Below are 57,671 nucleotides of genomic sequence, written 5' to 3'. Positions count from 1 at the left end.
CAAACGGGGCGCTCATCCTGCTTAACGACATCCTTGAAGATTTCAGCAAGCTGAGCTTCATCCAGGGTCTCTTCGTCCAGTAGGCGCTGGGCAAGGGTGTCCAAGACATCGCGGTTCTTGGTCAGAATCTCCCATGCTTCGCGCATAGCGCCATCCAAGAGTAGGCGAACTTCATCGTCGATGATGCCAGCCATCTCGTTAGAGTAGGGGCGAGCTTCAGAGCCACCGCCGTGACCGAAAGCTTCGGTGTCGGTGGTGCCAAGCTTGACCAAACCCACGCGCTCAGACATACCGTAATCAGTGATCATGGCGCGTGCGGTCTTGGTGGCCTGCTGGATGTCGTTTGCCGGGCCCGTCGACGGATCGCGGAAGATGAGTTCTTCGGCTACGCGACCACCCATTGCGTACACCAGTTCATCGAGGAGCTGGTTGCGCGTGTGGTTGAAGCGGTCTTCGGTCGGCATGACCATGGTGTAGCCGAGCGCGCGACCACGCGGCAGGATCGTCACTTTCGTGACTGGGTCGGTATAGCGCAACGCTGCGGCGCAGAGTGCGTGACCACCCTCGTGGTAGGCGGTAACAGCCTTGTCATGGTCATTCATCACGCGGGTGCGCTTCTGCGGGCCGGCAATCACGCGATCGATTGCTTCGTCAATCGCACGATTGTCGATCAGGTCCGCGTTCGAGCGCGCTGTCAGCAGGGCTGCTTCGTTCAGAACGTTGGCCAAGTCAGCGCCGGTGAAACCAGGGGTGCGCTTCGCGATCTGGCGCAGATCAACGTCGTTGGTCATGGGCTTGCCACCAGCGTGGACCTTCAGGATGGCTTCGCGGCCCTTCAAGTCGGGAGCTTCAACAGCGATCTGACGGTCAAAACGACCCGGGCGAAGAAGAGCCGGATCCAGAATGTCAGGGCGGTTCGTTGCAGCGATCATGATGATGTTCGCACGCTCGTCGAAGCCGTCCATTTCAACCAGCAACTGGTTCAGAGTCTGTTCACGTTCGTCGTTGCCACCGCCAATGCCGGAGCCACGGTGGCGACCAACTGCGTCGATTTCGTCGACGAAGATGATCGCGGGAGCCGCCTTCTTGGCGCGCTCGAACAGGTCGCGAACACGAGATGCACCGACGCCGACGTAGAGTTCCATGAACTCCGAACCGGAGATTGAGAAGAACGGGGCGTGCGCTTCACCTGCGACCGCCTTGGCCAGCAGGGTCTTGCCGGTTCCGGGAGGACCGTAGAGCAGAACACCACGCGGGATGCGTGCACCAACCTTGTGGAACTTGTCAGGCGAAGCCAAGAATTCGCGGATTTCTTCGAGTTCTTCGACGGCCTCGTCTTCTCCGGCAACGTCAGCAAAAGAGATGTCGGGGCGTTCCTGGTTAAATTCCTTTGCCTTGGATTGGGCGAATCCGCCCATCATCCGCGAGCCGGACAATCTGGACATCAAGAACCAGAAGGCGAGCATCAGGATCAGGATGGGGATGACCATCTGTAGGACGGCAGAAATGGCTGACCCCTGGGGACGAATGGCGTTCCATCCCTTTACGGGGGCCTTTTCAGTGACCGTGGTAAGAATCTCTTCGGTCTGGGTGTACGAGTACGTGAAGTAGACGTTCTTACCCAGATTGCGAGTCCTATCCCCCAGGCCGGTGGCCTCGTGTGTGTAGTCCTGCGTCAGCGTCAGGTTGACCTGCTGGGTGCCCTCGTTCAGGACAACGCGTGACACGGTTTCACCCTTGAGGATTTCGAGGCCCTCGGACGTGTCAACTGCGCGCGGTTGGAAGTACTGCCAGAGGAACCATCCACCGATCATGAAAATCATGAAAGGGACGATGATTCCAGTCCAGCGAACTCGCTTCTTCTTTGCCTTTTCAGCCACAAGTTTCCTTTGAAGTAATGCGATAGATCAGTGTGAGTACACGGACGGCTTGAGCGTTCCAACGAACGGCAGATTCCTGTACTTTTCGGCGTAGTCGAGGCCGTATCCGACGACGAATTCATCAGGAATGTCGAAACCGACGTAGGAAACTTCCACGTCAACCTTCATTGCTTCCGGCTTGCGCAGGGCGGTGGCGATCTTCACACTCTTCGCGCCACGCGATTCAAGGTTGGTCTTCAACCACGCAAGGGTCAGGCCGGAGTCGATGATGTCTTCAACGATCAACACGTCGCGACCATTCACATCGTGGTCTAGGTCCTTCAGGATCCGGACAACACCCGACGACTTAGTACCACTGCCATACGAGGACACGGCCATCCAGTCCATTTCCAGCGGAGTGTGCAGTTTGCGTGACAGGTCAGCCATCACCATGACAGCGCCACGAAGGACACCAACCATGAGGATTTCTTTGCCTTGATAATCCGCGTCAATTTGCGCGGCCATTTCGCTCAGGCGCTGGTCAAGCTGCTCTGCCGTGACCAGAATTTCCTGCAGGTCGTCGCCCATATCCTGTGCGTCCACGTCATCTTCTTTCCGTGAATGCGCCCCCAATTCGAGAAGCGCCCTACCATCAAGATTGCCACATGTGCCCGCCTGACGCGATCCATCACGTTCTTTGTCACCTTAGGGCGAACGTGCCACTGAGGTTCGACGCTAGTGAGTGCGAAGAAATGGGACGAGGCTGGCCCCATTTTCTTTATCTTTTAGCCGAAAAATGGCCAGTGAGGGCACCTCAATTTCCTTCTGACCGTGCCAATTCACGACAAGGTTGTCGACGCGATCAATGTGGGTCATAGCGAGCTTTGATTCGTCAGCTCCACATTCGATAAGGAAGCGTCGAATGATGCGGGTTCTGACAGCTTGCGGAAGTGATTTCAAAGGTTCGACTGTAAGAGCCACCGTTTGAGTGTGCGCCTCGGGATACGTGTGGGTGGCCTCGTCGATGGGGGAAAGCGAAACGGGGCGCTCTAGCGTCACTTTCACGCGCGCCCACTCCCTATCAGCCCATTGGTTCAGAGCATCATCGTCACGCGCCACAAGGGTCGCCGTGCGCGCTAGGGCAAGCGCAGGGTCACTACCGAGCGCCTCCCCCAGTATCGGAATCGCACGGTGACGCAGAGCAGATCGGCGAAGAGGAGACCCGTCGGCGGCTTTCCAAGGACCATCGGGATAGTTCGTCGGATCATCAACAAAGCTAACTGCAAGCGCCTGACAGGTAGCGATCGTGTCGGCTCGACGCAGATGTAGCAGGGGACGAATCCACCTGATCCCCTCGCGGTCGGTCGCATCTTGACGCATCGCACGTAGCGAATGTGCTCCCGAGCCTCGTCCCAGGCGCAGGAGAACCGTTTCCGCCTGATCGTCCAATGTATGCCCCAGCAGAATCGGAGCATCGTAGGAACGCGCCACCCGCGCGAGCACCTCACGACGCGCCTCGCGCCCAGCACCTTCAGGACCTCCTTTATCCGCGAGCGCGACCCGCACAACGCGGGAGTCGGCTCCATAGGATCGGGCAAGGTCTCCGACGGTACGTGCCTCGTCAGCTGATTCCGCGCGAACTCCGTGGTCGACAGTCACAGTGACAATGTTGAGTCTCAAGCGGGAGGCACAATCTAGGGCACACAAGGTGAGCGCCAACGAATCGGCGCCACCGGACAAGCCGATGACAACAGCGGAGCCCGGCTGGAATTCCTTCAAACACGCCCAGACGGCACGCGATACTCTGCCGAGTCCGCCACCGGGGTTTGGGCCGATACGCGACGAAAGAGAGGGTGTTTCAGCCAACGCGCATAGTCCACACGTCAGGGTTTGCGCATTCGTGAGCCGAAGGAACGTTCGCTTCGTCTTCAACCAGTCGCGGCAAATGCCCACCGTGGATGATGAATCGAGCAAATTCTTCAATACCGTCACGGCTGGGATTGTCAGGCATATGAGTGTTCTGGTTCTCGTCGGTTGGCTCGCCAACTCCGACGTAGTCAATCAGGGAACGAACAGAGACACGAGGCCCGTGACTGCGCAACCACTCTACCGAGGACAGGTCCTTTGCCGTCAGAGTGTCCATACATGCGTCGACAAGAGCGTCAGCAAGCAGGAGTCGTTCAATGAAAACGTCCAGCCCACCATCCGGTTTCCAGAGGAAGGGAGCGGCGCTCAAGATGACGCCATAGAGACCCGCATGCATATTGACCCACTTACACCATTGGGACTGATCCAAGGAATAGCGGTAGGTGCGTTCCAAAACGTTGGGAGCCAGCAGAACACGCGAGCTGGTTGTCGGATCCCACAGGGCGGTCGCGTGCATTGTGAGCGTGCGGGTAATCCTTGCCCCAGTGACAACATCCATCAGAGATTCGTTGGGCATCGACGTGTCATAGATCCTGGCGACCATTGAGGCGAAGGTATGACGATCAACCACATAGGTCGGCTGATTGACTACACAATCAGCCGCTTCGTCTAGTCCGGTCAACTTGGCAAGCCTGCGATCTGCCCACCCGGTTGCTTTCTTCAGCATCGCAACACACGTATAGGCATTCGACGAGTGAGTCGCCGGGCCAGCATAGGACAAGGCATTCATCACGGACGCCATAGCGGACGCGCCAAAAGGTACCTGCATGCCCCCAAGTCTAAAAGGAAAGTGCTGTCCCGACCTTTTAGTCGGAGAAACGTGCACGGGCGAATAGAGGAAAGGTGGTGCGGGCACACGTCCGGCGTGTCTCAGAGCTACGGCATCACTCCTCAGGGCCACACGGCCTGGCGCGTCAGAGAGCTGCAAGTGCGCCGACGAACTTATCCAACGCGGGACGAGTGTTCGCAGCTGCATCGTCAGGAACGTTCTCCGTGCCGATCACGTAGACCAGCAGTCGCCCGCTGGAGGTCGACACGATGCCAGCGAGGGTCGAAGCCGTCGACAGTGAACCAGTCTTGGCCTGTGCGTTTGCCCAGGCGGCAGAGTTGGACATACGACGTGTCATCGTCCCGTCAAGGCCGGCCCACGGCAGTGAACGGACCAGGTCAGCCGTGCCACCCGACCCCATAACGGACGATTGGATGACATGTGCCAGCGTGTAGGGGGCTATTCTGTCGTTGCTCGACAGGCCCGAGCAGTCGTCTAGGCGCAGCCCGTCAATAGGATGCCCCGCGTTCGCGACAGTGGTGGCAAGAGTGGCGGCCGCTCCTTGGTACGAGGTCTCTTGTCCTGCGGCGGATGCACTCAATCGACAGTATTGGTCGGCAAGCGTGTTGTCAGAGTTGTGAAGCATCCATCTGACCTGTTCAGCGACCGTTGCTGAGTCGATTTCTGCGATCTTCTGCGCCCCTTCGGGGGCAGTGGCAACAGAGCCTAGGGTTGTCGCGATTCCGGCCGAATACAGGGCGTTCGCGAACACCTGCGCGACTTGCGCTTCGGGGTCAGCAAAGAAGGAGTAGGCGTCAGGCGCTGTCCTGCCAGCATCGATGGCCATCGCCCCAACATGTCCCTCGAATTCACCAGCACCCTGAGAAATCCAGTCTGAGAGATAGTCGGGGCCGACAAACGGATCGGCTTGCCAGTAGAGGGTGGTTGCGCTCACCCCAGCTTCGGCCAGCCCCTTCGCGGTTTCGTTTGCCAGATCGACGAGGCCGGCTCGCCCATTGACCTCACTGGCATTCGAGGGGCCGGCGCCAAGAAGTAGATCCCCATCGGAGGACAGGTAGATGTCTGAGCCTTGAAGCTGAACGCGCGTCTTCAACGTTGAGGAGGGATCAAGGGTGTTGAGTGCGGTAAATGCTGTCAGAACTTTTGTGATTGATGCGGGAGTGTGCCCTTGGTTTGCTCCAGCATCCAGCAGAACTGTGCCCGTTTGCGCGTCAAGGACGCTTCCCCATGTCGTGTAGTGGCCTTCGCTGCCTGCTCGGGTGACAGATGCCCAGGCGGCTGCGACAGTGTCAGGAGATACTTCAGCGCCTTGCGAGAGTGTTGCCGGCGAGAGGGATTGGGGTTGTTCAGCGGGAAATCCAGGAATCGGAGTCGCTTGCACATCTGACGACGTTTGCGCGGCCGACGAGGCACTATCACCAATATCGGCACTGTTGCACGCAGCAAGACCCGCAACTAGGCCTACAGCGCATACAATCACACCAACAGTCCTGTGACGCATGGATCTCCTCGAGGTTAAATACACTGGTTTCAACAGTAGCGTTTCGGGTAGCAGGCAGGCGGTCCGACACCCATAGGGCCGTCTCGATAATGAAGGAGCTCACCATGATGGAATTCGACGTGACCATCGAAATTCCCAAGGGGAATAGAAACAAGTACGAGATCGATCATGAGACCGGGCGTATCCGTCTGGATCGTATGCTCTTCACGTCGACGCGTTATCCGGATGATTACGGTTTTATCGATGACACCCTCGGCGAAGACGGCGACCCCCTTGATGCGCTGGTTCTGCTTGAAGAACCCACGTTCCCCGGTTGTGTGATTCGTTGCCGTGCTCTGGGTATGTTCCGTATGCGCGACGAAAAGGGCGGTGACGACAAGGTTCTGTGTGTCCCCGCATCTGACCAGCGCGCCTCATGGCGTACCGACATCGATGATGTGTCGGAGTTCCACCGCCTCGAAATCCAGCACTTCTTCGAGGTCTACAAGGATCTTGAGCCCGGCAAGAGCGTTGAAGGCGCTCACTGGGTAGGTCGTGAAGACGCCGAAGCTGAAATCCAGCGTTCCTATGATCGCCTCACGGCAGCAGAAGACCACTGACCTTCCCTGAACCTCAAGAGGGGCGGGAATCGAGTTGAACTAGATTCCCGCCCCTCTTTTTGGATGCTCTGAGCTTCCTTGCGATACCTCGATCAGAATGACTGGTATCAGAAGCGCACGACGTACGGCATGAGCTGATTCCAACCCCAGATTGAGGTGATACGGACACTACTACCCGGAGCCGGTGCTTCGATCATGCTACCGCCACCTAAGTAAATGGCAACATGATAAATTCCGGACTGCGAACCGTTGGTCGACCAGAACAGCAAATCACCGGGTTGAGCGTTATTGAAGGACACTTTGGTTCCGTAGTCGTACTGCGACTTGGAATAGTGAGGAAGATAAACACCTGCTGATGCCCACGCAATCTGAGTGAGACCCGAACAGTCAACACCACCTCGTGACGCCCCACCCCATACGTAGGGGACGCCCAGGTAGCTCTTCGCTGTTGCGATAGCAGTCGATGCACCACCGGAGCCGGGGTAGCTGACTGGCGGTTCGTATGACGGTTCCGGAGTCCACGACGATGAGCCTGACGCCGCCGCTTCAGCTTGGCGAGCTGCTTCACGTCGCGCAGCTTCCTCGGCCGCTGCACGCGCCGCAGCTTCGGCGGCGGCTGCGCGTTCTGCTTCAAGGGCCGCTTCGCGTTCTTGGATCAGTTCGACCGTGGTGTTCTGCTTGCGGGCGAGCTCAGCAAGGTAACCTTGGCGGGTTGCCTCAGTGGTTTCTTGAAGAGCGAGTGCCTTCTGGGCACTCGCCTGCGCAGCTTCAGTGCGTCGCTGTACTTCAGTCGTTGCTTCAGTTTGTGCAGCAACTGCTTCGTCGGCAGCTTTCTGCATGACGTTGGCGACCTGTTGAAGGGCAGCAACGCGTTGCATCTTTGCGTCAGCTGAAGCGGAGAAAGCTTCGATTGATGCCTGCTTGGTTTCAACGGTGCGCAGACCATCCGCGTTCACGTAGGGGGCAAGGGCATCCATTTCGGATCCGCCATCGCGGTACGCAGTCTGTGCGACTGAGGCAATTTCTTTCTTGCCCGCTTCGAAGTTCGCTTTTGCTTCATCAGCATCAGCTTGCGCTGAGCTGGCAGTGTTCTTGGCTTCTTCGAGAGCTATGTTGGCTGCGTTGAGATCTTCTGCTGCGACCTGGGCGGCCTGAAATGCTTGATCGGCTTCAGTCTTCACTGATGCAAGGCGAACTTCGATCTGAGCCACTGAAAGCTTGGCAGCTTCTTCTTCTGCCTGCGCGCGGGCGATGTCCGCTTCTGAGGGGGCAGCTTGCGCCATTTGTGGGGCGATCAGCGCCATGCTGGCAAGCAGAACCATTGCTCCTACACGGAAGCGGAGACGCTGCGAACGTCTTGACTGGTTGAACACTACTTCACCTGTCGTCGGGAACATATACGAGCATCGTCATCAGACAGTGCACCTGTGGTGAGAGTAGTCACTCTTAACAACAAAAGCAACACCTGCAACTATTTTCATATCTTTCCCATTTACAACATTGACAACATCAGCAACATATTTGGTCATCATCTCGCCCCCGCGTCATACAAGTCCTTGGACTGAACAGAGCGCTTTTTCTCCTCTTAGGCGGACACGTGATCTTACGGATACCTCGCTGACTGCGGGTCAGTCACTTTCAGCACCAGCACTAAAGCGCGCCGAGCAAGTAGCACACCGCTTTGCCTTGCGCCTCAACCGTCACGTTGACAATGCGCTCGCAGCCGCAAAGGTCGGCCTCATCCAGCGCGCACTGACGGGTGATGCGCAGTTTTCGACCGAGCCGCACCGTCAAATCCCGTCGCGCGTCTCCGTTTTTGCGCAGTAAGTCCTCAGAATGACGCACACCTTCCCGCCCACCAGGAAGTCCTGCCGGACTTGGCGGAACCTCGTAGGGTTGTCGTATGACTGACGAGGATCTCGAGACACGCACACTTCACACTCGTGAAGCGGCCGCGGACAGTGAGCACCTAGAGGGTCTCGCCGCTTCAGATGGGGAACCCACCTATGACGTGATGAGCCCCTGGGGCGAAGAAGGACCAGCTCCGGTTGGCCAGTGGCGCACCGACATCCTGGGGCCGGCTTATCAGTCACAGACGATCGAACTGATCGCAGATGCCGAGGGCGACAACGTGGCAACGCTGGTGAAGTATCTTCCCCACCGTGACCCAGATGTCAGCGAAAATGCGAAAGCATTCCCGAAGAGCGTCACCCTGTACCTACACGGGCGCAACGACTATTTCTTCCAGACTGAGCTGGCGCAGACGTTCGCCGAAGCAGGTTCCGCTTTCTATGCGCTTGACCTGCGCAAATACGGTCGTTCACTTCGCCCCTGGCAAACGATCGGCTACACGGACAACCTGAATGTCTACGACGAGGAGATTGGCGAAGCACTCGACATCATTGCCGAAGAGAATCCAAATCTGCCCCTGATCCTGTCGGGACATTCAACGGGTGGTTTGATCACAACGCTGTGGGCGCATCGCCACCCTGGCGCGTTCGACGCGTTAGTTTTGAATTCAGCGTGGTTAGAAATGCAAACGCTAGCAAATCTACGGACGACGGTTGCGCCTGTCCTAGAACGGATCGCGCAACGCAACCCTCGCTGGGAAGTTCCCGGTGGCGGTGGCCCCGGCTTCTACGGGCGTTCACTGACTCAAGGCTGGGCAACCTCCGGTCTGACTGTGCCACAAGCGTGCGCAGACAATCCCGACGATCCAGCGGTGAAGGGCTGGGAGTATGCGCTGGCCTGGAAGCGCCCGGAGTCGTATCCGATTCCCGTCGCATGGTTAGACGCAATCTTGGATGGCCACAACACGGTCGAAAACGACGTGCACCTGTCATGCCCGGTTCTGTCCATGATGTCGACCTCGTCGTACACGGGCGAAGAATGGTCAGAACGCATCTTTTCCTCTGACGTTGTCTTGGACGTCGAGGTGATTGCTGAACGCTCAATGAATCTTGCTGATTGCGTGACGATTGCTCGTTTCCCAGGCAAGCACGACCTATTCTTGTCCGACCCGGATGTGCGCGCGAATGTGCGTCAAACGATGAAACGTTGGATCGGAGCGTTCGTCACGCCCGTTGAGTAAACCAACCGGCAACTAGGCCGTGAGCGGTCAGATACGGGTCATCGCCCGTGTTTCCCCATGCCCGAAGAAGCGGGAACGATGCGGTATTCGCGGATCATTTCGCGATTGACCTCTATAAGGGCCTCGGCAAGTGTTGGTCCCGCAAGGTCAGCGATGTAGAGGTTATTCCAGGCGTCAGAAAAGTTGGGAAGAAGCTCTTCAAGCTCATCGACGTCGTTCCACTGTCCAAGCGCGCTTCGAATCATGCCATCGACACCAAGTTGAAGGTCGGACGGCACCTTGAACGTTGGAGGGGCAACAAGGGGAACTGCCTGGCCGATAATCGCTCCAAGAATAGGAAGAGTCGATGCGGTGGCATCTAGGATCGGCACTCCATCTTCACGAGCTTGGCGAATATCGTCGGGTTCAACGAAGCCACGTTCATCTTTAGTTGCCGGGGCATCCGTAACGATGGAGTCGAAACCATCCGCGTCGTCTGTTTCATTAAGGTTGGCGCGGACTCCCCCGGCAACAAGAGCACATGCATCGTTGACAAAGTCAGAGACACCAGCGTCGAGCGTCATTTCGATTTCTTCGGGTGCAGCAATGAATTCCGCGTCGTCTGCCGGTTGATCATTCTCAGGTGCCTGTTCCAATGCTGACGCATCATGGCCGGAGTCATCGAGGGAAGCCGTGATTTCACTGATGCCTTGGGAGCCTTGGGACAACAGGGCTGGCGAGTGCATGTACAGGCGCGAGCCAACGGGCACAACATCAAGGAAAACGCGTCCATTGGACATCACTCGAACCTGAACCTCGTGAACTTCCACGCCAGAATTCGCCAGAACGTCCAGAGCGGGGCGAACCTGCGGATCAATTTCGCCGGTAACAACGATCAAGCGCGGGCCCGCACCCGGCGACGGTGGCATAGCGTCACGGAACTGCATCCACCCATGACGGAACGCGTCAAGACCACCGTCGTATTCGCGCGCCAAGTCACTCCACGACAGGGCAGCAGTATCCGCCAAACGCGACAGAGAGCTAATGAGGGTGTCTGAATCAAGGTATGTAATCACTTCAACACTGACGACTTGCCCCGTCGCATCGAGGGCAGTCAAGCGTTGAGAATCTTCGTCTTCTTCGTCACCGCGAACAATATCCCGCCAAGTAATTGGGAAAAGCGGGCGGGAAACAATCTCCAAGACCTGCCCACACACAGCGTCGATAACGTCGCCAGTCAAACCAGAATCCAATGGGCGCCCAAATTGCGCAGGAACCAGACGACCGTTGTCGAACTCGAAAAGAGCCACTGGCGTTTCCTCCCTGGATTGACCGGACATATCGCCTTGCCGAGAAAGGCGACAGTGTCCCCCTATTGTTTCACATCTGGCAGGCGCATAACACTGCCCAAAAACTAGGGGCTCAATAAGAATTACGGCCTATGCTCCCCCTCAAATTCAGGGCCTCATCACGGACTGTTCCACGTGGCGAACACACAGATTCACGCATTGGCGCCAAAAAGTATGCGACAAAGCAGTGAAAAGGCTAGCTCATGCGAAGATTCACCTATGAGCGTCACGTGGGATCCAGCCCCTACAACCGGGCATTCATCAACGCCGATCGATCCTGCCCCGAAGAATGGGACGGCAACACGGCAAGCTGCGGTAAGCCAGATCGATCCGGAGTTTCTGCGGGCTCTGACCGAAGCGGTCGACGGCGATATAGATACGTCGACGGGATCTCGCGCGCGCTTTTCCACGGATGCTGGCCTGTACCGCATTCCACCGTTGGCGATTGTGTTCCCGAAATCGATCGAGGATGTCGAGGCAACGCTTGCCGTGGCGCGCACCTTCGGCGTTCCGGTGACGACGCGCGGTGGTGGCACATCCTGCTCCGGCAATGCTGTTGGCCCAGGTCTCATTATCGAATTCACCCGCTATTTGAACCATGTGGTCAGCATTGATCCCAAGGCAAAGACCGCTGTCGTTGAGCCCGGATGCGTGCAGGCAACTTTGCAGGCCGCGGCGGCCCCTTTTGGGCTACGTTTCGGTCCTGATCCGTCCAGCCAGAATCGCGCGACGATCGCGGGCATGGTTGGCAATAACGCGTGTGGCCCACATGCGACCGCTTGGGGGCGTACGGCTGACAACATCGTGTCCCTCGAATGCATCGACGGGCTGGGACGTCGATTCACGGCAACCACCGAACATGCCCCCGATATTCCCGAAGTTCCGGGTCTGACAGAGCTTGTAGATGCGAACCTGGCATTGATCCGCACTGAGCTTGGCACCTTCGGCCGCCAAGTATCCGGCTATTCGCTGGAACATGCGACGCCGGAAGGTCACCGTAATCTTGCCGCGATGCTGGTGGGCACCGAAGGCACACTGGTCACGATCCTATCGGTCACGGTTCGCCTTGTTGACCTGCCAACGTCTCCCGTTTTGGTTGTCCTCGGCTATCCGAACATGATCGACGTTGCCGACGACGTGCCCGCACTTTTGGAGCATCATCCTCTGGCGGTTGAGGGTATGGATAAGCGCCTCGTCGATGTTGTTCGCCAGCACCGAGGCCCGGGCACTGTCCCCGAACTGCCGCCGGGCGAAGCCTGGATGATGTGCGAGGTCGGCGGAAGCTCGCCAGAGGATTCTCTGGAACGCGCTCACGCTTTGGTCGCGAGCGCCACCACCGACTCGGTCGCGATTTACCCGCCGGGTGACGATGCGGGTCGCTTGTGGCGTATTCGCGCTGATGGTGCCGGTCTTGGTGGCCGTACGCCGTTTGATCCGGCGTCCGGCACAGGCAATGAGCAGGGGTGGCCAGGATTCGAAGATGCCGCGGTTCCGCCCGCGAAATTGGGCGCGTACCTGCGTGATTTCACTGCTCTGATGGATGAGTTTGACATTGACGGCCTGCTCTACGGTCACTTCGGTGACGGCTGCGTCCACGTTCGTCTTGATTACCCATTGGACACTGACGAGGGTGTCGCCCACACTCGTCGCTTCTTGGAGCGCGCGGCGACCGTGTGCGCGAAGCACGGTGGGTCTGTGTCGGGTGAGCACGGTGATGGTCGCGCTCGCACAGAGTTGTTGCGCTTCATGTATTCGCCGGCAATGCTGGACTTGTTTGCACAGGTGAAGGCTCTGTTTGATCCGCGCAACATGATGAATCCGGGTTTGTTGACTGCACCGATGAGCCCGACCACCGCAACCGAACGTCGCCACGCTTTAGGTGACGCCTATTCACTGAAGCCGGCCGCTGTTGCTGTCTCGGCTTCGCGCGTTGATCCACAGCCGGGCGTTGATCTGGTGGATCATTTCCTTCGTCGTCCCGCAGCACGTTCGATGCCCGCCGATGGTGGCTTCGCGTTCTGCGAGGATCACGGCGATTTCACGAACGCGATTCACCGTTGCACGGGCGTGGGCAAGTGTCGCGCGGGTATTTCGGGGACGTTCATGTGTCCGTCGTGGAAGGCGACGAAGGACGAGAAGGACGTGACTCGAGGCCGCGCCCGCACCCTGCAGGATGCGGCGAACGGCCAGTTGATTTGGGCGATTGATTCTCCGGAAGTCCTCGATGCCCTCGACCTTTGCCTGGCATGCAAGGCGTGCTCCTCGGACTGCCCGGCGGGCGTCGACATGGCGAAGTACCGTTCGGAGACGCTGTTCCGCCGTTACCGCGGAAAGGCTCGTCCGTTGTCGCATTACACGCTGGGCTGGTTGCCACGCTGGACGCGCCTGACGGCATCAATCCCCGGTTTGGCAAAGGTCGGCAACGCACTCCTCGACGTGGATGCACTACGTCGCCTAGCGTTCGGACTGATCGGGTTGGATTCGCGGCGTCCGATGCCACCTCTGCAGTCGGGCACGTTCTCGCGCTGGGCACGTAAGCGTGGCACACGTTCGATAGTGCCGTCCGCTCTCTCCCCCATTGACGAGGCCACCTCCACGTCTAGCGACCAGCTGTCGCCGGGCGGAGGCCGACCGACCTCGTCAATAAGCGAAACTGGGAAATTGGCGACGCCCATTTCCCCCACGGACCCGGCTGGCCATCGTTATGCGGTGGTGTGGGCGGATTCCTTCTCGCAGACATTGGACGACACGGGCGCACGCGCTTTGACCGAGCTACTGGAAGCGAACGGCTTTTCCGTGATCGTAGCGCCGGACGTCTGTTGTGGTCTGACGTGGATTACGACGGGCCAGCTGAAGGGAGCAAAGAAGCATCTGGCAACTCTGTTGGACACGCTCGCGCCATTCGCGGCGAACGGCATCCCGATCGTGGGTGTGGAGCCGTCGTGTACTGCTGTTTTGCGCGATGACCTGCTGGATCTGTTGCCGGATGACCCGCGTTCGGCGATCGTCTCGAAGAATACTGTAACGCTTGCTGAGCTACTGGCGACCGTCCCGGATGAACAGTTGAACCTACCAGACCTGAGCGGTGTTGAAGTTGTGGCTCAGCCACACTGCCACCACTACTCGGTCATGGGGTGGGACGCGGATCGCGCGCTACTGGATCGTCTGGGTGCGACGGTTACTCAACTATCGGGATGCTGCGGTTTGGCCGGCAACTTCGGCATGGAGAAGGGACACTACGAGGTCTCCGTCGCGGTTGCAGAGCAGTCGTTGCTACCTGCGCTCAGCGAGCACCCGGATGCCGTGTACCTGGCGGATGGATTCTCCTGCCGCACTCAGGCCGGCCAACTCGCCGAGCGCGGCGGCGTCCACCTCGCGACCCTCCTCGCGTGCGGCCCGAAGGCCGACTGAGCCCTCCCGGCGGAGACACCGACGCGCTCCCGGACTCAGGCCGAGCTCTTGGAGGCGGAGGCGATACGCAGGATCCACGTCGATCGAGACGAGCCTTCCGCGACTGTTCCTGGGGCACTTCGAAAGCGGCACGCAGGGGAGCCTACTATAACGGGAACGAGAACGCCCTTCGGACGAATCGCGAGATCAGGGCGCGGATCCGCCCGTTCCTCGAGCCCCTTTCGGCACCCACCCCGCCCCCTCGGAGAAGGCAATCCCGTCCCTGCGCGCGACGACGCTCTCCCACCGGGTCGAGAGCCCCCTCGCCCTCCCCCAGACGTCCAAACGGGTACCGTCGACGCATTCCTCCCCGGCGACGAGGAGGGCCGTTGAAAGCGCCTCCGCCATGACTCCCGACGCGCAGATCACGCTCGCCTGGAGAACGCCCGATTCGCTCGGCCGTCCCGTCCTCGGATCGAAGGTCTCGTGGGCGAGCGCCTCCGGGAACGGGCGACCGGCGTCGAATGATGCGGGCGCGTAGTCGCCCGAGGTCGACAGAGCCGATGAGGAGGAGAGCTCGACGCTGCCCGTCCACTCATTCTCCGCCGCGCCCGGCTCCCGCAGGCCGACCGTCCACGGCCTCCCGTCCCACCGGCGTCCGAAAGCGGCGATGGACGATGTGCCCAGGGAGACGAGAACCCCCTCGGCGCCGGCCGCCACGACCGCGTCACGCACCGCGTCGGCGGTCGCCCCTTTCGCGATGGCGCCGAGGTCGAGGGCCGGTCCCCTCGACGGTGAGGCTCCCCCGTTCACGGCCCGCGCGAGACGCCAGCGAGCGGCCTCGTCGCGTTCCAGGAGCGCCGGATCGCACGAGCGGAGCGCCCCGTCGATCTCCTCCTGGGACGGGGCCTCGGGCACGCGCCCGCTCGCGAGGAAAGACCTTCGAGCACCCTTGACATCCCACAGGCGCGCGAGCGCCCCCGCCAGCGGAGTGAAGGCCCCACCGGTCGCCTCCGACAGGGCCAGAGAATCGAGGAGCAGCGAATCCGTGCGCGGATCGACTTCGCACCACCCCTCGCCGGAGTTGATCCGCGAGACGTCCGAGTCCGGGCGGAAGACGGACCACAGCGCTTCGCGTTCGGCGACCAGTCGGCACGCCCCGCGCGTGATGCGCGGAAGATCCCCGCCCGCACCGATGAGGTCGACGCGCGTGCCCATCGCCGGGAAGGAGACTCGCCAGGAACGCGCGCCCCCGCCCTCGCCGACCTCGAATTCGACGAGCGGACGCTCCCCCACCGCTAGCGGTCCGTCCCGCCGAGGTCCTTGTCGAGATCCGTGTCCCCGAGGTGGGTCGACTCCTCCAGCCCCGGGATCTCCACGCCGTTCGCCCCCGAGTCGTCGACCCCCTGGGCCGCGGAGATCGCCCGGATCGCGGCCTGGATGAACTGGCGGTGCGCGACGGTCGCGCCCGACACGACATCAACCTTCGCGGGATCGTCCTTCTCGGTGAGCTCCTGCGAGTAGCGCGCAAAGGATTCGACGGCCCTCTGCGCCTTCTCGTAGTAGTCCTCGTTGAAGACCTCCCCGGAGGAGCTCTTCCCGTAGTCGACGCCCTTGTCTGTTCCGTTCGCCTGGAGGGTCTCGTAGCTCGTGCTCGTGATGTCGCCACCCTCGACCGTGATCGTAATGACCCCGATCGACCCCTGATCGTCCGCGTTCGAACGGCCCTTCCACTCCCCGTCCTTCATCGGCACGCTCATGTCGACACCCGGCGAGGAAGCGCATGCGGCGAGCATCATCGCGCCGAGTCCCACGATCCCGGCCCTCAGGGCCCCGCGCTTCGCGTTCATCGCAGATCCACCTTGCTCTTCCCCGTTCCCGACTCGGGCCCCGCCTCGAGCGCGTCGTGATCGTGCCACGTCTCCTTGAAGATGCGCCCGTGATCGAGGGCGATCTCGCGCTGGCCCCGGCCGGCGACCAGGGCGTCGTGCGTGACGACCATGAGGGTCGTGCCCTCCTCGTGGAGTCGCCCGAACAGGTCGAGGACGATCCTCTCGTTCGTCTCATCGAGGTTGCCGGTCGGTTCATCGGCGAGGATGAGCTTCGGGTAGTTGATGAGCGCGCGCGCCACACACACCCTCTGCTGCTCGCCGCCGGAGAGCTGACGGGGCAGATGGGTGGCGCGATCGGCGAGGCCCACCCTGTCGAGGGCCTCCATCGCCTCCTTCTCGTCGGGCATCGAGTGGTAGTACTGGGCGACCATGATGTTCTCCAGCGCAGTGAGATGCCCGATGAGGTGGAACTGCTGGAATACAAGCCCGATCGTGGAGCGGCGGATCTCCGTGAGCTCGTCCCCCGTGAGATCCGAGATGTCCTGGCCGTCGAGGCGGACCCGTCCCTTGGACGCGGTGTCCATGCACCCGACGATGTTCATCAGGGTCGTCTTGCCCGATCCGGAGGGCCCGACGATGGAGACCCATTCCCCACGCCCGATGGTCAAGGAGACGTCGTCGAGCGCGTGGAGGTCGCCGTAGATCTTCGAGACCCCCTCCAGATCGAGAAGGGGCGTCGGCATCGTGTCTGTCATGATTCTTCCTTCATTCTCCACGTAGGACGAGGGCGGGGTCGACGGCGGCGGCTCGGCGCACCGGGGGCAGGCAGGCGAGGACGGCGACGGCCACGGATGCGAGGACCGTGATGAGAGCGATCAACGGCGGAAGGGAGATGCTCCGGTGGAACACGTTGTAGCTGATCCCCGAGGCGAGACCGTACCCGAGGACGACGCCGATCAGACCGCCGATCAGACCGAGGAGCACACCCTCGCCGATGAATTCGAGGGCGATGGAGCGCGAAGTCGCGCCCAGGGCCTTGCGCAGGCCGATCTCGTTGCGCCTTTCGGCGACGATGGCGACCATCGTCGTGGACACCCCGATCAGGGTGAGGACGAGGACGATGCCGGCGATGATGACAAGCAGGGAGCGCAGCATCGAGATGACGCCGGAGTCGGATTGCGCGAGGCGCTTGACGGCCTGCGCCGACACTCCGGGCACGGAGTCGTTGATGGCCGCGACGACGCCCTCCAGGACCGGGCCCTCGACAGCGATCGAGTACTCCGCGACCGTCGCGCGCGCCTCGACGCCGGTCAGGGCGGAGATCGCCTGCGAGGTCATGTACATGTAGGAGTCCTGCGTGCCCCCGGTCTTGAGGACCCCGGATACGGTGAAGTCGACGCTCGTCTTCGCCTCGGCCCCACCGGACTGGGCGCGCTCGTCCGCCTCCTCGAGGCGGACGACGGAGATCCTCTTCCCGACCGAAGCGCCGATCGTGTCCGCGATCTCCTCGCCGATCAGCACTTCGTCGGGTCCTTGCGGCCACTCCCCCTCGACGTACCAGTACGGGTTCATCGCGCGCACCGACTCCAGATCGGCTCCTGCGGCGACGTAGGGCCGATCGTTGACGCTGATCGCCTCGTAGTCGAAGGCCGCCGAGCCGACGAGGGCCCCCTTCGGCACGAGGGAGGGGATCGCCTCGAGGGACTCGGCGCTCATGGAGTCCTTCCCCGAAACGGGGGAGACAACGAGGTTCGCGCCGTAGGAGCGGACCTCGCGGGCGAGCTGAGCGGGGACCTCCAGGGCGATGGTCGCCAACCCCGACAGGGTCGTGGCGCCGATGGCGACGGCCAGAACGGCGATGAGGACGCGGGAGCGCCTCCTCAGGATCGACGAGGAGACCATCCGCCAGAACATTGTGCGACGCTTCATCTCTCTCACCTTCCGTGGAGGACTTCCGCGGCGTTGAGCCGCAGCAGGTAGCGGATGGCCGGGATCGACGCGCCGAGGACGACGAGCAGGACGAGGAGCGAGACGAGTACCAGGACGACCGGGGTGAAGGAGATCGAGGCTCCGAACACGATCCGCCCGATGATCTGCGCAAGCCCGATCCCGCCCCCGTAGCCGAGGGCCCCTCCGACGAGGCCGACCACTGCGATCTCGCTGAGGTGCAGGGCGATGATCGAGCGGTTCTTCGCCCCGATCGCCTTCATCAGACCGATCTCCCCGGAGCGCTCCATGACGTTCGCGGTGACGAGATTCGCGATGGCCAGCGCGGAGGCGACGAGGGCGAGGACGGTGACGAGGAGCATGAGGAGCTGCGTCTTCTCCAGGATGGTCCCCTCCGATTCAGCGACCTGCCGAACGGGCCTGGCCACGGAATCGGTCATGACCTCTTCGATCTGGTAGGCGATGGAGGAGACGTAGGCGGTGCAGTACCAGGTCTCGCGCTCAGACACGGACAGGGACTCCGGGTTCTTCGCCGCCTTCCGCGCCAGGTCGTTGTCCGGGGTCGTCAGGGCAGACACCTCGACGGAGCTTACGGCTCCGGGCTCTCCGAGAAGGTCCTGGGCGACAGCCAGGTTCGCGTAGACGCCGGAATCGGCCTCGTCGCCCGATTCGAAGATCCCGCGCACCTTCAGCTCGACGGAGCGCCCGTCCCTGCTCAGGGTTAGGGGATCACCGAGGGCGAGGCCATGCGCCGCGGCGTAGCCTTCACCGACCATCGCGCCCTCGGGGTCCTCGTCTGCAACCCACTGGCCGGTAACCGTCCACCAGGCCCGCAGTTTGTCGAGGCCGGTATCGAGCGTCTCCTCGGTATCCAGGTCGAGGTGGTGATCGAACCAGGTCCCGGTGAGCGCGACGGGCTCCCCCGAGGGGCCGACCGCGTCGACGGACAGCAGCGGGGCGAAGTCGAGGATGTTGTACGTCCAGAAGATCGTCTTGATCCGGCCGAGCTCGTCCTCGCGGAGGAAGGTCTGCGCGGGGGAGTGAGCGCCGTAGAGGTCCTGGAGGACCGCCGCGCCGCGCGGTCGCACGATGATGTTCGCGCCGTAGGACTTCAACTCCTGGTTGACCTTGTCCCCAACGTCGAACATTACCGAAAGCATGGACGTGGCCACGGCGGCGCCGAGGGCGACCGTCACGGCGATGAGGAGGTGACGCTCGCCCCTGCGCGTCAGAGCCCCCGCCAGCATTCTCAGGAACATCATGGGATCAGATCCTCTCCCTCGTGGGGTCGGAGACGAGAGGGCTCATGCGAAGACGCTCGCATTCGCCTCGAGGACCGACAGCGGGACCGTCAGCGTCCCGTTGGAGACCTCGTACTCGATCGGAATGGGGTTGCAGCCGCCCTTGAATCCGATCGTCGCGATGTTCATCGCGACTTCGCAGAGCTTGCAGATGATCTTCCCGTCCTTCTCGTAGTAGCCGGTCGGCCCGCAGATTTCGCAGGCGTCGAGGCCGACGCCGAAGGCGGCGCCCGCCTTCTGGATGACGATGAAGCGGACCTCGACCCCCGAAGAGGTCGTGTAGGCGTAGCGGTGGAGGTGGCCGTCGGAGATGTCCGCGATGTCGATGACCGCGCGTTCCTCGACAACGGAGTAGGACTCCGGTTCGGAGAGCTCGACTTCGGCGGAGCCGACGACGACGCCGAGGGTGATCAGCAGCGCGCCGCACAGGTAGCCGCCCGCCGCCACCCCGGCCATCGTCTTCCAGACGCGGGCGCGGGCGCGGTAGAGGCGCCCCTCGGCGGGGTTGGAGCCGACTCGGGGCAGGGATCGTCCCTCGCGGACGACGAGAGCGGCGACGAGGAGGAGGACGAACATCGCGGCGATCGGGAATACGGCTTCGTGGTTAATGAGCCAGGAGAGCACGGTGAAGGCCTCGTTCGACATCGAGACGACCCTTTGCGCCTGGAGGATGCGCACGACGAGCATGACGTGAGTGAGGGCGAGGACGGCCACGACGAGGGCGGCCGGCCAGGTCCTGCGTCGACCGAGGGAGACGATCCTCCAGGAGAGGGCGCCGAGGGCGAGGGGGATGAGCCAGCCGAGGACGTAGCCGACCAGGGCGAGCATCGTAGTCGTCGCGAAGACCTCGATTCCCCGAGGGAACATCATGACCGCCTGGGCCATCGCCGTGGGAGCCGCGCGGAAGATGATGAGCGCCAGGTAGGCGCTCATCACGAGGAGGAGAGCGGAGTCGAGGGGCGCGCTCGGCGCCCGGCGCGCCTGCAGCGCCAAGAGCGAAACGAAGGCGATCGCAAGGAGGACGGCCAGGGGCAGGGTCCACAGGGCGACCGTTTGCCGATTGACGGCGCGAGGCGCGAGGGTGTTGACGAGGGTGAGGACGAAGGCGGAGACGAACCCGGCGACGGCGCCGATGCCGATGGCCCATCTCCGGGCGGCTCTACCGGATCTGCCACGCTCTCGCGCCGGAAGCGCGCCGATGGCCGCTCCCGCGGCGAGAGCGGTGAGGAGCAGCGCGAGAGTCGCCTGGCTCATCTGTTCGATCATCGTTCATCCTCAATCTCGTCGTCGCGACGCGGGGGCGCGTCGGCGTCATCACGAGGGCACGACAACGGGCCGGAGTCCGCCTCCGGCCCGTCGTCATGGGGTCACCATTCTACAGCGGAGGGGTCCCACTTCCAATCCTTGAACTCCGCGGTGATCGGCTCGGTCCAGAAGCGCCCCTTGACGCCCGTGGTCTCATCGGTGTGGAGGAGCCAGCCGTTCTCCTCGGGGGAGTGGACGATGAACTGAACCGTGTAGGTGCCGGCATCGAGCTTCGGCAGGTTGAGGCCGTAGTGCGGGCCGTCGGAGGCGTTCATCGGCATGAAGGTGCCCTCGAGAACGGCGTTGCCGTCGGCACCGAGGATCTTGTAGTCGACCTTGAGGCCCGGGATGAAGTCGCCGACACCGTAGCCGAGATCGTTGCCCTCGACGGCGGAGATGTCAGCCTCGATGTGCATCGAGGAGTCCTTGGCGGGGGTCTGGACCTGGGGCTCCATGTCGACCGGCTGGAAGTAGACGCCGGAGATCTTCAGAGGGCCGGAGAATACGTCGTCGCCGAGGGGGAACTCGTCGAAGCCGGCGTCCTCGCCGGGCGCGGCAGCCTCGCTCTCGCTGGACTGAGCGGCCATTTCTGCGGGCTTCTCGGTCTCTGCGGTCTGGGAAGAACATGCCGAGAGGCCGGTCATCAGGGCGACGGCCGCGACGGCCGCGCCGATGGTGCTGAGTGAGCGCTTCATGAATCAAACTCCATGTCAGTGTGGGATGGTTCGACGGTTCGTCACTTCTCGGGGATCGCGCGGCGCATGCGTCGCTTCCCCCAGAAGTACAGGCCGACGATGATGACGAGAACCGCTGCCTGTGCGGAGAGGTTCTCCACTCGGGGGTAGATCCCCAAGAGGTCGATGGTCGGGAGGCCGTCAAGAGGCGTCAGGGGCAGAACGTCGGCCTCCTGGAGCTCCTTGATGCCAGATCCGGTGAAGGTGACGGCCATGACCGCCAGGAGCAGCGATGTGACCGCGAAGAAGGGGCGCAACGGAATCCTCAGGGCGGCGAATTGGATGAGGAGGTAGACCACGACGAGGACGGCGAGGCCGACACCCATGCCGATCCACACGTGCCCGATGGCCGCGCCCGCGTGGGAGATGACCGGCACATAGAAGAGAATCGTCTCGGCGCCCTCGCGAAGGACCGCGAGGAACGCGATGGCGGCCAGGCCGAGGAGGGAGCCGCGAGTGAGCGAGGCGTCCGTCTGATCCTTGATGTAACGGTCCCAGGCCTCGTTGGAGGACTTCGAGACCATCCAGTTCGAGACCCAGATGAGCATGGCGACCGCGAAGAGGGCGGCGAAGCCTTCGAGGAGCTCCTGATTGGCTCCGGCGAGATTCGCGAACGAGGAGAAGAGGACGGCGAGGGCCGCGGAGGCGACGAGGGCGAGCACGACCCCGATCCACACGATCTTCGACTTGTCCTTGTGCCCGGCCTTGCCGAGGTAGGCGAGGATCGCGGCGACGACGAGGATCGCCTCCATGCCCTCTCGGAGGATGACGAGGAGCGAGGGGAGGAAGCCCGAGAGCCAAGGGCTCGTGGGGGCGGCCGCCTCGCCGACGTAGCCGTCGAGGGTGTTGGCGTCCTCGCGCAGGTAGTTCTTGAGATCGGCGAGGTGCTGAGCGACCGCAGCGTCGTCATGATCGCTCATCGCCTTCTTGACGAGGGAGAACTTCATCTCGACGGTGGAGACCCGATTCCCCGAGATACGCGCCATGACCTGCTTCTCGAAGCCGAGGGTCTCATAGCGCCGGTAGTAGGCGGTATTCACCCCGTCCTTACCCGCCTCGACATCGCCCGCCAGATAGTCCTTCTCGGCCTGATCCAGGATCTCACCCATCTCCTTCGCGACGCGCCCCCAGGCCCCCGGGCTGTAGTCGTTCGAGACAGCCGAGTTCCCGGCGCCGTCGAGGGTGTTGGCGTCCTCGCGCAGGTAGTTCTTGAGATCGGCGAGGTGCTGAGCGACCGCAGCGTCGTCATGATCGCTCATCGCCTTCTTGACGAGGGAGAACTTCATCTCGACGGTGGAGACCCGATTCCCCGAGATACGCGCCATGACCTGCTTCTCGAAGCCGAGGGTCTCATAGCGCCGGTAGTAGGCGGTATTCACCCCGTCCTTACCCGCCTCGACATCGCCCGCCAGATAGTCCTTCTCGGCCTGATCCAGGATCTCACCCATCTCCTCGGCGACCGCGCCCCAGCTGGACACGGCGCCCTCGGCTCGCGCAGCGGCCGGGGCGAGGACCCCGATGAGGAGGGCGAGGAGGAGCGGGGCGAAGAGGATCCAGGGGCGCCTCGTCAATGCCGTCGTCGAGGATGTCGATACGCCCACCCGTGTTCCTCCAGAATTCCGCTTGTCGATGTTGATGAGGGCGAGGGGGCCATGCCGACCCCGAAATCGCCAGAATTAGTTTAGCCTAACCTCCGCAAATTCAGAAATAAGTCACCGAAGAGTTACCTATTTGAGATCTTCGCAGGTGGGAGAGCCTCCGCGCGGGGCATCCCCAAGGCGCAGGACTCCGCTTTCCATCACCATCACACGATCGGCGAAATGAACGGCCTCATCCTCGTGCGTCACTACGAGCACCGCCGCACCCTCGTCCGCCGCACGCCGGAGCATCCTCAGCGCCGTCTGGGCGTTCCCCGCGTCCAGCCCCGCGGTCGGTTCGTCGGCGAGGACCGTCTCCGGCCGCATCACCAGCGCCCGCGCCACAGCCATCCGACGCAGTTCCCCTCCCGAGAGCTCATCGGGGCGAGCGTCGGCCAGGGGCGCCAGATCGACGCCCTCCAGCAGGGCCTCCGCCCGCTCGCGGACCTCCTCCTGCTCGACTCGCGCCCGGATGATCGACGGGAGGAGGACGTTCTCCAGCACCGACAGGCTGCGTAGCGCGGTGTGCCCCTGAGGGATCACGCCGATCCGCTCGTTGCGGAGCGCCGAGGCCACGGCATCCGGGAGGGCGTACAGATCCTCGCCGTCGATCAGGACGGCCCCCTCCGTCGGCGCGAGGATCCCCGCCATCATCGACAGCAGGGTGCTCTTACCGCTCCCCGAGCGTCCGCGAATCACCAGCAACTCGCCGGGGTTCAGGCGAAGATCCACCGGCTCGACCGCCGAGAACATCGCTCCGCCGCGGACGCGCGGGAAGTCCTTCCTCACGCCTTTCGCTTCAAGAGTCACGTCATTCCCCTTCCCTGAGGACGAGCCCCACGTCCATCGCACCGATACGGCGAATCGAGACCCACCCCGCGACTCCCGCCGAGGCCAGGGCGACCAGGAGCGCGGCGAGGGCGATGAGTCCCGACTCCAAGGGCCCCGGCATGAGGAACCCGATGCCGAGCATTTGACTGACCAGCACCCGGAAGGCCGAGAGCAGGACCCCCGACACGACGATGCCCGCGAGCGCGCCGGCCAGATCGACGGCCGCGGACTCCGCGAGGACGAGACGTCCGAGCCGCGAGCGACTCACGCCCATCGCCCTGAGGAGGGCGAACTCCCGAGCCCTTTCGTGAATCATCATCGTGAACACGAGGACGCTCATCCCCGATCCGACCGCCCATACGACGCCCACGAGCAGCGCGACCGCGCGCGATGTCCGCACGAGCGTCTCCGAGATCCCCGAGACCATGCTCTTCGCCGTCGAAACGGAGACCCCGTCCACGTTCTCGCGGATCCGCTGAGCGACTGCCTCCGCGTCCTCGCCGTCCGCGACGCGGACGAGAACCGAGGACACGACGCTCCCCGGATCGGCGTCCTGATACTTGTTCAGTCCCTTCTCCAAGGAGGCCGCCATGAGGCTCCTGCCCGTGTCGAAGTTCGCGTACACGGCGTTGTCGAGGGTCGAGCCTGTCGGATCGAACTGGCCGACGACCCTGAGAGTCCGACCGTAGATCTTGAAGGAGCCGTCGACCGGTACGGTGACGTTCGCTCCCACGAGGACGTCCATCTCGCCGATCTCCACGTCGCCCGTCGTGTCGGCGATCCACGGTTGAATGGCGAAATCCGTCTCCGGATCGAAGGCGATGACCTGGTATCTCCCCGAGCAGCAGCTCGCCCTCGCGGATGCGAGGAAGATCTGGGGAGATGCCTTCTCCACGCCGACGACATCGCGGACCCTCGCAACGACTCCCGCATCCATGTAGAAATAGCCCGGCTCGGCCTCGAGGAGGAAGGTCTGGGCGTCGAAATCTCCGCCGGCATCGCTCGGGGTGACGAGCACATCGGCCCCGAGACGCGCCTCCACCGTCGCCAAGCCGCCGCAGATCCCCTGGACGAGGATGGTTCCCCCGAAGACGGCCGAGGCCATGAGCGCTGCGAATATGAACAGCGCGAAGGCGCGAATCGGCTGCGCGCGCAGAGCGCGAAGGGGCAGCTCCCTCAAAGAACGCATGGATCCGTCTCCTTCCTACGTCGTCAACAGCATCGAGTCGTCGGCGGCTCGCAACAGCCTCGGAAGCACGGCCCTTGCGCCGATCCAGGCGACGAGGAGGCTCATCGCCATCGCCGCGGCGGCGAGCGTGGCGAGGTTGCCCGGGGAGACGAGCTCGCTCCTCACGGGCGCGACGCCGATGAGGGCGACGAGCCCCGCTGCCACGAGCGCCCCGAGCAGAGCCCCCGAGGCGTGGACCATGAGCGCCTCCCGTAGGAGGACGCGCTCGACGAGGGCCCTCGAAGCCCCGAGGATCCGCCACACGTTCGCCTCGCGGCGCCGCTCGTTGAACAGCGCCCATTGGGCGACGGCGAGCGCCCCGAGCAGGATCAGCCACGTCAGGGCCGCGACCCCGGCGAGCATGGACGAATGCGCGGACACCGAGGAGGCGGTCCCCGCCAGCGCTTCCTCCGAATGGACGGCCGTCACGCGTCGGATGTAGAGGTTGATCCAGTTCGTCACCGATTCCGCGTCGGAGCGCTCCTTGAGTCGTAGCAGCGCGACCGAGTAGTCGGCATGCGGGTCGATAGAGGCATAGGAATCGTCGCCTGTGGCGACCGCGGCGGCGATCACCCGCTCGAGGGAGCCTATCGGCACGAGCACCGCCTTGTCCAGCTCGGCGCCGGTCCTCTCGAGATGGGAGTCGACCGGCCATTCCTCGCCGAAGAGGGTCACCGTGCCCTCCCGCGACACCGCCACATCGGCGCCCACCGCGACGGATCCCTCCGGCACCACGTGATCGGGGCCCTCGCGCAGCCAGGGCGCGACGACGAAGTCGGAGGCGGGGTCGAAACCGATGATCCAGAGGGGCTCCCCCCCACCGCTCGCGTCCGACAGGTAGAGCTGATAGGCGATGCGATCGATGTCCTCGTTGGAGTTCAGACGCGACAGAGTTGAGCGCTCCTTGTGGAAGAGGACGGGGCTACCGACCATCTGGATGCAGGACTTGTCGAGTTGTAGGAAGCCCGCCGAGGGGTAGACGACGACGTCCGCGCCCAGTCTGTCTCGAGCCAGAGAGAGCTCCGCCCTCGTCGACTGCACGAGGAGCAGGCCCGTCAGCGCACAGGCGGTCTGCGCGAGCGCGAGGAGCGCGATGATCATCGTCCTCAGCGGGCGGGCCCGCGCGCTCTTCAGCGGGAGGCCCCTCAGGGAAAGACGGTCGTGCCTCATCACCCGGCACCTCCCGCGCTCGTATCGAGCCACAGGGCCGGACGGACTCCGTAGGTCGCATCGGCGGCGGCACCGGAGCCGTGGCGTACGCCCTCACGGTCGACGTACTGCGCCGTGAAGTCGTAGGTCCCCGGGGAGCGCAACCACCAGTCGGCCCGCCCCTCCTCGTCCGCGGGCAGATCGTCGTTGTCGACGGCCGCAGACAGGGCGGCCGAACCGAGCGCGGCGCGCTCGACGGCGTTGGAGATGTAGATCGAGGCCTCGGTCTCGCTCAGCGCGAAGACGCGATCCTTCGTCGCGGGGCCCGCAGCGGTGCCGGTCGTGGACTGCGGAGTGTTGGGGACCTCGACCGTCGGGACGAGGGAGAGCTCGCTTTCATTGAAAGCTGCCGCGAGGAAGTCCGAGTTCATCCATCTGCGGAGGTCGGAGCGCTCCCAGGTGACGGGCTCGAAGGGGACGCGGTGGTAGGGGGCGGCGTCGAGGGAATCGCGGCTGAGCAGCAGCAGCCTCCCGTCGATCCGGTCGAGGACGATCCAGCGGATCGGCTCCGGGCCGTTCGCGGCATCGCCGTCCTGTTCGAAGGAGCCGAACTCGATGAGATCCCCCTTCTTCGCCGAACGATAAGGGAGGGCGGGGTCCGCCTCGGTCATCCCCCGAAGGCGCTCGGCCGAGTCGGCGTACCCATCGAGGCGCGAATAGGCGCGGTAGGCCCCTTCGCGCTCGCCGACCTCTTCAAGGCGGAGAGCCTCCCGATAGGCGGCGTCCATCCGAAGGCGGTGGATCCCGAAGAGGGCGAGCGCGAGCGCAAGCAACGCGACCCCGACGACGATCGCGCGCCGCTTCCGCCTCGCAGGGGAGGGCGGAAGCGCGATGGCACGCGCCCTCACCTCAGGCGACGGTCCGCTCGCCACGCTTCGCCACGGAGGCGAGCGCCCCTGCGCCGGACAGGGCGATGAGACCCGTCATCACTCGGGTGAAGGGCTGGAATACGGTGTAGCAGCGCATGTTCTTCATCATGCACATGGGGCAGATCCCGCCGGGGACGAAGAAGAGGACGACACTCGCGATGATGGCGAGAAGCTGAAGAAGGATCCTCACACCCCTGTTCTTCACGAAAGCGGCGGTACCGAAGAGGACGACGAGGCCGATGCCTCCCGCAGCGACCGTGTTCTGACACTGGTGACAGTGCATCCAGGTGCCGTCCTCTCGACGGGGGCAGGCGGAGAAGACCGTCGTGACCCCGAGGATGAGCAGGGCACTCAACGCTGCTGGGGCGACGGCGAGCGCCAGATTCTTCTTCGACATGGGTTTGCTCCTTTGTTCTTTAACGGGCTCATATGCTGACGAGGTTGAACACATATAGTTAAGGGCATCCTTACTTAAATTGTCAATCTGCGGGCACCGCCGGACTGCGGATCGCCGGACCGCGGATCTCTCATCCTGGGATTCCGGAAACCGGAAGCGCCCGAGAGCCTTCGACATACGCGATAATCGGGCAGAAACAGCCGGAGGGCGACGTCGCCCGCTCCCGGGGAAGGCGGAGCCCCCGCTCTCGGCCACGACGGTCGAGGGCGGGGGCTCCGAGGTTCGACGGGCTCTCATCGCCGCTCATCGGCGACGGGAGAGCACGATCCGGACCGACTCCCGTTCCACGGGCGCACGATCCGGGCCGCGGAATCGGCTCAGGCCTCCTCGGTGAGGACCGCGGCGCGGCCAGCCTCAAGGCGAGCAACCGGGACGCGGAACGGCGAGCACGACACGTAATCGACGCCGACCTCGTGGAAGAAGTGGATCGACAGCGGATCGCCACCATGCTCGCCACAGACACCCAGCTTGATGTTCGGCTTGGTCGAACGAGCGCGCGTCACGCCCTCGCGGACCAGGGTGCCAACACCGTGGACATCGATGGACTCGAACGGCGAAACACCGAAGATGCCCGCCTCAATATAGTGCGGGAAGAAGACGCCTTCGACGTCGTCACGCGAGAAGCCCCAGACGGTCTGAGTCAGGTCGTTCGTGCCGAACGAGAAGAAGTCAGCTTCTTCAGCGAGATCTTCAGCGGTCATTGCTGCACGCGGAAGCTCGATCATTGCACCGATGGTGACACCGGACAGGTCAACGCCACGCTCGGCTGCGACCTCGGCGATAATGTCTTCGCCCTCTTCGCGGATCAGCTGGAGCTCGCGGACGGAGCCGACCAGCGGAACCATGATTTCCGGCTTCGGGGACAGGCCACGGGAAACGAGTTCAGCGGCTGCCTCGCAGAGTGCGCGCATCTGCAGGGCGAACAGGCCGGGCAGGTAAATGCCGAGGCGGACGCCACGCAGGCCGAGCATCGGGTTCTGCTCGTGGAAGCGACGAACCTCAGCCAGCATCTTCTCGTCAGCCGGATCAGCTTCGCCGGTCGCCTTCGCGACAGCAACCTTGATTTCCAGCTCGGACAGTGCCGGCATGAACTCGTGGAGCGGCGGGTCAATCAGGCGGACGGTCATCGACTTGCCATCCATGACCTCGAGCATCTCGAGGAAGTCCTGCTTCTGAAGCTTTTCGAGTTCGCCGAACGCTGCGGCGCGTTCCTTCGAGCCCGGTGCGGAGAGGATTGCGCGCTCAACCAGTGGGCGACGTGCGCCGAGGAACATGTGCTCGGTACGGCAGAGACCGATGCCTTCAGCGCCGAACTCGATCGCGCGACGCGAGTCGGTCGGGGTGTCAGCGTTGGCGCGGACGCTCAGGCGACGAACCTTGTCGGCGCGCTGCAGGATCTTGTCAACCGCCTTAACCAGTTCCTGGGTGCCTTCGTCGTTGCCGGCAGCAATCAGGCCAGCTTCGAGGCCGTGCGACAGGTAGGTGGTGACCGGAGAGTCGGTAACCGGGACCTCGCCGATGAAGATTTCACCAGTCTGACCGTCGATCGCGATCGTGTCGTCGGAGGTGTAGGTGGTGCCATCAATGACGACGGTGCCGGCCTCGGCGTCAATCTCGAGTGCTTCGGCGCCACAGACGCAGGTCTTGCCCATACCACGCGCGACAACTGCAGCGTGCGAGGTCTTGCCACCGCGGGCGGTCAGAACGCCTTCGGCGACAACCATGCCCGGCAGGTCATCCGGGTTGGTTTCGCGACGAACCAGAACGCACTTGACGCCGTCAGCGTGGAACTTCTCAGCTTGAGCGTTGTCGAAGGCAATCTTGCCGACTGCTGCGCCCGGTGAAGCGGCCATGCCACGTGCGATGAGTTCCTTGGCAGCCTTCGAGTCGAACTGCGGGAACATCAGCTGGGTCAGCTGATCGCCGGTGACGCGAGTCAGGGCCTCGTCGCGGGTAATCAGCTTTTCTTCGGTCAGCTGGATGGCGATACGGAATGCGGCGGCAGCGGTGCGCTTGCCAACGCGGGTCTGGAGCATCCAGAGCTTGCCGCGCTCGATGGTGAACTCGATATCACACATGTCGCGGTAGTGGGTTTCAAGCTTGCGCATGATGCCACGCAACTTGTCGTAGGAAGCCTTGTCGATATTCTCGAGGTCGGCGAGGGACAGGGTGTTGCGGATACCTGCAACGACGTCCTCACCCTGAGCGTTCTCAAGGTAGTCGCCGTACACGCCTGCGTGGCCGGACGAGGGGTCGCGGGTGAAGCAGACACCGGTGCCGGAGCCTTCACCCATGTTACCGAAGACCATAGTGCAGATATTGACTGCGGTGCCCAGGTCGTGAGGGATGCGCTCACGACGACGGTAGATGCGTGCGCGCTCGGTGTTCCAGGAGCGGAACACGGCTTCGATGGCCATATCCATCTGGGTGCGAGGATCCTGCGGGAAGTCCATGCCCTTCTGCTCGGAAACGATCTTCTTGAAGGTCTCAACGAGGCCCTTCAGGTCGTCAGCGGTCAATTCGGTGTCGCCCTTGACGCCACGAGCTGCCTTCAGATCGTCCAGGGCGTCGGAGAACAGGTCACCATCAATGTCGAGAACCGTCTTGCCGAACATCTGGATCAGACGACGGTAGGAGTCCCATGCGAAGCGCTCGTTGCCCGAGATCTTTGCGAGACCCTGAACCGAGTCGTCGTTCAGACCGATATTGAGGACGGTTTCCATCATGCCCGGCATCGAGAACTTTGCGCCTGAACGCACCGAGACAAGGAGCGGGTTGTAGGGGTCACCCAGGTGGCGTTCCATCTGATCTTCGACGCGGCGAAGAGCGGTGGTCACCTCAGTTTCCAGGGATTCGGGAACAATCGAATCCTTGAGGTATGCGCGGCATGCCTCGGTGGTGATGGTGAATCCGGGGGGAACGGGCAGTCCAAGCTTCGTCATTTCCGCAAGGTTTGCACCCTTACCTCCGAGCAGGTCCTTCATGGACTTGTCGCCCTCGGAGAAGTCATACACATATTTGACCATTGAGGTCCTCAACTTCCGTCGATCACGTAAAAGTGGCCCACCATCGGGCCGCTAGTGGGAAGAATAGCAAAAAGGGACTTAGGTCACCGAATGCTTTACCTTTGTTTTCAACATCTTTGCAGTTCGCTTAGGCAGTTTGTCGCATATATGACATTTTCAGGCTGTTTCAGTAGGGGCAGAGGTGTGCCTACGCCTCGTTCCACTTCCCATCGACGAGGCCCCTCGACGCACTGCACCTGACGCGACACACCCGAGCTCAAACACGCAAAACCGTCGCACCAAGTGCACCCGGGAACACAAAACCCACCGACACGCGTCACCGCCTACACCTCACGCGACAAAACCCCACTAAAACAAACCAAACCATCGCACCAGGTGCAGTCGGTGCACAAAACACTGGCGGGCCCACCCCAAGGGTGAGCCCGCCAGCTCTACACGGTCAACGCCGGCCGCTGACCATTGAAGGTCGCTGACCGTTGAAGGTCAGTGACTGTTGAAAGTGAATTTTCGGTCCGAACCTTCACCCTCGACACCGACCGTAACAACCTGGCCGGCCACGATCTCTCCAAAGAGGATGCGCTCAGACAGAGCGTCTTCGATCTCGCGCTGGATGGCGCGACGCAAGGGGCGCGCACCGAGCACCGGGTCGAAGCCAAGATCGGCCAGCAGGTCGCGTGCTTCGTCGGTGAGCTGCAGGTGCATGTCCTGCGCTTCCATACGCTTGGCCAGCTTCGCGATCATCAGGTCGACGATCTGCTTGATCTGATCCTTGTTCAGTGGCGGGAACACGATCGTGTCATCGACGCGGTTCAGGAACTCGGGGCGGAAGTGCTGCTTGAGCTCTTCATCAACCTTTGCCTTCATACGCGAGTAGTCATGCGTCAGGTTGTCAGCGGACTGGAAGCCCGTCAAAACACCCTTGTTAATGTCCCGCGTGCCGAGGTTCGTGGTCATGATGATGACCGTGTTCTTGAAGTCGACCTTGCGTCCCTGGGAGTCGGTCAGACGACCTTCTTCGAGGATCTGCAGTAGCGAGTTGAAGATGTCCGGGTGAGCCTTTTCAACCTCGTCGAAGAGGACGACAGAGAACGGCTTGCGGCGAACCTTTTCGGTCAGCTGGCCGCCCTCGTCGTAGCCGACGTAGCCAGGAGGAGCACCGAAGAGGCGCGATGCCGTGTGCTTCTCAGAGAACTCGGACATGTCCAGCTGGATCAGAGCATCTTCGTCACCGAACAGGAATTCGGCAAGCGCCTTCGCCAGCTCGGTCTTACCGACACCGGTCGGACCGGCGAAGATGAACGAGCCACCGGGACGATTCGGGTCTTTCAGCCCAGAGCGAGTGCGGCGGATCGACTGCGACAGTGCGCGAACAGCTTCTTCCTGACCGATGACACGCTTGTGCAGCTCATCCTCCATCTTCAAAAGCTTCGTCGTCTCAGTCTGGGTCAGCTTGAAGACCGGGATACCAGTCGACATGGCTAAGACCTCGGCGATCTCTTCTTCCGTGACCTCTGCGATGGAGTCGGATTCTCCGCCCTTCCAGGACGTTTCTTTCTCTTCACGCTGAGCAACCAGGTTGGATTCTTCGTCGCGCAGGCCGGCTGCCTTCTCGAAGTCCTGATCGTCGATCGCCGATTCCTTGTTGCGACGAACTTCGGCGATCTTCTCGTCGAGTTCACGCAACTCCGGCGGAGCGGTCATACGACGAATACGCAGGCGCGCGCCCGCCTCATCGACCAGGTCGATGGCCTTGTCCGGCAGGAAGCGATCAGAGATGTATCGGTCCGCAAGTTCAGCGGCCGCCTTGATTGCTTCATCGGTGATGATGACGCGGTGGTGGGCCTCGTAACGATCGCGCAAGCCCTTCAGGATTTCGATGGTGTCCTCGACAGAGGGCTCGTCGACCTTCACAGGCTGGAAGCGTCGTTCAAGCGCCGCATCCTTTTCGATGTACTTGCGGTATTCGTCGTTCGTGGTCGCGCCGATCGTCTGGAGCTCGCCACGCGCAAGCATGGGTTTGAGCATCTGGGCGGCGTCGATCGACCCTTCAGCGGCGCCCGCACCAACCAAGGTGTGGATTTCGTCGATGAAGAGGATGATGTCGCCACGCGTACGGATTTCCTTGAGGACCTTCTTCAGGCGTTCTTCGAAGTCGCCACGGTAGCGCGAGCCAGCGACCAGCGACCCCATATCCAGGCTGTAGATCTGGCGGTCCTTGATCGTTTCGGGCACATCACCGTGGACGATTGCTTGCGCCAGTCCCTCGACGACGGCGGTCTTACCAACGCCGGGTTCCCCGATCAGAACCGGATTGTTCTTGGTGCGACGCGAGAGGACTTGCATGACGCGCTCCATCTCGACGCGACGACCAATCACCGGGTCGAGCTTGTTATCGCGAGCAGCCTGGGTCAGGTTGCGACCGAACTGCTCTAGAACCGCAGAGTTCTGGCGTTCGTGCGTGGAGGATCCGCCGACGCCCGCGCCGACAGATTCACGTCCTTCACCTTCGCCGCGCTGGTATCCGCTGAGTAGCTGGATCACGTTCTGACGGACCTGGGAAAGGTCAGCGCCACGCTTGGTCAGGACCTGGGCGGCGACGCCTTCACCTTCTTTCAGCAGGCCGAGCAAAAGGTGTTCGGTGCCGATGTAGTTGTGACCGAGCTGCAGTGCCTCACGCAGTGACAGCTCGAAGACTCGCTTTGCGCGCGGTGTGAAGGGGATGTGACCTTCAACCGTCTTTTCGCCTTCGCCAATGATCTCAATGACGGACGCGCGGACGTCGTCATCGTTAATGTCCATCATCGCGAGCGCCTTCGCGGCGACGCCTTCACCTTCGGAGATCAGGCCGAGCAAAAGATGCTCAGTCCCGATGTAGTTGTGCTTGAGCCCGCGCGCTTCATCCTGCGCGAGGACGACGACGCGCCTAGCTCGGTCGGTAAACCGTTCGAACATGTCATTCCCTTTGCGTCCGGGGACCGCGCCAACACGCGGAGTGATTCTTCAACTGAAACCACACTAAGCGAGCGCACGATTATATGCGCGTTAGTTCGCCATGGGGTGAAAAAGGAATATCGACGAGGCCGATCGGCTCCCGGCTGTTTCAGTTACGCTTCGGATTCCACCAGTACGGTGAACGGGCCATCATTGACCAGCGAAACTTCCATCATCGCGCCGAATTCGCCCGTTGCTACTTCGAGGCCGCGACCTCGTAAATCGGCGACAACCGCATCGACGAGAGGCTGTGCTTCATCGCCCGGGGCAGCATTCACCCACGAGGGGCGACGCCCCTTGCGCGTATCCCCGTAGAGCGTGAACTGCGAAACCACCAGGATCGGAGCACTGAGTTCCGAGGCGGACTGCTCATCACCGAGAATGCGAAGTTCCGCGATCTTACGGGCGACAGTCGCAACCTGCTCCGCGCTGTCTCCCCTTTTCACGCCGAGCAACACCATCAGGCCCGGGCGATCAATCGCCCCGACAACCTGACCGTCAACAGACACGGAAGCGCTGGTCACGCGCTGAATAACCGCGCGCATCAGCGGGCTCCCAACGCGCCCAGGCCACCGATCGGCGACACGTCATGGCGACGCAGATCAGGATTATTCAAATCAGCGCCCGGACGTGTTTCGGGGGACATTGCAGATTTGCCATCAACGGGAACAATCAGTTCCTGAGCTGCAGCAATACCACCCAAGTCGAACACCATCGACGCCGGAACGTTGCGCGCAAGCACCGCCAAAGCAATCGGACCAAGCTCTCTATGGCGAGCAACAGAGGTCACGATACCAACAACTCGACCGTTCGATTCAATGCGAGTACCTACCTCGGGAAGGTCGCCTCGTGAACCATCAAGCTGCAGGAACGTCAGGCGACGCGGCGGACGCCCCAAATTGAGCACGCGAGCAATCGACTCCTGCCCGCGATAGCAGCCCTTATTCGTGTGGACCGCGGTGCGCAGCCAGTCGACCTCAGCCGGAATCGACCGCGCGTCCGTGTCGACACCCAAGCGCGGGCGCCACGCAGCAATACGCATCGCCTCCCACGCAAGGAACCCCGCAGGCTTCCGCTTCGCATCAGTGGCCAGCCAGTCGGTAATAAACTGCTTCGCCCCGTCGCGATGCACAACATGCAAACGTATCCGTGAACGCTCGCCCGGATGAGAGCCCTGGAAGTATTCCGTGCCTCCCTCGGTCACGCCCGGCCACGGATCGTTCCACGTCAGCACGAGGCCGGGAAGCCCGGTAGCTGTATCCGTGTCACTGCCCGCGGTCGCGAACACCGTCACGTCAGAGCGCACATCAACCTGCACGCGCAGAGCAAACTGCATCGAACGCAGGAACTCCGCTAGACCTTGGGTGTCATAGCCTTCACAGATCAGCCACGTGTTCTTACCGTCGTCCGCTACTGCAGCCTGGTGCTCAATATGCCCCTGAGGATCCAGAACCAGAAGCTCCTTCGAATCCCCCGGGCCCATACCCGTGACAATCTGCGTCGTAATGCTGGTCAGCCACGTCTGACGATCCGCACCAGACACGGTGATGACGCCCAAGTCTGCGCGATCCGTGATCGCGCGCCCCTCTTCCAAGGCCCACTGTTCCCCCAAAGGGTCGCCGTAATGCAGGGCAATCGGCGTCACGGGGATCGCAAAGGTCTGTGGCTCCGCCCCTTCTTCAGGGGTGTCAGCTTCTTGAGCGCGGGTGGTCTGGTCCCCTAGATCGTCGGACGTGAGAATCGCACCCGGCCACGTGGCAAGCGGAGACAGCCACTCGTCAGCAGGCGAATCCGACGTAGTGGAAGAAACGGGGGAATCAGACAAGGAAACCACTCTCAGCCTGGGCATCAATGCCTTCAACGGCTTCGCCCGACGCGGTGCACGCCTGCTCGGTACGCATCAAGCGGCCTGAGAACTCAACTCCAGCTTCGCCACCGACAATAGTCTTTTCCTGCGTCCACATGAGCTCACCCGCAACCAGGCCGTACATGCGACCCAGGTGTTCGACCTCTTGCGCCTTCGCGTCACGCGCAATCGCATCCGACACCATCTGCACGCGCGGGCCAACTCCCACACCCGCCCACAGCACACCAAGACCATTCGTCAAAGCCGAAGTCGCCGTGAACTCGCGCGGCACATACTGACCCGGAGGAGGCAGTTCATCCGTGCCCGGCATCACCGACACGTACATCGTCTCTTCGACCAGAAGCTCACCGCGACCAATGTGCGACAGCCCCTCGGCAGCGTCCCACGTCGGCTCAATCTCAACGCCGGGAGCCGGAAGACCCTGGTAAATCGACGTGGTGAAACGCATCTGCTCACCACAAATCTCACCGCGCATCTCTTCAATGATCGCAGTATCCGTTTCAGCGCCAGCGGCCATCCCCCAGCCCTTCCACGTACCGAGCATCCACGCGAGAGGAGCAAGAGCAACAGGCAAATCAGCAGGAATAACCATCATGGAAATTAGCCTAAAGGTTTGCGCGCGCCCACGCGATATTTGGATCCGCCACCACCGCGTCAGTCAGCAGTTACGAGGCTCGAAGCGAGGATTTGGCTCAGATGCCACCGATGCGGATCAACGCGTAAATCGGAATCGCAGCAACCAAGAACTTTGCGCAGGCGCGACCCAGCGCACCCGTCGGCGGGCGACGCGTCGTGTGATCACCTAGCAGACCATCAAGAACCACAATCGTCACACCAACAGCCACACCTTCAAGCAAACCGAAAAGAGCGGCCGCCGGGATCGGACCGATGACAGACGCAAGGCCCGGAAGAATAATCGGCGTCATCTGCGATGCGCGACCGGCAATATATGCGACAACACCAATGATTGCGCCCGAGATCGCTCCCACCGAAAGCGCACCAATCGACTGCGAACGATAGGTGTGGCCAATCTGGTCTCCCCACACAATCAGCGCAATCAAGACCGCGGCAACGGGGATCATCATGCTCCACTGCTCAAGAGAATTCAACGTGATCCACACAGCCGACGCGGCAATCAGAATCAAGGCTCCGATCGCGGAGGCAAGAGTCAAAGAGGTCGGACGCTCATTGGGACGAGTCTTCACTCGGCGTAGCACCATCACATCGGCCTCATCGACTGCTTCACCTGCGATAAGAGCTTCCTGAAGAGCCCGCTCACGCTGGCGTTGCGCGATCGTTTCAGCACAATTCTCACCCGTGATAAACGAGTGATTCGTTGGCGTTGGAGCCGTGAAAATCACCGAAGCAACAATCGCAACAACCGACGCCCCAATCACCGGAACGCCATATTTTAAGTCGCCCGTCAGCGCGACCACCATCGGCAGAACAGCTGCCGAAAACGCCAACGCGATAATCGTGAGGGGAGGAAGATCCAGACCGGTAAGCGCACCCCACGTGAAGGCAAGAACAACACCGATCAGAGCAATCAGAGAAGCAAACGTCAAAGACGTTGCCGGCAACGCCCACACGACCACGGTCAGAATCGAGAAAAGAAGAACGATGACCGCGGATAAGCGCATACCGGTCGTGATTGACAGGGTTGCCATCGAAAGGCGGTCGCTTAAATCGCGACGCCCTCGATGAGAATGGGGCCTCGAGGCAGGTCGAGTGGGAACAGACTCCATACGATTCATGGTCGCACATTTTGGTGGGATGTCCCACCTGTCCTCCCCTCGCTAGCGAGGCTCGCATTACGTATGCTTGTACGCGCACCGAGTTGTTAAGCCCCGGGCTCCAAACTTTGCCGCTACGAGCGGCCTTCGCGCCGACAGGCGCTTTCGGCTCGGTGTCTAATCGTTGGAAAGTGGTTGCGATGGGTCTCCTGTCGTGGCCACTTTTCTGTTCCGCCCGTTCCCTGTAGGCCCCTATGAACGCCAAGGGATAAAACAAGGCTGGCCCGGGTGTTTCACCCGGGCCAGGCCTCGTCATTATGATCGCGGACGGTACTGCTAAGCTCACGCCGAAATCAGCGGAGTAGCAGCTCAGTCTGCGCGGGGCGAGAGATCCGCCAAACGGCGGACGGTCGCCAGCGGTGTCAGATCAGCGGGTAGCGGACGATCGTCGCTTCACGACCAGCGCCGACGCCGATCGACTGAATGCGACAACGCGACAGCTCTTCGAGGCGCGCGATGTAATCCTGCGCGTTCTTCGGCAACTCTTCGAAGGTACGGCAACCGGTGATGTCCTCTTCCCAACCGGGCAGTTCTTCGTACACCGGGACAGCGTTCTCGAAACCGACCTGGTCAAGAGGCATTTCTTCCATGCGGACACCATCGACCTCGTAGGCGACGCAGACCGGGATGGTCGGATAGCCAGAAAGCACGTCGAGCTTCGTCAGGCAGATGTCGGTCAGGCCGTTGATGCGGGTCGCGTAGCGCATGACAACCGCGTCGAACCAGCCGGTGCGGCGAGCACGACCGGTGGTCACACCAAATTCGCCACCTTTGTGACGCAGGGCCTCACCGACCTCATTATCAAGTTCTGTCGGGAACGGGCCTTCACCCACGCGCGTCGTGTACGCCTTCGCAACACCGACAACGCGGTCGATGCGGGTCGGGCCAACACCGGTGCCAGTCAGCGCACCGCCGGCGGTCGGGTTCGACGAGGTCACAAACGGGTACGTGCCATGGTCGATGTCGAGCATGGTGGCCTGACCACCTTCAAAAAGCACCGTGTCGCCACGATCGAGCGCGTCATTCACTTCGAGGGACGCATCGCAGACCATCGGGCGGATGCGATCGGCATATGCGAGCAGTTCTTCAGTGACGGTGTCAGGGTCGAGAGTTTCCATGCCGACGGCTGCGAAAACCTCATTTTTCGGGGCAAGAGCTGCCTCGATCTTCTCGCTCAGCGTCTTCGGGTCGAACAGATCCTGAATGCGGATGCCAACGCGGTTCATCTTGTCCGCGTAGGTCGGGCCGATGCCACGGCCGGTTGTGCCGATCTGGTTCTTCCCGCGAGCGCGCTCGTTCGCCTGGTCCATCAGACGGTTGTAGCTGGGGATGATGTGAGCATTGGAGGAAATCTTCAGGCGCGAGCAGTCAACGCCACGCGATTCCATTTCGGCCAATTCCTGGAACAGAACATCAATGTCAACGACGACGCCGTTGCCGATGATCGGGGTAACACCCTTGGACAGGATGCCCGCGGGCAACAGGTGCATCGCGTACTTTTCACCGTCGATGACGACAGTGTGACCGGCGTTGTTACCGCCGTTGAACTTCACGACATAGTCAGTGTTCTGGCCGAGCTGGTCGGTCGCCTTACCTTTACCTTCGTCGCCCCACTGGGCACCGAGCACGATCACGGCTGGCATGGGTTTCTCCCCGATATTCTTGCTATACGTACGACTGTGGCCGCACCTCGCACAATTCTACCGAGATTTACGCCAGCGCGTGAGCAGTAACAGCAGACACGCTTAACGCATACGCCTTCACGTACGCATTAAGCAATAGAAATCTTACTCCGTCCCTTCAGTGGGGGTTTGTTTGGGCGGGCGGCCTCGCCCTCGAAGCGGCTGAGCCTTTGCTTCACGCCCCGCATCCTTCAGCGCGCGACGCAGAATGATCTCAATCTGCGCGTTCACACTGCGCAGATCGTCTGCCGCCCACTTGGACAACGCCTCGTGGACGGCAGGATCTAAGCGCAGAAGAATCTGCTTGCGCTCATTCTTCGGAGTCATTTACTCACCCGGCGATTCGCTCCCCAATACCAATCCAGCAGGTCAGTACAGCGAGCCCGCATTCACGATCGGCTGAGTGCGCTGATCAGAGCAGAGCACGACCAGCAGGTTCGACACCATCTGAGCTTTGCGTTCATCATCAAGCGACACGATGTCATTGTCTTCCAGACGGTTCAGCGCCTGATCAACCATGGTGACCGCCCCTTCAACGATCTGCTCACGGGCAGCGATCACAGCACCGGCCTGCTGGCGCTGCAACATTGCCTGCGCAATTTCGGGCGCGTAAGCGAGAGACGAAATACGAACCTCGACGATTTCAAGACCAGCCAGTTCGACGCGAGCCGCAACTTCGCGCGCAAGTTCAGCGGAGACGACGTCTGTACCGCCACGTAGCGAGGTTTCGCCCGGGCCGGGCTCGTCATAGGGGTGCGACGTGGCGACGTGACGCAGCGCCGACTCCGCCTGAGCCTTGATGAATTCCTCGTACTGCTCGACTGCAAAGACCGCGCGCGCCGTGTCAGCAACCTGCCACACGACGATCGCCGCAATATTCACCGGATTACCGTCGGAATCGTTGACTTTCAGCTCGCTCGTCTCGAAGTTATGGACCTTGACGGAGACCTTCTTGCCATTCGTCAACGGCGGTACCAGCACCAGGCCCGTCTTGCGAACCGTGCCAACGTACTTGCCGAAGAACTGGCGAACCGAGGTCTGGCCAGGAGAGATGACCGCCAAGCAGGGCATCAACACCATGACGAGGAGGAACATGACCGAACCGGAAACTATTCTTGCGACACCGCCCGCTTCGCCAGCGTCATCCGCGATCGCACCTGTAACGAACAGGTAGATCGAGTAGCCGAAACCTGCGAGCAGGATCAAGGCCATCGGGAAGGCGATCGCCGATCCGAGTGCCGGCGCCTTCTTTTCCGTAATATTCACGCGCGCTTTTGCTTCAGCAAACGCATTATCAGCTACGCCTTTGACGTTGATGTGCTCTTCCTGAGCCACCGAGTGCGACATCAGTTCTCCTTTGCGACTCGCGCCAGCCGGTCGGCTAGCTCCACACGAGTGCGATATCAATATGATATCTATTTTTTACTCAGCGTCAATAGCATGTTTTTGTCTGGATACAGTGGGCGGTCTCGTGCATCATTCGCGGTCGCGGACTATCGATAATTCGCGAGGCCGCGCGCGCAACGCCAGCCGAAAATAGGTGCTCACGCAGAATGCGTGGCACATCTGGCCAGCTGAAGGCAACCCGGATGAGCGCTCGGGAAAGAAAAGACGTACAAGGCGACGAAAACGGGCTTTCAACTGGGAAAACATCGCCTTACACGACAAAAACCGACGCCTGCCACCACCCAAACTCCGCCGAGCACCCACACATGCCTCATGCTCGCGCTCTTACGCAAGGGAAAACACGGGCACGATGAAAAAGCTGGCGACACCTACCTCGCCAGGCAACGCCTACCGTAGTTGACGGTTACCTCACTTAACCGCTGCAGCCTCCGCGCGGACGGAGGCGACCTCGTACAGGGCGATGCCGGTTGCGACGGCGGCGTTCAACGATTCGACCGCGGACGAGATCGGGATGGACACAATCTGGTCGCAGGTTTCGCGGACCAGGCGGGACAGGCCCGCCCCTTCGGCGCCGGTGACAACGACCAGTGGCGCGTCGGCGAGCTTCAACCCGCGCAACGACGCGTCTCCTCCGCCGTCAAGGCCGATGACGAACATACCGTTCTTCTTGCATTCCTCGAGGGCACGGACCAGGTTGGTTGCGCGCGCGACGGGAACTCGGGCGGCTGCGCCAGCAGAGACCTTCCACGCGGTGGTGTTGACACCTGCGGAGCGACGTTCCGGGATAATGACACCGTCGGCACCAAATGCTCCGGCGGAACGGAGAACTGCGCCCAGGTTGTGCGGGTCGGTCACTTGGTCGAGCGCGACCAGCAGGGGCGTTCCAACCTTCTGGAGGGATCCGACGATCAGGTCTTCGACGTGCGAGTATTCGTATCCGCGCACCTCAACGGCTACGCCCTGGTGGACTGCGCCGTCGGTTGCGACGTCGAGGTCACGACGGGTGACCTCAAAAACAGGGGCCCCCATGTGGGTGGCGAGGCGGATGACCTCTTCGACGCGGTCGTCTTTCACATTGTCGAGCACGAAGACACGTTCAATCGGCACGTTGGCGCGGACGGCTTCGGCGACGGGGTTGCGACCGGCGATCAGTTCGTGGCCGGGTGCGACCTTGATGGATGACTTGGCGCGTGCGCGCGCGATCGCTGCTTCCCGAGCTTCGCGTGCTTCCCTCTGGATCTTGCGCTTGTACGCGGGATGGTAGGTCCGGTCTTCAGCCTTCGGGGTCGGCCCCTTACCTTCGAGCCTACGACGCGAGTGCCCGCCGGTGCCGACTTTCGCGCCCTTCTTCGATCCGGGTTTGCGCACTGCGCCGCGACGACCGTCGTTTCCCGCCATGAGTTTCACCTATCGTTCGTTGGTCTCGCCTCCCGGCGAGCAGTTCAGATAGCAAGCCTATCGGCTCCCCGACTGTTTTCCCGCACGATATCGCCATTTGCGGTAGGTATCACGGCGCACTTTCTCTTGTTCACCAATTGACGAGGCCGGGAACGCCAGCGATTTCCAGTTTTCGCTCCGATTATCGGCCTTGGCAATTCCTCGCGCGAGAGACGTGCCTGCGTTCAACGGAAGGTCAGGCGAGTTTCCAGGTTGCTCCATCGCGCCCGTCAGCGACTTCGATTCCCGCGTTCGCGAGGCGGTCACGAAGAGCGTCTGCGCGCGCCCAGTCCTTTTCGGCGCGAGCCTGCGCACGTTCTTCGATGACGGCCTGAACGAGGGTGTCGAGCGCGTCGTGTTCGCCAGATCCCGCACCTCCAGCTGTTCCAGCGGAGCCTAGTCCGCTTCGCCACTGCTCGGATGCGGGGTCAAGTCCGATGACATCAAGCATGGAGCGCACCAACTGCTGCTCACGTCGGACCGCTTCGGTGTCGCCCGCTTCGATAGCGACGTTGCCGGCCTTCATGTGCTCGTAAATGACGGCAAGTGCTCCAGCCACGTTCAGGTCATCGTCCATTGCGGTCACGAAGCCCTCGGGTAGTTCGGACGCAGGCAGTGCAATTTCGGAAGCGGGAACCTCGTCTGCAATCGCGATCGCGCGTTCCACGAAGGCGGAAAACTTCGCCCATGCAGCGGCAGCAGCCGGCATGGTTTCAGGGCCCCACTCAATTCCACTGCGGTGATGAACGGTCGAAAGCGCCCACCGAACGGCAGCAGCCGGATGCTCTGCAGTCAGAGCGTCGATGGAGAGCACGTTGCCCAGCGACTTCGACATTTTTTCGCCCTTCATGGTGACCCACGCGTTGTGAACCCAGAGGCGCGCGAATCCCCAACCTGCTCCGTGTGACTGCGCTTGTTCATTCTCGTGGTGCGGGAATCGCAGATCGATTCCACCGCCGTGAATATCGAATTCGTCACCCAAATAGCGCCGCGACATCGCAGAGCATTCGAGATGCCAGCCCGGGCGGCCTCGTCCCCACGGAGAATCCCAAGCCGCAGTTTCCGGCTCGCTTGCCTTGGCTGCCTTCCAGAGCGCAAAGTCGCGAGGGTCGCGCTTGCCCGCTTCCACGGCGGCGTCGATCTGCGCCTCGTCTTCGGTGGTGCGCATGTCGTCGAGCTTCTGGCGGGTCAGCGACCCATAATCGTCCTGGCTGGCGACGGAGAAGTAGACGTTGCCCTGGCCGTCGGCGTAGGCGTGCTCGCGCTCAATCAGGCGGTTAATCAAGTCAATCTGGTCCGGAATATGCCCGGTCGCGTGAGGTTCGTAGGTCGGTGGCAGAACACCGAGGGTCGCATACGCTTCGGTGAATTCGCGCTCGAAACGCTGCGCCCACGCCCACCATTCAACGCCCGCGTCGGCGGACTTGTTGAGGATCTTGTCATCAATGTCGGTGACGTTACGGATGTAAGTGACGTCCAGACCATTGCGCTTCAGCCAACGAATCAGCGAGTCGAACGCGACGGCCGCGCGCAGGTGTCCGACGTGTGGCGCACCCTGCACCGTCGCGCCACACAGGTAAATCCCCACTTTCCCCGGGTTTACAGGAACCAGTGGCTGCAGGGTGGCGGACTTCGAGTCGTACAGGTGAAGCGTCATAGTGCCATGCTACCCGCGTCGGCTCCCACGGTACGAGGCCACCTCCACTTTTAGGACTGCGTAACGCGACGAAAGGGCGGGGTGGCACAGGGGACAGGCGTTTCGGAAGCTCAGTTTCTGGGCGTGATCTTTTCTTCGATCAGAGCACGCAGGGCGTCGGCGTCGTTCGGCAGGCTCACGACGCGTTGCTCGCCCCCCTCAATATCGGCGAATCGGGCGGGAACGGTGGGTTCATGGCCGGTTGCCTCGCGGATCGTGTCGGCAAACTTCACGGGAAGCGCAGTTTCCATGACGACGGTCGGCCCGCCCAGGCGCGGTGCCCACTGGCGTGCGACGTGCATGCCGTCCGCGGTATGCGGGTCCAGCAGGTAGCCGTCGTTTTCTTCGGTGAAGAGAATCTGTTCCAGGCGGTGGGCATGGTTTGAGGTGCCCGACACGAAGCCGTAGTTTTCGCCAAGGGTGGCAAATTCTTCAGTGCCGGACAGATCGAAGAAGCCGTCCGAATTCAGGACCTCGCCGAACAGCTGAGCGGTACGCTCCCCGTCGCGACCAAGCAGGTCGAAGATAAAGCGCTCGAAGTTGGATGCCTTCGAAATATCCATCGACGGCGACGAGGTTGCCAGTGTTTGAGCCGAAGAACGAACGCGGTAGACACCGGTGCGGAAAAACTCGTCAAGAACATCGTTCTCGTTCGTGGCCACAACAAGCGTTCCCAGTGGCAAGCCCATCTGTCGCGCCACATGGGCTGCGCAAATATTGCCGAAGTTGCCCGAGGGAACGACGACGTTCACTCGGCAATCCAGGTCGAGGCCACCGTCCGCACCTCGTGCCACCTGCAACCAGGTCGCGACGTAATACACAACTTGGGCGAGCAGGCGCGCCCAGTTGATCGAGTTAACCGCGCCCAGATGCCATTTCGCCTTAAAGTCAGGGTCCATGTTGACCGTCTTCACCAAGTCCTGACAGTCATCGAATACGCCCTCAACTGCGACGTTCACAATGTTGTCGTCCAGCAGAGAGAACATTTGCGCGCGCTGGAATGCTGTCATGCGTCCGGCCGGAGTAAGCATGACGACCGACAGGGCATTCCGGCCTCGTAGCGCGTACTCGGCAGCAGAGCCGGTATCACCACTGGTCGCACCCACAATCGTCAGCCAATCTCCACGGCGGTCGAGCTCGTACTCGAAGAGTTCGCCAAGCAACTGCATCGCCATGTCCTTGAACGCTGCCGTCGGGCCATTCGACAGGTGCGACACCCAGACTCCGGACTGGAGGTGCGTAACCGGAACGATCGCCGGGTCGCTGAACGCGGGCGTGCGGTAGGCGCGAGCGGTAATCGCCTTCAGGTGCTCGGAGGGAATGTCGTCAATGAACAGTTCAAGAACGCGGGCAGCGAGCGCCGCATAGCCTTCATCTGCGAGGACTCGGCTGAGTTCTTCGAGGTCTGTCGCGCCCAGTTGCGGGTAGCTTTCAGGCATGTAGAGGCCGCCGTCGGGAGCGAGGCCCTCAAGAAGGATGTCGCTGAACGAGCGCGCGTTGTCGGCCGAAGATTGGCGAGTCGAAATGTACCGCATGCGCCGATCCTATCGGGGTCAGGCTGTCGTGCGAGCTCCGTCCCAAATCCGCGTCGCACCGGCTAGCCTTGAAGCATGACTGACACCGCTCACTCCACTCCCGTCCCCTTCCGCGTTGGCCAAGCGATCGACGTTCACGCGTTCGCAGTCGCAGACGAGTGTGGGAATCTGCCCGACAAAACTCTCATGCTCGCGTGTTTGGAGTGGCCGGGCGAAACCCCACTGGAGGGTCACTCTGATGGCGACGTTGCAGCTCACGCAGTGTGCGACGCGATTTTGGCGGCGACCGGCCTGGGCGAAATGGGAAGCGTGTTCGGGACCAGTCGACCCGAGTGGTCGGGCGCATCCGGCGAACAATTCCTTGTCGAGGTATGCCGAATGGCGCGCAAAGCTGGCTGGCACATCGGTAATGCGACCGTGCAAGTGATCGGCACAAAGCCTCGCATGGCTGCGCGTCTACCCGAAGCGTGCCAGCGGATGAGCGAGATCGTCGGCGCCCCCGTTTCCGTCAGCGCCACGACGACGGACGGGCTTGGGTTTACGGGACGAGGCGACGGCTTGGCAGCAACAGCGGTTGCGCTCGTCGTTCGGGCTCAGTAGTTCGCCAGCACGAACGAGGTCACGGGGAAACCGCGGGTGAGTACCCGCGAAGAAAACGGCGGTCGAGATCCCCCGCGACAAGCGCACCTCAAGAATCGGGAAGAGAACAGAGGCGAGCAGGCAGAAAGAGTCAGCCCGCTACTCCCCCATTACTTTTCGAGGTGCTCCAAGTGTGCCTCGTCTGCCTTGACCGGGATGGTCAGGACCAAGCCAACGGCGAGGATCAGGATGATACCGAGGATGCCCCAGTAGGTGTAGTCGCCGCCGGTGGACTGCGCCTTGCCGATCTTCAGGAAGACGCCGTACATGAACGGCGCCAGGAAAGAGACGGCGCGACCGGTGGTCGCGTACAGGCCGAAGACTTCACCTTCACGACCTGCGGGGATGATACGGCCGAGGAACGAACGGGATGCCGACTGCGTCGGGCCGACGAAGATGCAGAGCAACAGGCCAAGGCTCCAGAAGACGATCGAGCCGTGCGCGTGGAAGAAGAAGACGCCCAGACCGAAAACGACCATCGAAGCGAGCGAGAAGATAATGACCTTTTTCGGGCCAATCTTGTCGTCGAGAGCGCCGAAGCCGATGGTAGCTAGGCCCGCCACGACGTTCGCGGCGATTGCGAAGACCATGACGTCACCGGCGGAGAAACCGAACGCGGACTTTGCCAGGATTGCACCGAAGGTGAAAACGCCTGCCAGGCCGTCGCGGAAGACGGCGGAAGCCAGCAAGAAAAACAGTGTGTGCGGCGCTTCGCGGTGCAGGCCCTTCACGGTCTGCCAGAGCATACGGTAGGAGTCGAGCAGAGATTCTTTCGAATCATCGTGGTGCAGGACCGACGGTTTCGGCGGGTGTAGCACGACCGGCAGGGCGAAGAGACCGAACCAGAGTGCCGCGATGATCATCGCGATACGAATATTCAGACCGTTGTCGGTGGACACACCCAGCAGGTTCGGACCAATCAAGCCGACGTAGAGGATGAGTAGCAGGACGATGCCACCAACATAGCCGGCTCCCCAGCCAAGGCCGGAGATACGCCCCATGTCCTTCTTGTCAGCCAGGTGGTTGAGCATCGCATTGTAGTTCACGGACGCGAACTCGAAGAAGATGTTGCCGACGCCCAGCAGTGAAATACCGAGCCAGAGCGACGCGTTCGGCCCGATCGACGATTCGGGGGCGACGAAGAACATGGCGAGCATCGACAGGACAACCGCGCCGGTAAACCAGCCGAGCCAGACACCGCCCTTACCACGACGGTCTGCGCGCTGGCCGGTAATCGGCGCGAGAAGAGCGATGATGAGGCCCGCGACCGTCAACCCGATCGACAGGTGCGAGTTCGCGGTGCCCGCATCGGTGAACAGCCCATCGCTGGTCAGGTAGGTGGAGAAGACGAAAGTGGTGGCGACAGCGTTGAACGCTGCCGACCCCCAGTCCCACGCTGCCCATTCAATGACGGGGCGCGTCAGGATTTTCGTTTTTTCTTTTGATGCCACTGGGGTGTTCGGGGTGGATGACATTCGTTTCTCCTCGGACATACGTCCGCTGCTTTGGGCGCTGTCAGTGTTGCTGACATCTGGAACTTAACACGAAGAGGAGCGAAATTTGATTTCTTGAACGTTTCGTGGACGTGCAAGTTGGTCGCATTATCTGCCTTGTGTCCCCGTTCTAGTCCCTCATTGACGAGGCCACACCGGGCATCTTTCTTACCCCGCTGTGGCGGGCAAGCTGGCAGTTTTCAGGATTGATCGAGTAGAAGTGTTGCGAGCGCAAGGTCGAGCCGGGTTGTGACTTTCATGGAGAGAAGGTCGCCAGGGACTGTCATCACTTGGCCACCCGCGTCTTCCACAAGACCCGCGTCATCGGTCGCCGCTGTACGTTCATTTGCTCCACGAGTCCGGGCGGACTCGTGCGCTTCGCGCAAGGTGGACCACGCGAATCCTTGAGGTGTCTGCACGCTGACAAGGGCGGAACGGTCGATGGTTGCCACCACCGGGCGCAGTCCGATGCCGAGGTGTGCTGACGCGGTGGAGTCGCCAACTTGTTTGAGCGTGTCGGTCACTGGCAGAACCGGGATGACAGCGTTGTATCCCAACGTGACGGCTGCAATGACGCGACGAATCGCGTCTGGCGGAGTCAAAGCTCGCGCGGCGTCGTGAACAAGGACGGGGGTTGAAGCGTCAAGGCACATCCCGTGGGTTTCGGCGAGGGTTTCTAACGCATCCAGTCCGAGGGCAACTGAGGCTTGACGCGACGCGGATGATCCCGCAACGACAAGAACAGGTATTGAACAGGATTCGCCCTGCTCGCTTGTAAGCGTGATACGTCCATCTGGAAAGTAAGTGGCGAAGGTATCGACCTGATCGGCGGGCGCTGTCACGACGATACCTGCAACACCAGCTTGAGCTAGCCCGCGGGCGGATCGTTCAAGAAGAGTAGTGCCAGCAAGCTCAACAAGAGCTTTGGGACCGTCACCCCCCAAACGGGTGCCGGAGCCTGCTGCTGTCAGGACTGCAAGAGCGGTTGACATTGAGGATCCGAAGTGTGACGGGTCAGGTCACTCAGCGTCTACGGCATCTTCAGGGGTGATACGACCTTCGGCGAGGATTTCGTCAAGGCGAGCAGCTGCCTGTTCTTCGGTGATATTACGCGCCAACGCAAGTTCAGAGCAGAGGATCTGACGAGCCTTGGTCAGGGTACGCTTTTCACCAACGGAAAGCTTCTTCAGATCGTCGCGACGCGTCAGGTCACGAACAACTTCAGCGACCTTCACGATGTCGCCGGTTGCGATCTTCTCTTGGTTTGCCTTGAAACGGCGGGACCAGTTGGTGGGCTCTTCAACGTAGGGGGCGCGAAGAACCTTCAGAACCTCTTCCAGCCCATCTTCACCGACAACTTCACGCACACCAACAAGGTCAACGTTATTTGCGGGAACCTGAATGGTCATGTCGCCCTGTTCGACGCGCAAGGTCAAGAACGTGATCTCTTCACCACGCAACGTGCGCGTAGAGATCTCTTCGATCGTGGCTGCACCGTGGTGCGGATAAACGACCGTCTGACCAATTTCGAACGTCATGAGAGCTCCCTGCAGATATGCGACTAGCGAATACAAGTCTACCATTTGCACCCGTTTCCTACCCGACTAGGCGCTGGCGGGCCGAAGCCACTCACGAGGGGCGGCACTCGGTCCACCCCCGCGATCTACTTCACATGTGGATTCAAATCAGCACAATACAAATGGGGCGAATCCGCTTTCGCGGATCCGCCCCACTCGTTCAGCTATCTAGATGCTCACTTGCCCTGGTTGGCGACAGCAGCAATCTTTGCTTCTGCCTCGGGATCCAGGTAGGTGCCACCCTTCTTGATCGGCTTGAGGGTTTCCTCATCCAGCTCGTAAACAAGCGGGATACCGGTCGGGATGTTGACGCCTGCAATGTCCTCGTCGGAGATTTCGTCGAGGTGCTTGACGATGGCGCGCAGCGAGTTGCCGTGTGCGGCGATCATGACGGTCTTGCCGGTCTTGATTGCCGGGACGATGGTGCCGTCCCAGTACGGGAGCAGGCGCTCAAGGACGTCCTTCAGGCATTCGGTCATCGGGATCGGCTCGCCTGCGTAACGCGGGTCGGTGTCCTGGCTAAATTCGGAGCCAGCTTCGATTGCCGGTGGCGGAACGTCGTAGGAACGACGCCACTGCATGAACTGATCCTCGCCATATTCGTCGCGGATTTCTTTCTTGTTCTTACCCTGAAGAGCACCGTAGTGGCGCTCGTTCAGACGCCAGTTGCGCTCAACCGGGATCCAGTGACGATCGGCAGCATCGAGTGCGAGGTTCGCGGTCATGATTGCGCGGCGCAACATCGAGGTGAACAGGAGGTCCGGCAGAACGCCAGATTCCTTGAGGAACTCGCCACCGTGTGCGGCTTCGGCGCGGCCCTTTTCGGAGAGCGGCACGTCAACCCAGCCGGTGAAGAGGTTCTTTGCATTCCATTCGCTCTCGCCGTGGCGGAGCAGCACCAGTGTGTATGTCATGACGTCATTCTTCCATCTTCGAGGGGTGTTGTCATAGACCCCAAGGACCTATCTCAGGCGTGAGCCCTCTCAAACTTCGCGACGATGTCGGCGGGGATGCGCCCACGGTCGGAAACCTGGATTCCGTTTTCTGTGGCCCATGCGCGAATTTCACCTGCGCGCGACAGAGCTGCCGACGAGGCCACGCGTGAACCGCGGATTGCTCGACCACCGATACGGCGCGATGAAGAAATCCACTTTTCAAAATCAGCGGAAATTTCAGAAATGTGTTCTTCCGAGAGGTCAATTTCGTAGGTCACACCCTGGAATGAGAATGTAACGGTGTCTTTTGCAGGAGTTCCATCAATATCGTCAACGAGAACGACGTGCGTCTTCTTCATAAGGAGTCCTATTCACTCATTGATGTTCGATTGTTATTGTCCGGAGACAATCAAATTGTCTCCGGACAGAATATAAAATAAGAAAGAACCGACGCAACCGTTTTTAAATAGTGAAATTGAATACTTATAAAGTAAGACTAGAAGCGAGAGTTAATTGACCAAAACTCTCCGACGCGTGAACCAAGAGGGGTGTTTTGTTCAGTGGGGTCGACCTCGTAACCCTAGAGACGAAGCGCACAGGAGAAAATCTGCCACCAACTTCAATTGAGTTGATCGTTGTACCACATTGGATCTCAGCTAAGAACAAAGAGTACCCCTGCAGTTTGGAATCATGAGCGTCGCAGACATCACCGACTCTGATTACAACCAACAACCCCACCAAAAATGTCGAAGACTACGCAATGGCGCAATACATGTCAGGTGGTCGAATTGACCTGATGATGAGTCACGGAAATACAGATTCGGTTTACCCGTGGTTCGAAAAAAATATTCGCAACGGTATTCCGTTGGCCATTGAAAACTACGCTCTTCTACGCCGTTGATGGAGCGAAGATGATGTCGATTGGCACGGTAAATTCCGTACGTACGCCTTTGCACGGTTTCACTTCCACTCCACGCCCACTGGACGGAATTGCTCCATTTGTATGGCACGGCCCTATTCGCTCCCTCGAAATTACTGTACAGGTCGCCTATTACGGTGACTGTTTCTTCCACAACAGTGTTTTCTGGTCGCCAGAACACATGGTCCCCTGTACCACGAGCACTTTGAACACTACGGTCACGGTCCTGTAAAGAAGGCAATTGTCGGTCTGGGTGGTCAAGTCTTCATGGCACGCAAGTCGCAGGATGCGGTTCGTCCTCATTCACGCTGGAATGTCGGAGGAGTCTTCGACAGCGAAACGTGCCGATCGGATTGAGCGAGGCGTACGTGATCTTTTTGGACGTTTGGCACTTTCTGTTCACACTTCACATGACGAACCGTGAGATTCCGCCGTTTCTCAGCCAGAGAATGATTCACCTATACTCGATAACTTTTCTGAATCGGATATAGTTGAGACCTTGCGTCTCAGGTGGCCACGGACGCTGCCTCAGACCAAGAAGCCTCGCATTGGCCTGGGTTTGCTGACTTTGAAACGCCACTGAAGGGATGATCATGAGACGCGATGCTCGCGGACGCGCGTGGGAAACGTATTTCGTGACCACGGCACGTCTGACGAACGCTATCGAAGCCGCGCTGAAGGCGGAGTGCCACGTGACTCAGCCCGAATATAACGTGCTCCTTCAGGTGGCACGAGCTGGCGATGAAGGCATTCGCCCCTCCGCTTTGGCTCATGAGGTTGTATTCAGCCCCTCCCGCCTGACACACACTGTAAATCGGCTTGTCTCTCGCGGATACGTGGAGCGCACGACGTGCGTGGGTGACGGACGTGGTGGCCTGATTCTAATGACGGATGCTGGCAAGAAGTTCTTCGAAAAGGCTGCTGACGTGCACCGTGAGGTCGTTCGAGAGATCGTACTGAACGACCTGAGCGTAGAAGAGATCACCGTGCTCAACGAAGTGTTTGGTCGCATCGCTCGACGCATCGACGACCATATGGCCTGACCCGCTGTGCCTTCCAACCGCTTGCCTACCCTGCCCTATTGGGTTCGCTATATCAGCGCGACCCTTGCGACGGGGGTTACCGCCGGAATTGTTGGCTGGCTGTGTACTCGCCTTCTGCATGGAGTCGAGGCAGTGGTGTGGAATCATCACTCGGGCACATTCCTTGATTCTGTTTCTGCCTCCGTTTCATGGCATCGCCCCTTGATCCTGCTTGTTGCTGGCGTGTTAGGGGCTATTTCGTGGACTGTGATGTTCCAGAAGAATCCTCAGCTGACCAGCGTGAAGGCTGGGGTTGAGGGAGAGACGCTACCTCCGCTTCGAACCATCTGGCATGCCCTGACGCAGATTGTCTTGGTTGGCATGGGAGCTTCGATTGGCCGTGAAGTGGCTCCTCGTGAAGTGAGCGCCTCGCTCTCTTCCTGGCTATCTTCGCACTGCGGGTTGTCCGCCGAGGATCGCAGAATTATTGTCGCGTGTGGTGCGGGTGCCGGCTTGTCGGCTGTGTATTCGATTCCTATTTCCGGCGCTGTTTATGCTCTTGAAATTCTGCTTTTGTCCAAGCGCCCGAAGGCGGTTGCGACCGCTTCTTTTATTGCTGTTCTTTCCGTATTGGTGTCTACCGGCTGGCATCGACCTGCACCCTTTTATGCGGTTGAGCCTTTGAAGACGTCGTGGGGTCTTGTCGTCTGGGCGCTGATCATGGGACCCATTTTGGGTGCGCTGGGTGAATTGTTCCGAACGTGGGTTGACCGGTGCGAACAGGCTAAGCCCCGATCTGCTCACCTTCTTTGGTCACTTCCGCTGGCGTTCGTCATTGTTGGTCTTATTGCAATAGTGATTCCTTCGGTGCTCGGCAATGGGCAGGCGAGTGCTCAGACGCAGTTTGATGCTCGCTGGCTAGCTGGCGCTGGTTTGATCACGGCACTATTGGTCCTTGTGGCGAAGACGTTCACGACTCTTGTGACGATTCGTGCTGGGGCGTGGGGTGGAACGCTGACTCCTGGAGTCGCCTTGGGTGCTGGTATTGGCGCGGTGACTGGTTTGGTGTGGCAACAGGTTGTTCCCAGCGTATCGGTGGCTGCATGTGTGTTTATTGGCGCTGCGATTTTCTTGGGTTCGTCGATGGCGGCTCCGTTAACCGGTTTGACTCTGGTTTTCGAGTTCACCGGTTTTGCAGGTCTTCCCATTGTTGGTTCTACTGGAATCGCGTTGGTTGGTTCGGTGTTGATGACCGCGTGGATCCGCAAGAGGCGCGAGGCTCACAGGCTTGCCGAAGTCCACGCAACCGTGTCGATTCCACCTCTTCCTTCTTCTGATTGACGAGGCCGCGCACCTCAAACATCGCTTGGCGTTCTTAGTGCGCGACCTCGTAGCAATCTTCTTCACCCTTGGTCGAAGCACCCCGGCGGGCACTCCCCCTGTTGGGGCGTGGATTGCTTTTAAGAGCGACGATGGAGTGCAATAGCTCCGACGCCCATCAGTGCAAAGAGTGTGGCACCTGCAAGGAATGAGAGTGTTTGGGCACCGGTTTTCGCAAGGTGTTCTTCGGGCGGGGTGGGAGTCTTTTCAAAGAGCACTGTCTGGTCTTCGTCGTTGATGTCAGTGTGGACAGCGATGGTTTGTCCGTCGTGTTCGAGGCGTTCGAACACGACGGTGGTCTTGCCGACCACCATGGAGCCGTCGATGGTGAAATCAACGTTTTCGCACCCGTCAGCCTGGCTTGGGGTGAACGTCTTGGAAGCGGTCACAGGCTTGCCCTCAATCATCAGCGGCCCACCAGTAGCCTTATCCATCAACGTGCCCGACAGGGTGTATTCCCTGCCCTGTTTCAGGTTCGTGTAGCACACCTTGTCCGTGATCGTCACCAGGCCCGAAGAAGCGAGGGTCTTATCGCCGTCCGCCTTGTCGGTCGCGGTGGTCTTCAACGTCGGCGGATTAGCCTCAACAACATACTGCTCGCTCTTATCAGTAACAGAGGTCGTAAAAGGAGCAACACGATCATCACCAGCAAACGAGGTGACAAACACGTACGTACCCGGCTCACCGTCTTTCATCTTGAACCCGGTTGACCCAACAGAGGGCTTAAAACCATGTGAAGCATCAACCTGAACTTCACTGATCGTCTCACCGGCCGCAACGTTTTCGTCAGTGACCGCCTGGCCTTCAGGGAAAAACACAAGCTTCTGCGTAAACGTCAGCTCGTCACCCTTAAACCCAGCCTTACCAGTGAAGTTCGGGTGAGACTCGGGCATTTCGGTGACGAACATGTCGTCGACAAGGTACGAGCCCGACTTGGTGGTACGAACCGACAAACTAGTATCCACATTCGCCTTGAAACGATATGACAGGGTTTCATCACCCAACCCGAACTGGTCATGCCAGTCGGCGTGCACCAATTCCTTAATGTCAATCGCCGGATCACCAATCGTGCCAGGCTGAGCATCCTTGACGACCTTCCACACCCACGTGTAAAACCCAGGGGCTAAGCCTGCCACATCAACATTGACACTATGCTCACCAGGACCGGTAGCAGTAAACGACGCGGTCGCAACCACATGAGCGTCTGCGGGAACCTCATCACGGGGGTCTACCGGCTCTTCGCCCAACGCATAGGCGGTGCCCTCATACACAACCGGAACTGGCTCGCCATCAATTTCCAGCCACTTACCATCACCATAATTCGGGTCAGCACTGGCAGTGATCGTGTCCGACAACGTCTGAGAATCAATCACCTTAGACGAACCCACATTGGACGTAGCAATCGGCTGAAAATCAAAAATCACCTCAAACGACGGACCCGCAACCGTCTCAGAACGCAGGCTTGAACTGTCGAACCAGATCACATCCTGGCGCACCCCCCTAGAAGAGGCATATCCCAAAGCAGAGTATCCAAGATTGTCATACTTAATACTCGAGTGAACTGTGCCGTTCGCTGTTGAACGCCATTGAATACCATCAATACGCGATGCGGTAGTTGTTCCCGTATAGGTGTTCGTCCCAGTTGCTTCGAAGACAGCCGGACCGTTCAAAGTGATAGTGAATGGTTTGCCCGCGATCAGAGTTCCATCAGCATTAGTAACACCAATGCCGTCAATAGTGCCAAAGCGCATACGCTCACCCGTCACCGTACCAGGTTTCCACCCAACAACACCGACCGCTTTTGCTTCAGCAACCATCTGACGAGCACGAGACTGAATGCTTTCGGGAACGGAAGCAAGAAGCGTATTCACATTCGCCTGAGCACGACGCGAGTTCTCAAAATTCACGTGAGCAAGAAAAGCAGTCGCAGCCGCATCGACGTCAGTATTCGAAAACTCAAGCGAAGTTGGCGTATACCACTTCATGATGTACGCCATCTGCGCAATATCAACACTCAAATCAGCCGGACGAGACAAAGAAGGTTGAACCGTCAACTGACTCGGTGACACGACCACCTCAGCTGCAGGATTCACCGCATCAGCCTGAATACACAACCCAGGAACCGGCTGACCACTATAGGGAACCCACGTTCCCAGCCAGCCAGACAATCCATCAATCGGCACGCCACGAACCCATGAGCCCGAGGCAAGAGAAGCAGGGGCCGTAGCAATCAACGAGGCACACACAACCACCATCGTTGCAAGGCAGGCTAAGAGAGGCCTCAGCCGTGAGTAGTGTGCCACCCTAGGCACAGTGCAATCCACCATCATCAATTCCTTTCAACTGATGGGAATACATGTGAAACCCACCAACCAGACGAACAACTTTGCGAGAAGTGGGTTTCGCGACGACGCCTGTCGTTGCCACCAGTGTTCCGCTCGGCGCACGTGGGTGCGAGTGGACTGAAAAGAAATTGTGGATAAAAAGAATGGGGACCTAAAGCTTGTGCATAAGTGGGTGGTTCGGCGCCTAGAAAAACGCAATTGACGGTAATCCCTGCTTCCAGTCGACTCTCGCTAGCAGATCGAGTCTTTTCTTACAGCGAATGCCAGATAGGACAAACCCCGTATGAGTGGACTAGCCCCTGAAAGTTGGACTGGTTTAATTCTAGGCGGTTAGGGCTCCACGGCCGTAGTTGAATTCGTGGTTACCAGCACCCACCGCATCGTATTTCAAGTACTTGAACACACTAGCCATCGGGTCAACAGTGCTATCTGTCCGGTTCGAGTGGTACACCGTTTCGATTCATGAGCCCTGCGCAGCGTCGCCGTTGTCTAGAAGCAGCACAGCGTCCTTACCTTTTTCTTCACGAACGTTCTGGATTGCCGTTGAGAGGCGATCCATACCGCGAACATTTTGGGGTTTGGAAGAGCCAAAGGGCTGCCCGGTGAAGTAGTCCTGGTCCACTAGGGTGCCGTAAATGGAGGTTTTGGTTTTCAAAACAAAACAGGCAAGGTTACTTTTGTACTTTAGCTTCATTTGAGATGCAGGTCTTACAAATTTGCGCTCGTACATATCACGGATTTGGCCGGGCGGAGCAAACAACGTTGTTTTGGTGCCTCACCGAAATTTCGTTCAGCACTGTTCGGGCTATAGGAGAAATCGGTGACGGGGGTGAGACCGTTTAAGGTCTCACCCCCGTACTGTTATGCCGGTGTTTCGTCAGCTAGGCGATTAGTTCTCCTCGCCTTCGCGACGGCGTCGCACGAGCGCCAGGCCGAGGCCTGCTACGCCCATTACGACTGCGATACCAGCGAGTCCTGCTACCTGCGCACCGGTGCGCGCAAGCTTAGACTTCTTGACTCCCGGCTCGGTGGTCATATCGCCAGCGGCAGGCTTCTCAACGGTGACCGTCACGCGATCAATCTCGTTGCCGTTCTTGTCCTTGACGATAACTACGATCTTGTCGCCAGGCTTAGCGTTGTCGTCGATGTCAACAACGAGGTTGCCGTCGCCATCGATTTTTGCCTTGCCGGGGCCGTCGGTGTCGACCGTCGTGCCGTCCTCAACAGGGCCACCATCGTTCGGGATTACGACCTTGCCACCCGGTTCGCCAGAGCCATCCTTCCAGTCTGGCGTCTTGGCGTCAGGTTCGCCAACCGTGACAGTGACGTCAACGTTGTCGGTGGTGCCATCCGGGTAGGTCACAACAACCGGAACAGTGATCTTGTCACCAGGCTTAGCACCCCCAGGAATCGTCACCTTGATCTCACCAGTGTTCGGATCAATGGTCACACCATCAGGCGCGTTCTCACCAGGAGTGAACTTGGTGCCCTCCGGAGGCGTTACCGTGTTGCCGTCGCCGTCCTTAAAGACAGGCTTATCAACCGTGACGTCCTCACCAGGCTTACCGGTGCCATCCGTGTACTCAGGCTGGTACTTCTCGTTGTCCTTGATTTCGGGAACGTTGCAGACTTCGTTCTGCTTGGTCGTCCAAGTCCACGTGGTCTGAGTACCCTGCGAGAAGGTGTAGCCCTCAGCAGGGCTGGCTTCGACCTTGACGGTCTGACCGTACTCGTAGACGTACTTGCCTTCAGCGTCAGGCGTTAGCTCCTTGCCATCAACAGTGACCTTGTATACAACACCCTCGGTCTTCTTGACGGTGACGAACGGAGGCAGCTTACAGTCTGCCGGGTCGTCCGCAGAGGCGCCCCGAGACGGGTTGTGCTCAGTCGGCTCACCCGGCGTTACCGGAGTTGCGTCCTTCTCAGTCACGGTGATCGTGACTGGAACCTCGTCGGTCGAATCATCCGGGTAGGTCACAACAACCGGAACAGTGATCTTGTCACCAGGCTTAGCACCCCCAGGAATCGTCACCTTGATCTCACCAGTGTTCGGATCAATGGTCACACCATCAGGCGCGTTCTCACCAGGAGTG

Annotated in this window: 48 protein-coding genes (1 of these 48 running past the window's edge); 8 read left to right on the top strand and 40 right to left on the bottom strand. The window is 60.6% G+C overall.

From position 1 onward, the window contains the following. The 5 genes from ftsH to QP503_RS02650 all read right to left on the bottom strand — a co-directional run. Positions 1–1,823, bottom strand: the 5' portion of a protein-coding gene (gene ftsH, locus QP503_RS02670) for an ATP-dependent zinc metalloprotease FtsH (RefSeq protein ID WP_103632698.1). Its footprint begins 157 nt before the window's first position; 1,823 of the gene's 1,980 nt are visible here — the first part of the coding sequence; the start codon lies at positions 1,821–1,823; its stop codon lies off the left edge, out of view. Positions 1,824–1,907: 84 nt separating this feature from the next. Further along, positions 1,908–2,462 (bottom strand): hypoxanthine phosphoribosyltransferase, encoded by a 555-nt coding sequence (gene hpt, locus QP503_RS02665; protein ID WP_040318362.1) that lies wholly within the window; start codon positions 2,460–2,462, stop codon positions 1,908–1,910. A gap of 132 nt (positions 2,463–2,594) precedes the next feature. Beyond that, entirely contained in the window at positions 2,595–3,725 is a 1,131-nt protein-coding gene (gene tilS / locus QP503_RS02660) for a tRNA lysidine(34) synthetase TilS (RefSeq protein WP_181002144.1), read from the bottom strand. After that, entirely contained in the window at positions 3,718–4,554 is an 837-nt protein-coding gene (locus QP503_RS02655; protein ID WP_181002143.1) for a hypothetical protein, read from the bottom strand. Before QP503_RS02655 ends, tilS begins: the two co-directional genes overlap by 8 nt. A gap of 145 nt (positions 4,555–4,699) precedes the next feature. Then, a complete protein-coding gene (locus QP503_RS02650; RefSeq protein ID WP_103632665.1) occupies positions 4,700–6,076 on the bottom strand; it encodes a D-alanyl-D-alanine carboxypeptidase/D-alanyl-D-alanine-endopeptidase in 1,377 nt (458 codons plus the stop codon). A gap of 107 nt (positions 6,077–6,183) precedes the next feature. Between QP503_RS02650 and QP503_RS02645 the strand changes: the two genes are divergently transcribed. After that, positions 6,184–6,675, top strand: a complete 492-nt coding sequence (locus tag QP503_RS02645; RefSeq protein WP_040318497.1) for an inorganic diphosphatase — start codon at positions 6,184–6,186, stop codon at positions 6,673–6,675. Between the two features lie 107 nt (positions 6,676–6,782). Here the strand turns inward: QP503_RS02645 and QP503_RS02640 are convergent, their stop codons facing one another. Beyond that, entirely contained in the window at positions 6,783–8,072 is a 1,290-nt protein-coding gene (locus QP503_RS02640; protein ID WP_285084210.1) for a C40 family peptidase, read from the bottom strand. Positions 8,073–8,361: 289 nt separating this feature from the next. Here QP503_RS02640 and QP503_RS02635 point away from each other — a divergent pair, with 289 nt between their 5' ends. Then, positions 8,362–8,502, top strand: a complete 141-nt coding sequence (locus tag QP503_RS02635; RefSeq protein ID WP_285068012.1) for a hypothetical protein — start codon at positions 8,362–8,364, stop codon at positions 8,500–8,502. 76 nt (positions 8,503–8,578) lie between these two features. Further along, on the top strand, positions 8,579–9,766 hold the full coding sequence (locus QP503_RS02630; protein ID WP_006680766.1) for an alpha/beta fold hydrolase: 1,188 nt from the start codon (positions 8,579–8,581) through the stop codon (positions 9,764–9,766). A 38-nt stretch (positions 9,767–9,804) separates the two neighbouring features. On the opposite strand, the gene QP503_RS02625 is transcribed toward QP503_RS02630, so the two are convergent. Further along, positions 9,805–11,055 (bottom strand): hypothetical protein, encoded by a 1,251-nt coding sequence (locus tag QP503_RS02625; RefSeq protein WP_285084209.1) that lies wholly within the window; start codon positions 11,053–11,055, stop codon positions 9,805–9,807. 258 nt (positions 11,056–11,313) lie between these two features. Here QP503_RS02625 and QP503_RS02620 point away from each other — a divergent pair, with 258 nt between their 5' ends. Continuing rightward, entirely contained in the window at positions 11,314–14,505 is a 3,192-nt protein-coding gene (locus tag QP503_RS02620) for an FAD-binding and (Fe-S)-binding domain-containing protein (protein ID WP_285068013.1), read from the top strand. A gap of 186 nt (positions 14,506–14,691) precedes the next feature. Here the strand turns inward: QP503_RS02620 and QP503_RS02615 are convergent, their stop codons facing one another. The 25 genes from QP503_RS02615 to thrC all read right to left on the bottom strand — a co-directional run bounded on the left by QP503_RS02615 (position 14,692) and on the right by thrC (position 45,268). Then, positions 14,692–15,780, bottom strand: a complete 1,089-nt coding sequence (locus QP503_RS02615) for an FAD:protein FMN transferase (RefSeq protein WP_285084208.1) — start codon at positions 15,778–15,780, stop codon at positions 14,692–14,694. 2 nt (positions 15,781–15,782) lie between these two features. Continuing rightward, on the bottom strand, positions 15,783–16,334 hold the full coding sequence (locus QP503_RS02610) for an FMN-binding protein (RefSeq protein WP_103633138.1): 552 nt from the start codon (positions 16,332–16,334) through the stop codon (positions 15,783–15,785). Further along, positions 16,331–17,071 carry an ABC transporter ATP-binding protein gene (locus QP503_RS02605; RefSeq protein ID WP_101628291.1) on the bottom strand — a complete coding sequence of 247 codons (741 nt, stop codon included), beginning with the start codon at positions 17,069–17,071 and terminating at the stop codon, positions 16,331–16,333. Before QP503_RS02605 ends, QP503_RS02610 begins: the two co-directional genes overlap by 4 nt. 10 nt (positions 17,072–17,081) lie before the next feature. Continuing rightward, complete coding sequence (locus QP503_RS02600; protein WP_006680759.1) at positions 17,082–18,245, bottom strand: ABC transporter permease; 1,164 nt, start codon at positions 18,243–18,245, stop codon at positions 17,082–17,084. 5 nt (positions 18,246–18,250) lie between these two features. Beyond that, positions 18,251–19,522 (bottom strand): ABC transporter permease, encoded by a 1,272-nt coding sequence (locus QP503_RS02595; RefSeq protein WP_285084216.1) that lies wholly within the window; start codon positions 19,520–19,522, stop codon positions 18,251–18,253. A 45-nt stretch (positions 19,523–19,567) separates the two neighbouring features. Next, positions 19,568–20,830, bottom strand: a complete 1,263-nt coding sequence (locus QP503_RS02590; protein WP_285084205.1) for a DUF2318 domain-containing protein — start codon at positions 20,828–20,830, stop codon at positions 19,568–19,570. Positions 20,831–20,931: 101 nt separating this feature from the next. Continuing rightward, positions 20,932–21,564: an iron transporter gene (locus QP503_RS02585; protein ID WP_103633140.1), complete on the bottom strand. Its 633-nt coding sequence runs from the start codon at positions 21,562–21,564 to the stop codon at positions 20,932–20,934. Between the two features lie 41 nt (positions 21,565–21,605). Next, positions 21,606–23,204 (bottom strand): FTR1 family iron permease, encoded by a 1,599-nt coding sequence (locus QP503_RS02580; RefSeq protein WP_350310051.1) that lies wholly within the window; start codon positions 23,202–23,204, stop codon positions 21,606–21,608. Between the two features lie 126 nt (positions 23,205–23,330). Further along, entirely contained in the window at positions 23,331–24,050 is a 720-nt protein-coding gene (locus tag QP503_RS02575) for an ABC transporter ATP-binding protein (protein ID WP_285101189.1), read from the bottom strand. Position 24,051: 1 nt separating this feature from the next. Further along, the gene (locus QP503_RS02570; RefSeq protein WP_006680753.1) at positions 24,052–25,260 is read right to left on the bottom strand and encodes an ABC transporter permease; all 1,209 of its coding nucleotides are present in this window, start codon (positions 25,258–25,260) and stop codon (positions 24,052–24,054) included. A gap of 15 nt (positions 25,261–25,275) precedes the next feature. Continuing rightward, complete coding sequence (locus QP503_RS02565) at positions 25,276–26,400, bottom strand: FtsX-like permease family protein (protein WP_243440758.1); 1,125 nt, start codon at positions 26,398–26,400, stop codon at positions 25,276–25,278. 68 nt (positions 26,401–26,468) lie between these two features. Continuing rightward, positions 26,469–27,380, bottom strand: coding sequence for a DUF6273 domain-containing protein (locus QP503_RS02560; protein WP_257878466.1), 912 nt, complete (start codon positions 27,378–27,380; stop codon positions 26,469–26,471). After that, positions 27,358–27,774, bottom strand: a complete 417-nt coding sequence (locus QP503_RS02555) for a DUF4418 family protein (protein ID WP_006680750.1) — start codon at positions 27,772–27,774, stop codon at positions 27,358–27,360. The genes QP503_RS02560 and QP503_RS02555 overlap by 23 nt, the downstream gene beginning before the upstream one ends. Before the next feature lie 377 nt (positions 27,775–28,151). Continuing rightward, on the bottom strand, positions 28,152–30,860 hold the full coding sequence (gene ppdK, locus QP503_RS02550) for a pyruvate, phosphate dikinase (RefSeq protein WP_006680749.1): 2,709 nt from the start codon (positions 30,858–30,860) through the stop codon (positions 28,152–28,154). Positions 30,861–31,343: 483 nt separating this feature from the next. Then, on the bottom strand, positions 31,344–33,812 hold the full coding sequence (locus QP503_RS02545; protein WP_006680748.1) for an ATP-dependent Clp protease ATP-binding subunit: 2,469 nt from the start codon (positions 33,810–33,812) through the stop codon (positions 31,344–31,346). 152 nt (positions 33,813–33,964) lie between these two features. Continuing rightward, positions 33,965–34,396, bottom strand: coding sequence for a D-aminoacyl-tRNA deacylase (gene dtd, locus QP503_RS02540; protein ID WP_103633147.1), 432 nt, complete (start codon positions 34,394–34,396; stop codon positions 33,965–33,967). Then, positions 34,396–35,685 (bottom strand): CAF17-like 4Fe-4S cluster assembly/insertion protein YgfZ, encoded by a 1,290-nt coding sequence (gene ygfZ, locus QP503_RS02535; protein ID WP_285084213.1) that lies wholly within the window; start codon positions 35,683–35,685, stop codon positions 34,396–34,398. The genes dtd and ygfZ overlap by 1 nt, the downstream gene beginning before the upstream one ends. Continuing rightward, positions 35,669–36,313 carry a heme-binding beta-barrel domain-containing protein gene (locus QP503_RS02530; protein ID WP_285084201.1) on the bottom strand — a complete coding sequence of 215 codons (645 nt, stop codon included), beginning with the start codon at positions 36,311–36,313 and terminating at the stop codon, positions 35,669–35,671. Before QP503_RS02530 ends, ygfZ begins: the two co-directional genes overlap by 17 nt. A gap of 97 nt (positions 36,314–36,410) precedes the next feature. Then, the gene (locus QP503_RS02525; protein WP_285084200.1) at positions 36,411–37,385 is read right to left on the bottom strand and encodes a hypothetical protein; all 975 of its coding nucleotides are present in this window, start codon (positions 37,383–37,385) and stop codon (positions 36,411–36,413) included. A 488-nt stretch (positions 37,386–37,873) separates the two neighbouring features. Further along, positions 37,874–39,154, bottom strand: coding sequence for an adenylosuccinate synthase (locus QP503_RS02520; RefSeq protein ID WP_006680743.1), 1,281 nt, complete (start codon positions 39,152–39,154; stop codon positions 37,874–37,876). A 144-nt stretch (positions 39,155–39,298) separates the two neighbouring features. Continuing rightward, entirely contained in the window at positions 39,299–39,520 is a 222-nt protein-coding gene (locus QP503_RS02515) for a type II toxin-antitoxin system antitoxin (protein ID WP_285084199.1), read from the bottom strand. A gap of 42 nt (positions 39,521–39,562) precedes the next feature. Next, positions 39,563–40,540: an SPFH domain-containing protein gene (locus QP503_RS02510; protein ID WP_285084198.1), complete on the bottom strand. Its 978-nt coding sequence runs from the start codon at positions 40,538–40,540 to the stop codon at positions 39,563–39,565. 468 nt (positions 40,541–41,008) lie between these two features. After that, positions 41,009–41,998, bottom strand: a complete 990-nt coding sequence (gene rlmB / locus QP503_RS02505) for a 23S rRNA (guanosine(2251)-2'-O)-methyltransferase RlmB (RefSeq protein WP_285084197.1) — start codon at positions 41,996–41,998, stop codon at positions 41,009–41,011. A 235-nt stretch (positions 41,999–42,233) separates the two neighbouring features. Next, positions 42,234–43,694 (bottom strand): cysteine--tRNA ligase, encoded by a 1,461-nt coding sequence (gene cysS / locus QP503_RS02500; RefSeq protein WP_103633154.1) that lies wholly within the window; start codon positions 43,692–43,694, stop codon positions 42,234–42,236. A 110-nt stretch (positions 43,695–43,804) separates the two neighbouring features. After that, the gene (thrC, locus tag QP503_RS02495; protein ID WP_285084196.1) at positions 43,805–45,268 is read right to left on the bottom strand and encodes a threonine synthase; all 1,464 of its coding nucleotides are present in this window, start codon (positions 45,266–45,268) and stop codon (positions 43,805–43,807) included. A gap of 75 nt (positions 45,269–45,343) precedes the next feature. Between thrC and ispF the strand changes: the two genes are divergently transcribed. Then, complete coding sequence (gene ispF / locus QP503_RS02490; protein WP_006680737.1) at positions 45,344–45,868, top strand: 2-C-methyl-D-erythritol 2,4-cyclodiphosphate synthase; 525 nt, start codon at positions 45,344–45,346, stop codon at positions 45,866–45,868. 149 nt (positions 45,869–46,017) lie between these two features. Here ispF and QP503_RS02485 read toward each other — a convergent pair whose 3' ends face one another. The 5 genes from QP503_RS02485 to QP503_RS02465 all read right to left on the bottom strand — a co-directional run bounded on the left by QP503_RS02485 (position 46,018) and on the right by QP503_RS02465 (position 50,271). Beyond that, entirely contained in the window at positions 46,018–47,382 is a 1,365-nt protein-coding gene (locus QP503_RS02485; protein WP_006680736.1) for an MFS transporter, read from the bottom strand. Between the two features lie 218 nt (positions 47,383–47,600). Continuing rightward, positions 47,601–48,392, bottom strand: a complete 792-nt coding sequence (locus tag QP503_RS02480) for an IspD/TarI family cytidylyltransferase (protein WP_179370125.1) — start codon at positions 48,390–48,392, stop codon at positions 47,601–47,603. Positions 48,393–48,419: 27 nt separating this feature from the next. Continuing rightward, entirely contained in the window at positions 48,420–48,938 is a 519-nt protein-coding gene (locus tag QP503_RS02475; RefSeq protein WP_040318486.1) for a CarD family transcriptional regulator, read from the bottom strand. A 215-nt stretch (positions 48,939–49,153) separates the two neighbouring features. Then, positions 49,154–49,891, bottom strand: coding sequence for a phosphoglyceromutase (locus QP503_RS02470; RefSeq protein WP_285084193.1), 738 nt, complete (start codon positions 49,889–49,891; stop codon positions 49,154–49,156). A 53-nt stretch (positions 49,892–49,944) separates the two neighbouring features. Further along, the gene (locus QP503_RS02465) at positions 49,945–50,271 is read right to left on the bottom strand and encodes a histone-like nucleoid-structuring protein Lsr2 (protein WP_006680732.1); all 327 of its coding nucleotides are present in this window, start codon (positions 50,269–50,271) and stop codon (positions 49,945–49,947) included. Positions 50,272–50,627: 356 nt separating this feature from the next. On the opposite strand from QP503_RS02465, the gene QP503_RS02460 reads away from it, so the two are divergent. From QP503_RS02460 to QP503_RS02450, 3 genes are all read left to right on the top strand, one after another. Continuing rightward, entirely contained in the window at positions 50,628–50,813 is a 186-nt protein-coding gene (locus QP503_RS02460) for a hypothetical protein (protein ID WP_465245944.1), read from the top strand. Between the two features lie 611 nt (positions 50,814–51,424). Next, positions 51,425–51,874, top strand: a complete 450-nt coding sequence (locus tag QP503_RS02455; RefSeq protein WP_006680730.1) for a MarR family winged helix-turn-helix transcriptional regulator — start codon at positions 51,425–51,427, stop codon at positions 51,872–51,874. 6 nt (positions 51,875–51,880) lie between these two features. Next, positions 51,881–53,194, top strand: coding sequence for a chloride channel protein (locus QP503_RS02450; RefSeq protein WP_285084191.1), 1,314 nt, complete (start codon positions 51,881–51,883; stop codon positions 53,192–53,194). Positions 53,195–53,313: 119 nt separating this feature from the next. Here QP503_RS02450 and QP503_RS02445 read toward each other — a convergent pair whose 3' ends face one another. The 3 genes from QP503_RS02445 to QP503_RS02435 all read right to left on the bottom strand — a co-directional run. After that, entirely contained in the window at positions 53,314–55,488 is a 2,175-nt protein-coding gene (locus QP503_RS02445; RefSeq protein ID WP_285101187.1) for a VaFE repeat-containing surface-anchored protein, read from the bottom strand. A 550-nt stretch (positions 55,489–56,038) separates the two neighbouring features. Beyond that, positions 56,039–56,233 (bottom strand): hypothetical protein, encoded by a 195-nt coding sequence (locus tag QP503_RS02440; protein WP_285101185.1) that lies wholly within the window; start codon positions 56,231–56,233, stop codon positions 56,039–56,041. Positions 56,234–56,467: 234 nt separating this feature from the next. Beyond that, the coding region (locus QP503_RS02435; protein ID WP_285101183.1) for a YPDG domain-containing protein at positions 56,468–57,671 on the bottom strand (1,204 nt) is incomplete at its 5' end.

Origin of the sequence: Pauljensenia sp. UMB0895 (assembly GCF_030218905.1) — a bacterium.
Lineage (GTDB): Bacteria > Actinomycetota > Actinomycetes > Actinomycetales > Actinomycetaceae > Pauljensenia > Pauljensenia turicensis_A.
This window is presented reverse-complemented; position numbering and strand designations above follow the sequence as displayed.

What these genes read in the sequence shown, in the direction of transcription:
- QP503_RS02465 (WP_006680732.1), bottom strand. Translation starts at nt 50,271, where the DNA reads ATGAAGAAGACGCACGTCGTTCTCGTTGACGATATTGATGGAACTCCT.
- dtd (WP_103633147.1), bottom strand. Translation starts at nt 34,396, where the DNA reads ATGCGCGCGGTTATTCAGCGCGTGACCAGCGCTTCCGTGTCTGTTGAC.
- QP503_RS02610 (WP_103633138.1), bottom strand. Translation starts at nt 16,334, where the DNA reads ATGAACGCGAAGCGCGGGGCCCTGAGGGCCGGGATCGTGGGACTCGGC.
- QP503_RS02525 (WP_285084200.1), bottom strand. Translation starts at nt 37,385, where the DNA reads ATGGCAACCCTGTCAATCACGACCGGTATGCGCTTATCCGCGGTCATC.
- QP503_RS02515 (WP_285084199.1), bottom strand. Translation starts at nt 39,520, where the DNA reads ATGACTCCGAAGAATGAGCGCAAGCAGATTCTTCTGCGCTTAGATCCT.
- QP503_RS02530 (WP_285084201.1), bottom strand. Translation starts at nt 36,313, where the DNA reads ATGATGGTTATTCCTGCTGATTTGCCTGTTGCTCTTGCTCCTCTCGCG.
- QP503_RS02645 (WP_040318497.1), top strand. Translation starts at nt 6,184, where the DNA reads ATGGAATTCGACGTGACCATCGAAATTCCCAAGGGGAATAGAAACAAG.
- QP503_RS02555 (WP_006680750.1), bottom strand. Translation starts at nt 27,774, where the DNA reads ATGTCGAAGAAGAATCTGGCGCTCGCCGTCGCCCCAGCAGCGTTGAGT.
- QP503_RS02630 (WP_006680766.1), top strand. Translation starts at nt 8,579, where the DNA reads ATGACTGACGAGGATCTCGAGACACGCACACTTCACACTCGTGAAGCG.
- QP503_RS02455 (WP_006680730.1), top strand. Translation starts at nt 51,425, where the DNA reads ATGAGACGCGATGCTCGCGGACGCGCGTGGGAAACGTATTTCGTGACC.
- QP503_RS02565 (WP_243440758.1), bottom strand. Translation starts at nt 26,400, where the DNA reads ATGATCATCGCGCTCCTCGCGCTCGCGCAGACCGCCTGTGCGCTGACG.
- QP503_RS02590 (WP_285084205.1), bottom strand. Translation starts at nt 20,830, where the DNA reads ATGATCGAACAGATGAGCCAGGCGACTCTCGCGCTGCTCCTCACCGCT.
- QP503_RS02485 (WP_006680736.1), bottom strand. Translation starts at nt 47,382, where the DNA reads ATGTCATCCACCCCGAACACCCCAGTGGCATCAAAAGAAAAAACGAAA.
- rlmB (WP_285084197.1), bottom strand. Translation starts at nt 41,998, where the DNA reads ATGGCGGGAAACGACGGTCGTCGCGGCGCAGTGCGCAAACCCGGATCG.
- QP503_RS02570 (WP_006680753.1), bottom strand. Translation starts at nt 25,260, where the DNA reads ATGCGTTCTTTGAGGGAGCTGCCCCTTCGCGCTCTGCGCGCGCAGCCG.
- QP503_RS02655 (WP_181002143.1), bottom strand. Translation starts at nt 4,554, where the DNA reads ATGCAGGTACCTTTTGGCGCGTCCGCTATGGCGTCCGTGATGAATGCC.
- QP503_RS02470 (WP_285084193.1), bottom strand. Translation starts at nt 49,891, where the DNA reads ATGACATACACACTGGTGCTGCTCCGCCACGGCGAGAGCGAATGGAAT.
- QP503_RS02545 (WP_006680748.1), bottom strand. Translation starts at nt 33,812, where the DNA reads ATGTTCGAACGGTTTACCGACCGAGCTAGGCGCGTCGTCGTCCTCGCG.
- QP503_RS02510 (WP_285084198.1), bottom strand. Translation starts at nt 40,540, where the DNA reads ATGTCGCACTCGGTGGCTCAGGAAGAGCACATCAACGTCAAAGGCGTA.
- QP503_RS02620 (WP_285068013.1), top strand. Translation starts at nt 11,314, where the DNA reads ATGAGCGTCACGTGGGATCCAGCCCCTACAACCGGGCATTCATCAACG.
- thrC (WP_285084196.1), bottom strand. Translation starts at nt 45,268, where the DNA reads ATGCGGTACATTTCGACTCGCCAATCTTCGGCCGACAACGCGCGCTCG.
- QP503_RS02585 (WP_103633140.1), bottom strand. Translation starts at nt 21,564, where the DNA reads ATGAAGCGCTCACTCAGCACCATCGGCGCGGCCGTCGCGGCCGTCGCC.
- QP503_RS02600 (WP_006680759.1), bottom strand. Translation starts at nt 18,245, where the DNA reads ATGAAGCGTCGCACAATGTTCTGGCGGATGGTCTCCTCGTCGATCCTG.
- QP503_RS02640 (WP_285084210.1), bottom strand. Translation starts at nt 8,072, where the DNA reads ATGTTCCCGACGACAGGTGAAGTAGTGTTCAACCAGTCAAGACGTTCG.
- ispF (WP_006680737.1), top strand. Translation starts at nt 45,344, where the DNA reads ATGACTGACACCGCTCACTCCACTCCCGTCCCCTTCCGCGTTGGCCAA.
- QP503_RS02595 (WP_285084216.1), bottom strand. Translation starts at nt 19,522, where the DNA reads ATGTTCCTGAGAATGCTGGCGGGGGCTCTGACGCGCAGGGGCGAGCGT.
- cysS (WP_103633154.1), bottom strand. Translation starts at nt 43,694, where the DNA reads ATGACGCTTCACCTGTACGACTCGAAGTCCGCCACCCTGCAGCCACTG.
- ppdK (WP_006680749.1), bottom strand. Translation starts at nt 30,860, where the DNA reads ATGGTCAAATATGTGTATGACTTCTCCGAGGGCGACAAGTCCATGAAG.
- QP503_RS02445 (WP_285101187.1), bottom strand. Translation starts at nt 55,488, where the DNA reads ATGGTGGTTGTGTGTGCCTCGTTGATTGCTACGGCCCCTGCTTCTCTT.
- QP503_RS02650 (WP_103632665.1), bottom strand. Translation starts at nt 6,076, where the DNA reads ATGCGTCACAGGACTGTTGGTGTGATTGTATGCGCTGTAGGCCTAGTT.
- QP503_RS02605 (WP_101628291.1), bottom strand. Translation starts at nt 17,071, where the DNA reads ATGACAGACACGATGCCGACGCCCCTTCTCGATCTGGAGGGGGTCTCG.
- QP503_RS02480 (WP_179370125.1), bottom strand. Translation starts at nt 48,392, where the DNA reads ATGTCAACCGCTCTTGCAGTCCTGACAGCAGCAGGCTCCGGCACCCGT.
- QP503_RS02520 (WP_006680743.1), bottom strand. Translation starts at nt 39,154, where the DNA reads ATGCCAGCCGTGATCGTGCTCGGTGCCCAGTGGGGCGACGAAGGTAAA.
- QP503_RS02475 (WP_040318486.1), bottom strand. Translation starts at nt 48,938, where the DNA reads ATGACGTTCGAAATTGGTCAGACGGTCGTTTATCCGCACCACGGTGCA.